This is a genomic window from Streptomyces tibetensis (assembly GCF_007655005.1).
Classification (GTDB): Bacteria; Actinomycetota; Actinomycetes; order Streptomycetales; family Streptomycetaceae; genus Streptomyces; species Streptomyces tibetensis.
In genome coordinates this window covers 1-57000 of the sequence record NZ_SZVW01000018.1, presented here as the reverse complement: position 1 = coordinate 57000, position 57000 = coordinate 1, and the positions used below count along the sequence as shown (strand labels likewise).

The following is a 57000-nucleotide window of genomic DNA, read 5'->3' as shown; positions in this document are numbered from 1 at the left end:
GAACGCCAGTTGCGCTCGATCATCACCCAGCCCCAGGCCAGCAGGGCCAGTGGCGGCAGGGCGAAGGCGGCCCAGGCGGGACCCGCCAGCAGCCCCGGCAGCAGCCCGGCCGCCAGGGCGATCAGCCCGAGCCACACGACCAGCAGCAGCCGGCGCATCTTCAGCAGTCCGGGCGGCAGCGCGATCCACACCGGCTCGCCGCCGGCCGCCACGGCCGTGCTCTGTGTCCCGTCCGGCCCCACCTCGTGCGGACTCCCCGTATCCATGGGGCCAGCGTACGTAGGAGAGACTGTGTCCATGACTCCTACGACGGAGACCATGGTCGGAATCGGCGGCGCCGCGGAGAGCACCGACATGGTGCTCAACATCGGACCGCAGCACCCGTCCACCCATGGCGTGCTGCGGCTGAAGCTCGTCCTCGACGGCGAGCGCATCAGGCACGCGGAGCCGGTGATCGGCTACATGCACCGCGGCGCGGAGAAGCTGTTCGAAGCGCGCGACTACCGCCAGATCATCATGCTCGCCAACCGTCACGACTGGCTGTCGGCGTTCTCCAACGAGCTGGGCGTGGTCCTCGCCGTGGAGCGGATGCTCGGCATGGAGGTGCCCGAGCGCGCGGTGTGGCTGCGCACGCTGCTCGCCGAGCTGAACCGGGTGCTCAACCACCTGATGTTCCTCGGCTCGTACCCGCTGGAGCTCGGCGGGATCACCCCGATCTTCTACGCCTTCCGGGAGCGCGAGGAGCTCCAGCACGTCATGGAGGAGATCTCCGGCGGGCGGATGCACTACATGTTCAACCGGGTGGGCGGCCTCAAGGAGGACCTGCCGGCCGGGTGGACCACGCGCGCGCGTGCCTCCGTCGCCGACGTGCGCTCCCGGATGGACCGCTTCGAGGACCTGGTGCTCGGCAACGAGATCTTCCGGGGCCGCACCCGGGGCGTGGGCACCCTCACCGCCGAGGCCGTGCACGCCTACGGGGTGAGCGGGCCGATCGGACGCGCCTCGGGCGTCGACTTCGACCTGCGCCGGGACGAGCCGTACCTCGCCTACGGCGACCTCCAGGACACCCTGAAGGTGGTGACCCGGCAGGAGGGCGACTGCCTCGCCCGCTTCGAGTGCCTCCTGGAGCAGACGCACAACGCGCTGGACCTGGCCGACGCCTGCCTCGACCGGCTGGCCGAGCTGGCGCCCGGGCCGGTCAACCAGCGGCTCCCGAAGGTCCTGAAGGCGCCCGAGGGACACACGTACGCCTGGACCGAGAACCCGCTCGGCATCAACGGCTACTACCTCGTCAGCAAGGGCGAGAAGACCCCGTACCGGCTGAAGCTGCGCTCGGCGTCGTACAACAACATCCAGGCGCTGACGGAGCTGCTGCCGGGGACGCTGGTCGCGGACATGGTGGCGATCCTGGGGTCGATGTTCTTCGTGGTCGGGGACATCGACAAATAGCACGGGGGCCCTCCCGCCGTGCCTGGAGCGGGTCTTCGGGCAGCGCCTAGCGGGAGTCCTCACCCAGCGCCTGGAAGGGGTCCTCGACGCCGACGGGCTGCACCAGCCAGCCGAAGTCGCCCAGCCCGCCCGCCGCGGTGAGCTCGGCGGCCTCACCGGCGCTCGCAAGGGCGCGTACGTATGCGGCGGGGTCGGCGGAGGCCAGCGTGAGCGGGGGGCGCGCGCCGGTCACGCCCAGGGCGTGCAGTGCCTCGCGCTGGGGGAGCACGCGTCCGCCGGGCAGCGCGCACGCGTCCAGGGCGACGTGGGCCGTGATGTCGCAGGAGCCGTCCGGGACGGGTGTGGTCCCGCGGCCTTCCCGGAACCCGGTGAGCGTGCCGAACGGCGGGCGGGTGTCCGCCGAGTGCGCGTAGTCCACGGCCACCGCGAGCCCTCGCCCGAGCGTCGCTACCGCGGCGGCCCAGGCCTCGTCCCGGGGCAGCCCGATCTCGGCGCGCAGCCCCTCCTCGCCGGGCAGCGGCCACCACCGCTCCAGCCACCGCGCCGACGCCCCGGCCACCGGCTCCCCGAGCCGCTCGGTCCCGTCCTCGCGGACCATGACCAGCCGTGCGACGCCCGCGGCATCCACCTCCACGACCTCCACGGGCACGTTGTCCAGCCACTCGTTGGCGAACAGCAGCCCGGTCGTCCCCTCCGGGGGCGTGGCCAGCCACTCGATCCGGTGATCGAGTCCCGCGGGCCGCTCGGCGATCTCGACGGCGTACGCGCGCGTACGTGCCGCCACGTCGGCGGGGAGAGCGGCGAGCACCCCGCTCGTCAGCTCACCCCGCCCGGCCGCCATGTCGACGAAGTCCAGCACCGCGGGCCGCCCCAGCGCCTCGTCGACCCGGCACAGCAGCCGGGCAACCGCCCCCGCGAACAGCGGCGACGTGTGCACGGACGTCCGGAAATGCCCGGCCGGTCCCTCCGCGCGCCGGTAGAAGCCCCCCGGCGCGTACAGAGCGTCCTGCGCCGCCGCACGCCACCCACGCCACTCGTGCCACTCGTTCCGCTCGTCCCTCGTTCCTGCCGTCACCGGGCCAGGCTATGTGGACACAACGAACGCAACTCCACCTTGCGGAGTATGCGCGCCCGGTACGGATCGGCCCTCCGGTTGACCCCTGCACCTATCGCGCTTCCCTACGCTGGGTTACGTGCAGCGCCTCTATGACTTCCTCCGCAAGCACCCGACGTGGGTCGACGGCTTCTGGGCCGTGGTCCTCCTCGGGATCTCGGTAGTGGGCGGGGCGGCGGGCGAGCAGATCGGCCCCTGGGCCGTGGTCATTCCGATCACACTGCTGCTGAGCCTGGTGGTGGCGCTGCGCCGCCGGATGCCGGAGAGGATGCTGCTGCTCGCGGCTGCGGTCGGCGTGGCGCAGCTGGTCACCGACGTCGCGATCCTGCCCTCCGACTTCGCCATGCTGGTGATCGTCTACACCGTCGCGGCGGAGGGTGCCCGCTGGGCTTCCCGCTTCGCGCTGATCGCCGGCCTGTGCGCGGCCCCGCTGGCGCAGCTGCGCTGGTCGAACGAGCAGACGGGGATCGCGGGCGACATCGCCCTGGCGGTCCTCCAGACCGTCCCCTTCGCGCTCGCCTGGGTGCTCGGCGACTCCATCCGCACCCGCCGCGCCTACTTCGCGCAGCTGGAGGAGAGGGCCGCCCGCCTGGAGAAGGAGCGCGAGGCACAGTCCAAGGTCGCCGTCGCCGCCGAACGCGCCCGGATCGCGCGCGAGTTGCACGACGTCGTCGCGCACAACGTGTCGGTGATGGTGGTCCAGGCCGACGGCGCCGCCTACGTCCTGGACGCCGCGCCCGACCAGGCGAAGAAGGCCCTGGAGACCATCTCCTCCACCGGCCGCCAGGCCCTCGCCGAGATGCGCCGCCTGCTCGGCGTGCTGCGCACCGGCGAGCACCAGGAGGCCGGCGAGTACGTGCCGCAGCCCGATGTGCAGCAGATCGAGGACCTCGTCGAGCAGTGCCGCACCTCCGGACTGCCCGTCGACTTCAAGGTCGAGGGCACACCCCGCCCGCTGCCCAGCGGCGTCGAGCTCACCGCCTACCGCATCGTGCAGGAGGCGCTCACCAACACCCGTAAACACGGCGGGGAGAACGCGGGCGCGAGCGTGCGCCTGGTGTACTTCGACGACGGCCTCGGCCTGCTCGTCGAGGACGACGGCAAGGGCGCCCCGCACGAGCTGTACGAGGAGGGCGGGTTCGACGGACAGGGCCACGGCCTGATCGGCATGCGCGAGCGGGTCGGTATGGTCGGCGGCACCCTGGACGCGGGCCCGCGCCCGGGCGGAGGATTCCGCATCAGTGCCCTGCTGCCGCTCAAACCCGCGCACTGACGCCGCCGCACGCCCCTCGCTGACACCTGTAACGCCCTGTCACGACCGCTGTGACGAACCCCGAGATGACCCGACATGGAAGAGGCCCGATGACGATCCGCGTGATGCTCGTCGACGACCAGGTGCTGCTGCGCACCGGGTTCCGGATGGTGCTCGCCGCCCAGCCGGACATGGAGGTCGTGGCGGAGGCGGGCGACGGCGTCGAGGCCCTCCAGGAACTGCGGACGACCGAGGTCGACGTGGTGCTGATGGACGTCCGCATGCCGAAGCTCGACGGGGTGGAGACGACCCGCCGGATCTGCGCGGACACCGACCCGCCGAAGGTGCTCATCCTGACCACCTTCGACCTCGACGAGTACGCCTTCTCCGGGCTGAAGGCGGGCGCCTCCGGCTTCATGCTCAAGGACGTCCCGCCGGCCGAGCTCCTGACCGCGATCAGGGCCGTGCACAGCGGGGACGCGGTCGTCGCGCCCTCCACCACCCGGCGGCTGCTGGACCGCTTCGCACCGATGCTGCCGGGCGCCCAGCAGCCCCAGCACAAGGAGCTCGAGCGGCTCACCGACCGTGAGCGTGAGGTCATGGTGCTGGTCGCGCAGGGCCTGTCCAACGGCGAGATCGCGGCGCGGCTGGTGCTGTCGGAGGCGACCGTGAAGACGCACGTGGGCCGCATCCTGACCAAGCTCGGGCTCAGGGACCGGGTGCAGGTCGTGGTGCTGGCCTACGAGACGGGGCTGGTGCGGGCCGGCGGCCACGGCTGACCCGGCCGTGCCGAGCGGGCCGCCCTGGCCCGGCTGTGCCGGTCCGACCGCGATGGCCCGGCCGCGCTGACCCGGCCGTGCCGGTCCGACCGCGCTGGCCCGGCCGCCCTGGCCTGGCGGCGCCTGCCCGGCGGCGCGGTCGGAGCGTCTAGCTGCCCCTCGGCCGTTCACCCGCCGGTGGGGGCCGGTTACCTGAGGATCCCTTCCAGGAACTCGCTGCCGAGCCGGGCCACCACCGTCACGTCCAGCTGGTGCAGCACGTAGCGGCCGCGGCGGCGGGTCGTGATCAGGCCCGCCTTCTTCAGCACGGCAAGATGCCGGGATATCTCCGGGGCCGTCATGCCGAGCACCTGCGCCAGCTCGCTGGTGGTGTGCGCGCTGCGGGCCAGATGGCGGCACATGCGCATCCGCACCGGATGGGACAGTGCGGTCATCCGCAGGGCCAGCTGTTCGACCGTCTGCGGTGCGGCGAGCTCCGGGGAGCCCACCGGGTAGTGCAGCACCGGCTGCCAGCCGTACCGGTGCAGAACCATCAGATGGGGCCAGCCGAGACTCGTCGGGACGAGCAGCAGGCCGCCGTCGCCCGTGGTCGTACGGCCGTCGCCCAGTTTGTCGACCGTGATCCGGGTGCCGGCGGCGTCGAGCGTGATCGCCGGGGACACCGCGGCCAGCCCCTCGGCCAGGCCCTTGCGCCGCAGCAGGTCCGTCTTGTGCCGGGCATCGGCCGCGAGCTGATGGCGCAGCCGGGCCCAGGCCTCCGCGAAGAACGCCTCGTCGCAGTCCCGCAGGAACTGTCGCAGCCAGGCCCGGATCCTGGGCGGCTCCGCCAGCAGCCGCTCACCGAAGCGCAGTTGCCGCGGCCCGCGGGCGGCGGCCAGCTCCAGTGCCCGGCGGCGCGTCTCCGGGTCGGTCAGCGCCGTCGGTCCCCCCTCGCCGTAGCCGGCGCCACAGGTGAACTCCAGTGCCGCGTCCACGAACTGCTCGTCGGACAGCTTGTCGAGCTGGTCCAGCTCCTCGGCGAGGGTCGCGCCCGGGAGCGTGCGCCGGTCCGGCAGGCCCGCCCAGGGCAGGAACAGGTCCGAGAACGTCGTCCGCCACAGGAAGTCCGCCTCGCACATCCGGTCGGCCAGATGCGGGTCGAGCCGGGCCGTCACCCCCGTCACCCAGCCCTGCAGGCCCGGGTGGTGCGCCGGTTCGGACAGCGCGTGCAGGGCCATGCCGAGCTCGGCCAGGGGCGACGGTACGACGGCTACCGCCTCGGGCCGCAGCCCCTCGATGTCGATGTGCACGCTCATGCCCTCATGGTGCACCCGGCCACCGACAACGCCCCCGCCGATTGACGAGCCTGGTCAATCGACGCGACGCCGTGGCCGGTCCGGACGCACGGTGGGACCACCGGGGCAGCCGCGGAGCCTTCGGACCTCCATCCCCCGTCCCGCAGAGGCGATTCACCATGAGCATCACGCAGCAGTACCTCCTCGACACCTACCGCGCCCGGTCCCTCGGCGAGCCCGACGTGCCCGCCCCCGGCACCGACGACTGGAAGGTCGTGCGGGAGTGGCGCGACGAGCGGCACTTCCGTGCCGCCCTCGCGGGCCGCCCGGTCCGCCGCCGGCTCCGGGACGCCCTGGCGCGGTGGCGGCGGCTTCCTACCTGACCTGCTCCGGCAGCCGGGCCACGAACTCCGAAACCGCCGCCTTCACGTCCTCGGCACTCCACTGAAGCCCGTCGGCCCGCACATGCACCTCCGTGTGCGCCAGCCCGGGACCGCCCCGGTCCCAGCCATTGCCGAACAGGGCGATGCCCGTCTCCTCGGCCATGCGGACCGCCGTCTCCCCGAGGACGTCCGCCTCGTACGGCAGCCACACCTGGAAGTCGTGGGTGTGCGGCACCTCCGGGTGCACGCGCGCCCACGGCACCCCGGCCGCCGCGAACGCCTCACGCATCGAGGCGGCCACCACGCGCGCGTGGGCCACGTACTCCGGCAGCCGGGGCAGCTGCCGCTCCAGCCCGACCAGCGCCGACAGCGCCGTGGGGAACTGCTGGAAGACCGTCCCGCCGTACCGGTGCCGCCAGGTCTTCGCCTCCTCGACGAGCTCCTTCGGGCCCGCGAGCGCCGCGCCGCCGAAAGCCTCCAGAGCCTTGTAGAACGACACGTAGACGCTGTCGGCCAGGCCCGCGATCTCCTCCAGCGGGCGGCCGAAGTGGACGGTGGACTCCCACAGGCGGGCCCCGTCGAAGTGCACCACCGCGTCCCGTTCCCGCGCCGCCTCGACGACCGCGGTGAGCTCCTCCCAGGAGGGCAGCACGAAACCGGCGTCCCTGAGGGGCAGTTCCAGCATCAGCGCCCCGAAGGGCTCCTCGAAGTCGCGCACCTCGGCGGCGGTCGGCAGCCGCGGCTCGCTCGTCAGCCGCACCGGGCGCAGCCGGCCGACCTCGCTGAACGCGTTCCGCTCGTGCACCTCGGGATGGCTGAGCGCGTGCAGGGCGACGGTCGGGTTCCCGGTGCGGCCGGCCCAGCAGCGCAGGGCCACCTGCTGGGCCATCGTGCCCGTCGGGAAGAACGCGGCGGCCTCGGTGCCGAGCAGCCCGGCGACCTTCGTCTCCAGCGTCTCGACGACACGGTCGCCGTACACGTCGGACAACTGGTCGAGGTCGTGGACGGCCGCCGCCTCCTCCAGCAGCGCCAGGCGCTCCCGGAGGGTCTGCTGGAAGCCGAGGCGCGCGAACACGCGCCGGGCCCTGTGATGGGCGGCCAGCCGCCGCTCGCGCAGCCGAGCGACCCGATCCTCGTCCGTCGTCAGGTCGTCGCGTTCCGCCGTATCGGTCATGCCCCGGATCCTGCCCCGCGCGCGGGCGGCGGGGCATCCGCATTTCCGGACGCCCGGACGGGAATGCCGCACGGGCATGCACAGCCTGTGGACGACCGAACGCCCCTCGAACCGATCGCGTTAACATGACGAGAAATCGTCCGGTACCCGGAGCGGACTGGAACGGGAAGGCCGCCGTCGAGTGAACACAACCCCACAGCCAGACCCCAAGGACCGCCCCGCGCGGCTCACCGTCGGCGTCGTCGGCGCCGGCCGTGTAGGGCCTGTGCTCGCCGCGTCCCTGCAGCTCGCCGGGCACCGCCCGGTCGCCGTCTCCGCCGTCTCGGACGCCTCCCGGCGGCGCGCCGCACATCTGCTGCCCGACGTGCCGGTGATGCCGCCCGCCGAGGTCCTGAAGCGGGCCGACCTGGTGCTGCTGACCGTCCCCGACGATGCCCTGCCCGACCTCGTCACCGGCCTCGCCGACACCGGATCCGTCCGGCCGGGGCAGCTCCTCGTGCACACCTCGGGGCGGTACGGGGCGCGGGTCCTCGACCCGGCCCTGCGCGCGGGCGCCCTGCCGCTCGCCCTGCACCCCGCGATGACCTTCACGGGCACGCCCGTGGACGTCCAGCGGCTGGCCGGCTGCTCCTTCGGCGTCACCGCCCCCGAGGAGCTGCGCCTCGCCGCCGAGGCCCTGGTCATCGAGATGGGCGGCGAGCCGGAGTGGATCGCCGAGGAGAACCGGCCGCTCTACCACGCGGCGCTCGCCCTGGGCGCCAACCACCTGGTCACGCTGGTCGCCCAGTCCATGGAGCTGCTGAGCGCGGCCGGCGTCACGGCCCCCGACCGGATGCTCGGCCCGCTGCTCGGCGCAGCCCTGGACAACGCCCTGCGCTCCGGCGACGCGGCCCTCACCGGCCCGGTCGCGCGCGGCGACGCGGGCACGGTCGCCGCGCATGTCGCCGAGCTGCGCCGGCACGCACCCCAGGCCGTCGACGGCTACCTGGCGATGGCCCGCGCGACCGCCGACCGGGCCCTGGCCCACGGCCTGCTGAAGCCGGAACTGGCCGAGGACCTCCTCGGGGTACTCGCCCACGGGACCGACGGGACCGACGGCACCGAGGGGGACGCCCGATGACCACCACCCTGCTGCGCACCGCCGGCGAACTGCACGCACGCGCGCGTGCGGGCCGCCGCGCCGTGGTGATGACCATGGGCGCGCTGCACGAGGGCCACGCCACGCTGATCCGCACCGCGCGCACCCTCGCCGGGCCGGACGGCGAGGTCGTCGTCACCGTCTTCGTCAACCCGCTCCAGTTCGGCCAGGGCGAGGACCTCGACCGCTACCCGCGCACCCTGGACGCCGACATCGAACTCGCCGGACAGTCGGGCGCGGACGTCGTGTTCGCCCCCGCCGTGGACGAGGTCTACCCGGGCGGCGAGCCCCAGGTCCGCATCACCGCGGGCCCCATGGGCGAGCGCCTGGAGGGCTCCTCCCGCCCCGGCCACTTCGACGGCATGCTCACCGTCGTCGCCAAGCTGCTGCACCTCACCCGCCCCGATGTCGCCCTGTACGGGCAGAAGGACGCCCAGCAGCTCGCGCTGATCCGCCGCATGGTGCGGGACCTGAACTTCGGCGTGGAGATCGTCGGGGTGCCCACCGTCCGCGAGGAGGACGGCCTGGCCCTGTCCAGCCGCAACCGCTACCTGTCGGCCGCCGAGCGGCGCACCGCCCTCGCCCTGTCCGGGGCCCTGTTCGCGGGCCAGGACCGGCATGCCGCACAGGAGGCGCTGCGGGCTCGGGCGCGCGAGGTGCCCGCCACGCGCGCGCGTGCCGAGGCGCTCAGCGCCATAGGGGAGTCCCGTGCGGCGGCCGACGCGCACGCCGTGGCGACGGCCGTCCCCGGCGGCCCGTCGGCCGTCCGCGCCGCCGCCCGCCAGGTCCTGGACGAGGCCGCCCGCCTCGAACCGCCGCTCGCGCTGGACTACCTCGCCCTGGTGGACCCGTCCGACTTCACCGAGATCGAGGACGACTTCACCGGCGACGCGGTCCTCGCCGTGGCCGCCCGGGTCGGGGCGACCCGGCTGATCGACAACGTCCCGCTCACCTTCACACGCTTCGGAGCCGCCTCGTGACCACCACAGGCATACGACTGCACGCCCCCGCCCCCGGTTGGTCCATCGCCGCGGACGTGGTCGTCGTCGGCTCCGGGGTCGCCGGACTGACCGCGGCCCTGCGCTGCGAGGCCGCGGGCCTGCGGACGGTCGTCGTCACCAAGGCCCGTCTCGACGACGGCTCCACCCGCTGGGCCCAGGGCGGCATCGCCGCGGCCCTCGGCGAGGGCGACACCCCCGAGCAGCACCTCGAGGACACCCTGGTCGCGGGCGCCGGAGTGTGCGACGAGGACGCGGTCCGCCTCCTCGTCACCGAGGGCCCCGACGCCGTACGCCGCCTCATCGAGACCGGCGCCCGGTTCGACGCGTCCTCCGACGGCGAGCTGGAACTGACCCGGGAGGGCGGCCACCACCGCCGCCGCATCGCGCATGCAGGCGGTGACGCCACCGGCGCCGAGATCTCCCGCGCCCTGGTCGAGGCCGTCCGCGCGCGGGGCATGCGCACCGTCGAGAACGCGCTCGTCCTGGACCTCCTCACGGACGCCGAGGGCCGCACCGCCGGCGTCACCCTGCACGTCATGGGGGAGGGCCAGCACGACGGCGTGGGGGCCGTCCACGCCCCCGCGGTGGTCCTCGCGACCGGCGGCATGGGCCAGGTCTTCTCCGCCACCACCAACCCGTCGGTGTCGACGGGCGACGGCGTGGCGCTCGCGCTGCGGGCGGGCGCCGAGGTCAGCGACCTGGAGTTCGTCCAGTTCCACCCGACCGTGCTGTTCCTCGGCCCGGACGCGGAGGGCCAGCAGCCCCTGGTCTCCGAGGCCGTGCGCGGCGAGGGCGCCCACCTGATCGACGCCGACGGCGTCCGCTTCATGGTCGGACAGCACGAACTCGCCGAACTCGCCCCCCGCGACATCGTCGCCAAGGGCATCACGCGCCGCATGCTGGAGCAGGACGCCGAGCACATGTACCTCGACGGCCGGCACTTCGGCGCCGAGATGTGGGAGCACCGCTTCCCGACGATCCTGGCCGCCTGCCGCGCCCACGGCATCGACCCGGTCACGGCCCCCATCCCGGTCGCCCCGGCCGCGCACTACGCCTCCGGCGGCGTCCGCACCGACTCCCACGGCCGGACGACCGTCCCCGGCCTGTACGCGTGCGGCGAGGTCGCCTGCACCGGGGTGCACGGTGCCAACCGGCTGGCGTCCAACTCCCTGCTCGAAGGCCTCGTCTACGCCGAGCGCATCGCGGCCGACATCGCGGCGAACGGCCTGCACGCGCGCGTGCCCCAGCCGGTCCCGCACCCCGAGATCCCCGAGCACCCGCTGCAGCCCCCTCAGGCCCGCTTCACGATCCAGCGGATCATGACGGGCGGGGCGAGTGTCCTGCGCTCGGCCGGCTCCCTCGCCAAGGCCGCCGACCAGCTCCAGCGCCTGCACACCGACGCCCGGGAGGCCCTCGCCGAGAACGGTGAGACGGCCGAGGCCGGCGTCGACACCTGGGAGGCCACCAACCTCCTGTGCGTGGCCCGTGTCCTGGTCGCCGCCGCCCTGCTGCGCGAGGAGACCCGGGGCTGCCACTGGCGCGAGGACCGCCCCGAACGCGACGACACCGCCTGGCGGCGCCACATCGTCGTCACCCTTAATCCGGACCGCACGCTGGCCGTGCACACCACGGACACCACAGACTTCCCCCCGACCCTCCCGACCCAGGCCCCCCAGGAGCAGTGACCGACGTGAGCACCCCCGACCTTCCCCTCGCCTCCTCCGGAGGCTGCTCAGACGGCTGCGCCTGCGGCGCGGACGACGGGGCATACCTGGAGTGCGGCCTGGACCCCGCACTCGCCCAGCTCCTGGCCGACGCCGGTCTCGACCCCGTCGAGGTCGAGGACATCGCCAACGTGGCCCTCCAGGAGGACCTGGCCCACGGCGTGGACGTGACGACGGTGGCGACCATCCCCGAGGACGCGGTGGCCACGGCCGACTTCACCGCCCGCGAGGCGGGCACGGTGGCCGGTCTGCGCGTCGCCGAGGCGGTCATCTCGGTGGTCTGCGAGGAGGAGCTGGAGATCGAGCGCCACGCCGAGGACGGCGACCGTGTGGAAGCGGGCCAGAAGCTCCTCTCCGTCACCACCCGCACCCGGGACCTCCTCACGGCCGAGCGCAGCGCGCTGAACATCCTGTGCCGCCTGTCGGGCGTCGCGACGGCCACGCGCGCGTGGGCGGACGTCCTGGACGGCACGAAGGCCAGGGTCCGCGACACCCGCAAGACGACCCCCGGCCTGCGCAGCCTCGAAAAGTACGCGGTCCGCTGCGGCGGCGGCGTCAACCACCGCATGTCCCTCTCGGACGCGGCCCTGGTCAAGGACAACCACGTGGTCGCCGCGGGCGGTGTCGCCCAGGCCTTCCAGGCGGTGCGCGAACGCTTCCCGGACGTGCCCATCGAGGTCGAGGTCGACACCCTGGACCAGCTCCGCGAGGTCCTGGACGCCGGCGCCGACCTGATCCTGCTGGACAACTTCACGCCCGCCGAGTGCGCGGAGGCCGTCGCGATCGTCCAGGGCCGAGCCGCCCTGGAGGCCTCCGGCCGCCTCACGCTCGACAACGCCAAGGCGTACGCGGACACCGGCGTCGACTACCTCGCCGTCGGAGCCCTCACCCACTCCTCGCCGATCCTGGACATCGGCCTGGACCTGCGGCCGGCGGAGTAGGGGCGGTACGGGCCATGCTGCTGACGATCGACGTAGGAAACACCCACACCGTCCTCGGCCTGTTCGACGGCGACGAGATCGTCGAACACTGGCGCATCTCCACGGACGCGCGCCGCACCGCCGACGAACTGGCGGTCCTCCTCCAGGGCCTGATGGGCATGCACCCGCTCCTCGGCGACGAACTGGGCGACGGCATCGACGGCATCGCCATCTGCGCCACCGTCCCCTCGGTCCTGCACGAGCTCCGCGAGGTGACCCGCCGCTACTACGGCGACGTGCCCGCGATCCTCGTCGAACCGGGCGTCAAGACGGGTGTGCCGATCCTCATGGACAACCCCAAGGAGGTCGGCGCCGACCGCATCATCAACGCGGTCGCGGCGGTCGAGCTCTACGGAGGCCCCGCCATCGTCGTCGACTTCGGCACGGCGACGACGTTCGACGCCGTCAGCGCGCGCGGTGAGTACGTCGGCGGTGTCATCTCGCCCGGCATCGAGATCTCCGTCGAGGCCCTCGGCGTCCGCGGTGCCCAGCTCCGCAAGATCGAGGTGGCCCGGCCCCGCAGCGTCATCGGCAAGAACACGGTCGAGGCGATGCAGTCGGGCGTCATCTACGGCTTCGCCGGCCAGGTCGACGGCGTCGTCAACCGCATGGCCCGCGAGCTGTCGGAGGACCCCGACGACGTCACGGTCATCGCGACGGGCGGGCTGGCCCCGCTGGTGCTGGGGGAGTCGTCGGTCATCGACGAGCACGAACCGTGGCTGACGCTGATCGGACTGCGCCTGGTGTACGAGCGCAACGTGTCACGCATGTGAGTCGTGGCTCGGCGTCGGGACCGAGGCCGGGGGGGTGCGCAACCCGGCGGAGCGAGGTGCCTCCCCCAAGCTCTCGGCTTCGCTCGAACAGGGGGGACCCCCATGAGCAGGGGGACCCCCACGCCCACCCGTGCCACCCCGGCGGCACACAGGCCCGCAGCTGGGTGAGCCACGACGCACCCGCACCCGCTCACGGCGAGCCACGACGCACCCGCACCCGCTCACGGTGAGCCACGACGCACCCGCACCCGCTCACGGTGAGCCACGACGCACCCGCACCCGCTCACGGCGAGCAGGGGCCGTGTCGGGGGGTGTCCGCCCGCAGCGGTTGGCGCGTCAACGGACAGTCAGTCGGCGTGAGACCCCATCGCGCCGGTCCGAGGACGGACACCCCCCGGCGCGGCCCCGACCCACCACCAGGCGTCAGGCGCAGGCGCGCACCCCCGGCCACCCGGCGTCAGGCGCAGGCGCGCACTCCCGCCCACCCGGCGTCAGGCGCAGGCGCGCACTCCCGCCCACCCGGCGTCAGGCGCAGGCGCGCACTCCCGCCCACCCGGCGTCAGGCGCAGGCGCGCACTCCCGCCCACCCGGCGTCAGGCGCAGGCGCGCACTCCCGCCCACCCGGCGTCAGGCGCAGGCGCGCACTCCCGCCCACCCGGCGTCAGGCGCAGGCGCGCACTCCCGCCCACCCGGCGTCAGGCGCAGGCGCGCACTCCCGCCCACCCGGCGTCAGGCGCAGGCGCGCACTCCCGCCCACCCGGCGTCAGGCGCAGGCGCGCACTCCCGCCCACCCGGCGTCAGGCGCAGGCGCGCACTCCCGCCCACCCGGCGTCAGGCGCAGGCGCGCACTCCCGCCCACCCGGCGTCAGGCGCAGGCGCGCACTCCCGCCCACCCGGCGTCAGGCGCAGGCGCGCACTCCCGCCCACCCGGCGTCAGGCGCAGGCGCGCACTCCCGCCCACCCGGCGTCAGGCGCAGGCGCGCACTCCCGCCCACCCGGCGTCAGGCGCAGGCGCGCACTCCCGCCCACCCGGCGTCAGGCGCAGGCGCGCACTCCCGCCCACCCGGCGTCAGGCGCAGGCGCGCACTCCCGCCCACCCGGCGTCAGGCGCAGGCGCGCACTCCCGCCCACCCGGCGTCAGGCGCAGGCGCGCACTCCCGCCCACCCGGCGTCAGGCGCAGGCGCGCACTCCCGCCCACCCGGCGTCAGGCGCAGGCGCGCACTCCCGCCCACCCGGCGTCAGGCGCAGGCGCGCACCCCCGCCCACCCGAGTGGTCCCCCACGCCACACCCGTCCCCTATGTGAGATTTGTCTGATTAGCGCGTATCGTCGCCGCATGCCCACGCCATACGGATCCCGCGGCGGCATGGCGTTCGGCGCGGAGGAGCTGCGTGTGCTCCGCCGCGCTCTCGCCCTTGCCCTCCACCCCACCCCCGCCTCGGCCGCCGACGTCCAGGACTGTCTCCGTCTCGCAGAGTCGCTCGACGAGGCGCTGCGGGAGGGGGCCAGGCTGCGCGCCTTCCTCGTGGCCGACCTGGGCCGATATCGCGCCGCCCTCCCCGGCACCGCCGCCGGCTACCTCGCGCTCCTGGACGAGGCCCTGGGTGCCGGATACCGCCCCGTTCCCGACGACCTGGCCGCCCTGAGCGCCCTGCGCGGCAATCCCGCCGCCGCGGCCCTCCTGGACCGCTGCACGCCCGCCGCCGTGGCAGCCGCCGCGCCCGCCCCGGTGGCCGTCGTCCCCGGCTCCCGCTCCCGCTCCCGCACCCGTCTCCTGTCGATCCCGGGCGGCCGCCGTGCCCCCGGTGACGCCGCCGCGGACGGCCCGGAGAAGCAGCCCGAGAAGAAGCCCACGCGCAAACCTGCGCCCCCCAAGCCCGCCCCGGCCCCCGCCCCCGGCACCCCGAAGCCCTCCCGTCCGATCCCCACCCCGGGCGAGGTCTTCCCGCGTCGCAAACCGGCCCCGCCACCACCCGCGAACCCCCAGCAGCTCGCCGCGGGCTGACGTGGCTACCCTGGATCCATGGACTACGTCTCCGCGCTGCTGCCCCCGGCCGTCATGGCCGTCTTCTTCATCGGCGTGATCCGGGTGATCGTGAAGACCCAGGGCGGCGCCAACAAGGCCAAGGAGGACGCGGCCGTGGACGCCGCCCTCGCGCGCGTGGAGGGCGCCCGCCAGTCCGGCGCGGCGCCTTCGAAGACCGACGCCTGACCCACCTCTTCCGAGGGCGTACGACTCGGCGGACCCGCACCCCGCGGCGCCCGCAGTGCCGAGCCGTACGCCCTTTTTGTTCCCATTCGCCGGTGAAGCGCACGTCCGCCACGCCATAACCGGGATCTCCCACTATTGTTCTGAGCTGTGCCTCGCCCATTGGGAGAACTCGAAGACGCGGTCATGTCGCGGGTGTGGAAGTGGAACCGCCCGGTGACCGTTCGAGAAGTCCTGGAAGATCTTCAGAAGGAGCGGTCCATCGCGTACACCACCGTGATGACCGTTTTGGACAATCTCCATCAGAAGGGCTGGGTGCGCCGCGAGGCGGAAGGCCGTGCCTATCGATATGAGGCGGTCTCGACCCGGGCCGCCTACGCAGCCGCCCTGATGAACGACGCCTGGTCGCAGAGCGACAACCCCGCCGCCGCTCTCGTCGCCTTCTTCGGCATGATGAGCGAGGAACAACGGCGGTCTCTCAGTGATGCCGTACGGATCGTGCAGGGCCCGGAAACCCAGGAACCGACCGAACCGTCGGAATCCGCGGAACGGGCCGAACGGCCGGGACGCGGGGAAGGCCCCGAGGAGAACCCCGCCTCCGCTCAGGACCTCGGCGGGCGATAGCGTCCCGCCATGTCCGCGAAGAGCTCCGAAGCCCCCGCAAAAGCCATCACCGTCCGGCGGGCCCGCACCAGCGATGTCCCGGCCGTGCGCGGCCTCCTTGACGCCTACGTGCGCGGCCGCATCCTGCTCGACAAAGCGACGGTGACGCTTTACGAGGACATCCAGGAGTTCTGGGTCGCGGAACGGGACGACAACGCCGAGGTCGTCGGCTGCGGTGCGCTGCACGTGATGTGGGAAGACCTCGCGGAAGTCCGCACTCTCGCGGTGAAGCCCGGCCTGAAGGGTGCGGGCGTCGGGCACCGGGTGCTGGAGAAGTTGCTGCAGACCGCCCGCTGGCTCGGTGTTCGCCGGGTTTTCTGTCTGACCTTCGAAGTCGACTTCTTCACCAAGCACGGCTTCGTGGAGATCGGCGAGACACCCGTCGACACGGATGTCTACGCGGAGCTGCTGCGTTCCTATGACGAGGGCGTCGCGGAGTTCCTGGGACTCGAACGAGTGAAACCGAACACCTTGGGCAACAGCCGGATGCTTCTGCATCTGTGATCGTCGGGCGCTAGTCGTCGCAAGAGGGCCGGGCGGGTTCGTCAAGGCATATTCAGCGGGGCCGCCCCTGCCCCGGTGCCCTATGTCCGAAACGCGCACGTTTCCGGACCCAGCCCGGGCTGCCGGTCTCTGCCGGGGGTTTGTGTTTTTCCGGCAAAAGCGGTTTGCTTTCCGAGGTACTGCAGTACTGCATATAACAGGGGACGGCGATACGGCGGACGCCGGCACACCCCGGCCCTGAAGATATCGATGAAAGGAAATCCGGTGGCACAGAAGGTTCAGGTCCTTCTTGTCGACGACCTCGACGGTGGCGAGGCGGACGAGACCGTGACGTTCGCGCTGGACGGCAAGACGTACGAGATCGATCTCACCACCTCCAATGCGGACAAGCTCCGTGGCCTTCTCGAGCCTTACGTGAAGGGCGGTCGTCGTACCGGAGGCCGCGCTTCGGGCGGGCGCGGAAAGGCGCGCGCGGCTTCGAGCGGCAGCCAGGACACCGCGGCGATCCGCGCCTGGGCCAAGGAGAACGGCTACGAGGTCAACGACCGCGGCCGTGTTCCCGCGACCATCCGCGAGGCTTACGAGAAGGCCAACGGCTGAACAGCGGCACTACCGACCCTGCGTACGCATGGCCGGCGGCTGGGTGCACGCGCGCCGCAGCCGGATCCGGTGGCACTGCGTGGCCACCGTGTTCACCAGCCGCACGAGATCGGGGGCGTCCCCAGCGCCTCCCAGCGCCGACATCGTCGGCAGCGAGGCCTCGACCTCGCATCCCGGCTCGGGGGGCCGCAGCCACACGGCGGCCCCCTGGGAACCGACCCGGCCCGGCACGGACGGCCGGCCGACGGCAGAGCCGGGACCAGGGAGCGGTGACCCGTCCCTGAACGCTGTGCCCGCGCCGCGGGCCGGGAGAGCATCCGCCGATACGGCGCACGTCTCCCACGTCTCGCATGTATCGCACGTCTCGCACGTCTCGCACGACTTGCGCGGCTCGCACGAGAGCGGCGCCGCCCTCTCCTCGTCAGACGTCGGGGGCGACGGGGCCGCCATGAGGCCGCCCGCGCCGATCGCCGCCAGATCCAGCGGCAGGCGTCCCCAGTCCAGCCACTGAAGCAGCCCGGGAAGTTCCTCGGCGCTGCCCGCGGCCACCAGGAACAGCATCCGGTCGCCGTCGAGGGCGACGGGAGAGCCCAGCGCCCGGCGGCGCAGCGCCGCATGCCCCGCCTGCGCCGGCACGTCCAGAACGTCGTAGCGCACCCCCACCACCAGCCGCAGTGGATCGCCGGGCACCGTCGGCCAGCCCAGCTCCTTCTCGTACCACCGCCGGACCTGACCGCTCGGGGGACGGCTCGCGCCCGGGCCGCTCGCGGCGGGGCCGGCCGGGTCGAGCGGCAGGCGGGGGAGCGGGAGGGCCGGGCACGGGGACGCGATCACGGGACGAGGGGCGCCGAACATGCCAAGTGCAACAGCCGGAAAGCCATGCGAGTTACGCTGGGTTGCGCCACGGACGCACAGAGTGGCGAATCGGGGGCGCGAAAGGGGTGCGGGGAGGCGCAAGGTTGTTCGCCCGTAGCGGAGGGAACGGGGGCGCTCGGCATGGACTTCCGGCCCTCGCGGGTAAGACATCCCTAGTGGGAGGGGGCGACACGCAGAAAAGGACGTCTCACGTTCGCCATCGGCGTACTGGCGAGTGGGGTATCTGCCTGGCCTGCGGGAACATCGTCTCGCACCATCGGGTTGGAGCAGATGTCGGCGTTCGGGGTCAGGAGGCCAAGGACGGTGTCGGCAGTTGGAATGAGCGGTCCCCGCTTGCGGGACTAAGCTGCGGAAGGACAGGGAGGGGAAGTTCCCCCCACTGCCTGACCGCTCTGAGGAGCGATTAACGATGTTCGAGAGGTTCACCGACCGCGCGCGGCGGGTTGTCGTCCTGGCTCAGGAAGAAGCCCGGATGCTCAACCACAACTACATCGGCACTGAGCACATCCTCCTGGGCCTGATCCACGAGGGTGAAGGTGTCGCCGCCAAGGCCCTTGAGAGCCTCGGGATTTCGCTCGAGGCGGTCCGCCAGCAGGTGGAGGAGATCATCGGCCAGGGCCAGCAGGCCCCGTCCGGCCACATCCCCTTCACCCCCCGTGCCAAGAAGGTCCTGGAGCTGTCGCTCCGCGAGGCCCTTCAGCTGGGCCACAACTACATCGGCACGGAGCACATCCTGCTCGGCCTGATCCGCGAGGGCGAGGGCGTCGCCGCCCAGGTCCTCGTCAAGCTGGGCGCAGATCTCAACCGCGTGCGGCAGCAGGTCATCCAGCTGCTCTCCGGTTACCAGGGCAAGGAGACCGCCACCGCCGGCGGTCCTGCCGAGGGCACCCCCTCCACGTCCCTGGTCCTCGACCAGTTCGGCCGGAACCTCACCCAGGCCGCTCGTGAGTCCAAGCTCGACCCGGTCATCGGGCGCGAGAAGGAGATCGAGCGGGTCATGCAGGTGCTGTCCCGCCGTACGAAGAACAACCCGGTGCTGATCGGTGAGCCCGGCGTCGGCAAGACCGCCGTCGTCGAGGGCCTCGCCCAGGCCATCGTCAAGGGCGAGGTGCCCGAGACCCTCAAGGACAAGCACCTCTACACCCTGGACCTCGGCGCCCTGGTCGCCGGCTCCCGCTACCGCGGTGACTTCGAGGAGCGCCTGAAGAAGGTCCTCAAGGAGATCCGCACCCGCGGCGACATCATCCTGTTCATCGACGAGCTGCACACGCTGGTCGGTGCGGGTGCCGCCGAGGGTGCCATCGACGCGGCCTCCATCCTGAAGCCGATGCTGGCCCGCGGTGAGCTGCAGACCATCGGTGCCACCACGCTGGACGAGTACCGCAAGCACCTGGAGAAGGACGCGGCCCTGGAGCGCCGCTTCCAGCCCATCCAGGTCGCGGAGCCGTCCCTGCCGCACACGATCGAGATCCTCAAGGGTCTGCGTGACCGGTACGAGGCCCACCACCGCGTCTCCATCACCGACGAGGCGCTGGTCCAGGCCGCCACCCTGGCCGACCGGTACATCTCGGACCGCTTCCTGCCGGACAAGGCGATCGACCTGATCGACGAGGCCGGATCGAGGATGCGGATCCGCCGGATGACCGCGCCGCCGGACCTGCGCGAGTTCGACGAGAAGATCGCCGGCGTCCGCCGCGACAAGGAGTCCGCGATCGACTCGCAGGACTTCGAGAAGGCCGCCTCCCTCCGCGACAAGGAGAAGCAGCTCCTGGCCGCCAAGGCCAAGCGGGAGAAGGAGTGGAAGGCCGGCGACATGGACGTCGTCGCCGAGGTCGACGGCGAGCTGATCGCCGAGGTCCTCGCGACCGCCACCGGCATCCCGGTCTTCAAGCTGACCGAGGAGGAGTCCTCGCGTCTGCTGCGCATGGAGGAGGAGCTCCACAAGCGCGTCATCGGCCAGACCGACGCCGTCAAGGCGCTGTCGAAGGCGATCCGCCGTACGCGTGCCGGTCTGAAGGACCCGAAGCGCCCCGGTGGCTCGTTCATCTTCGCCGGCCCGTCCGGTGTCGGTAAGACCGAGCTGTCCAAGGCGCTCGCCGAGTTCCTCTTCGGCGACGAGGACGCGCTGATCTCCCTCGACATGTCGGAGTTCAGCGAGAAGCACACGGTCTCGCGGCTCTTCGGTTCGCCCCCCGGCTACGTGGGCTACGAGGAGGGCGGCCAGCTCACCGAGAAGGTCCGCCGCAAGCCGTTCTCGGTCGTGCTGTTCGACGAGGTCGAGAAGGCCCACCCGGACATCTTCAACTCGCTGCTGCAGATCCTGGAGGACGGTCGCCTGACCGACTCCCAGGGCCGGGTCGTGGACTTCAAGAACACGGTCATCATCATGACGACCAACCTCGGCACCCGGGACATCTCCAAGGGCTTCAACCTGGGCTTCGCGGCCCAGGGCGACACGAAGTCCAACTACGAGCGCATGAAGAACAAGGTCTCGGACGAGCTCAAGCAGCACTTCCGGCCCGAGTTCCTCAACCGCGTCGACGACGTGGTCGTCTTCCCGCAGCTCAGCCAGGACGACATCCTCAAGATCGTCGACCTGATGATCGACAAGGTCGACGAGCGCCTGAAGGACCGGGACATGGGCATCGAGCTCTCCCAGTCCGCCAAGGAGCTGCTGTCCAAGAGGGGCTACGACCCGGTGCTGGGTGCGCGTCCGCTGCGTCGCACCATCCAGCGCGAGATCGAGGACTCGCTGTCGGAGAAGATCCTCTTCGGCGAGCTGCGCCCCGGTCACATCGTGGTCGTGGACACGGAGGGCGAGGGCGAGACCAAGACCTTCACCTTCCGCGGCGAGGAGAAGGCGGCCCTGCCGGACGTCCCGCCGATCGAGCAGGCGGCCGGCGGCACGGGTCCGAACCTGAGCAAGGACGCGTAAGCGTCACAGTCGGCTGAGAGGGGCCGGTGCCTTCCGGGGCGCCGGCCCCTTCGCCGTGTTCGGGGTCAGACGCGGATGATCTCGACGGTGGGGAAGATGTCGGCCCACGTGTCGGGGGAGGGCGTACGGGCGAGCTCCTCGGAGACGGTGAGCCTGCGCAGACGGGGCAGCCGGGATGCGATGACGCGGAGCACTCCCAGGTCGCCGTCCCCGGGGAACTCGAAGTCCTCGATGCCCGGCAGCTCCGGCATGGCGTCGAAACCGTAGTGTTCCGACCGCCCGTAGAGGCGGAGGGTGGCAAGCACTGGGAGGGCGGCCACCTCGCGCCAGTCCTCGGCGCTCAGGTGCCTCCGGCTCGACACACCCACGGCGAGTGACCTGAGCGTGGGCCACCCGCTCAGACCACGCAGCCCGGTCGAGTGGATGGAGCCCATCCCCAGGAAGAGATGCCGCAGGGGCGCGTCGGCGGGCAGGCTGTCGGTGAGGAGGTCTCCGGGGAGGTCCTGGTCGAGCGAGAGCTGAGTGAGCCGACGTAGCGTCCCCAGCCCGGTGAGGTCCGCACCGCGGTCGAAGAGGACGAGGTCCGTCAGCGGCAGTTCCGCCAGGCTCGACAGGCCTTCTGTGCCGGTGCAGCGGCTGAGCCACAGACCGGTCAGTGAGCGGAACGCCCGAAGGTCCCGCAGATGCCCGAGGACCGGGTTCCTCCACAGGTGCAGCAGGCGGACCCCGGCGGGCTCCGAGACGCACGCGAGGAGTTCCGCCGCGGTCAGCGGGCCGTCGAACCGCAGCCTCTCCCAGGGGCGCATCAGCTGGAGCGTCGCCCTCTGCTCGGCGGATTCGCAGACCACGGAGAGTCCGCCCCGCTTCAGATGGTCGAGCACCTCCACCGCGTACTCCCGCGCGTCGAACCGGCTCCACGTGCCCACCAGCTGCCGCCGTACCTCGAGGGCCGGGTGGTCGCGGAAGCGGCGCAGCACTGCCAGCGCGCCCTCGTCCTCTTCCGCACCGAGGAGTGACGCGGTGACGGTGACGTGGTGGGCCTCCTGGTCGGTCAGTCCCTCCGGCCCCGGCAGCAGCTCCAGCACCAGTGGGCCCGCTTCCGCCAGGGCCCTCGCCTCCTCCGTCTCGCGTGGCGGGATGAGCGCCCCGGCCCGTTCCTCCACCTCGGTCCGTACCCCGGGATCCAGGGCCGCGGCGTGCTCCAGGCAGGCCAGGGCGAGGAGGGTCAGCCGTGGGGTGTCCTCGGCCAGCAGGCGGCGGAGCAGCATGGCCCGCTCCCGGGGCCGGGCGTGCGCGACCGCCATGCGGATCACGTCCTCCCACAGGCTGTCGCCCGCGTGTCCGGCGATGACGTCCAGGTGTCCCTCCTCGACGGCGTACCGGGCGCCCAGGTAGTCCTGGAAGGTGCGGTGGACGAAGTGGACGACGCCCTCTGCCGGCTGGCGGAGCAGGCCGCTGCGAAGCATGAGGGCGTGCAGCACGTCGGTCGCGTCCCGCTGTTCCGGCACCCGTGCGATCGTCGGCAGGCAGCGCCCCACGATGCCCTCGGCCGTCTCCAGGCTCATCTCGGTCCGTCCGCTCAGCACGAGCGCGTAGGCGAGGCGCTGGAGCAACTCCAGTTGGGCCTCCTCGCCCAGTTCGATCCCGTCCACCGCGCCCATGCCCCGCTCCCGGTCGCGGCGCGCGAGCAGCATCCCGAGGGCGGCGTCGTAGAGCTCCTTGCGGCCGGTGGGGAGGTAGCCCCGCCGTTCCCGGTGGAGGGCGCAGACAAGTCCGCACATCAAGGGATTGGTGGCGAGGCGGGCCAGGTCACGTTTGGTGTGCAGGGCGTCCAGGAGCTGCGTCTCGTACTCGGGCGCCCGCGCGGCCGCGTGCCAGCGGTGCACGAACGTCGTCACGTCGGCCCGGCGCATCGGGGCGAGGGTCAGTTCCCGGAATCCCTCCGCGGCCAGCCAGTCGGGGCGTACCGCTGTGGGGCGTGAGGTCAGCAGCCAGTGATTGCCGGGGAAGGCGTGGATCAGGGAAAGCAGCCAGTCACGTGTGCGGTGCCGGTCGGCGGCGGGGATCTCGTCCAGGCCATCGACGAGCACGAGCCCGCGCCCGGCGGTCAGGACGCGTTCGGCCCAGCCCTCGGGCGGGGCGAGCGGGCAGCCCACCGCCGTGAGGAAGGCGGACGGCGCGGGGAGCGCGCCCACGCGGATCAGGGTGCGCAGAGGGAGGACGAACGGGATGCGGGCCGTGTCCCGGGTGGCGGTCACCGCCAGCCACTGCACGAGGGTGGTCTTGCCGGAGCCGGCGTCGCCGCGCAGCATGACCCTGTCGTGGCTGCTGAGGGCCTCCTCCGCCGGGAGCCGCACGGTGGCGCCTGCGGCGGCCGCGGATTCGGCCGGCGGTGCCTCGGGCAGCCCGCCCTGCTCGGCGCCGGCGGCCTCCAGGCTCAGATAGGCCACTTCGAGGGGCCAGCGGTCCGGGGAGTCCCTCAGGTCGATGCCGTAGATGGTGATGTGGTTGTGGCGCTCGGCGACGAACCGCAGGTAGCGGCGTTCGAAGGAGGCGTCACGGGCGTACGGGCGGGGAGTACGGGTGAGCAGCTCGTCGACCTTGGCGATCAGCTCCTCCTGGCTCCGGGTCTGCTCGACGAGGGTGCGGGCGATGAACGTGGAGCGACGGGTGAAGAACTCCAGGATGTTCAGGCACGCCCACTCGGTCGCGTGATCGAGGAAGTGGCAGGAGTCCGCGGACAGGCCGTCGGGTGCGAGGGCCGCGTAGTGCAGTTTCTTGGCCAGCTCGCGGTGACCCAGGCGGACCGCCTGGACGTCGTCCATGTCGAGGTCGCCGAGGGCGAGCAGCCTGCGCGCCAGTGTGTCGGCGACGGCGATCTGCTCGTCGGACGGGAAGGGGGGCTCGCCGGGAGAGTCCACCGCCTGCGCCACGATCCGTCCGGCGAGCTTCTGTACGTCCCGCTCGTCCAGAGTGCGCTTCTCGCCCCGGAAGGACACGAGCGCGGCGAGGCGCACGGGCTGGTCGAGCAGGCCCGCGCCCGGGCTCTCCGAACGGAAGAGCTTCTTCAGCAGTGGGGCGACCAGCGAGGACGCCAGTCTGCCCCCGAGAACCGTCGGATCCATCCGCCTCACCCCCGTGATCGCGTGAACGGGGGTGAGACTACTCGCAGTTGACCAGCCGGGTCAGGACAGCTGCCCGTCGTAGTCCGGCAGCTTGAACGTCCTCTCGGCGTGGCCGCCCGAAAGGTCGGTGGCGCTGTTGCCGATGTTCGCGATGATCGTGTAGCCCTTGCGCTCGACGTCGACGCGCTGGGCCGTCTTGTAGTCGGCGACGTTCTTGAAGAGGTCGATGAAGTTGCGGACGTAGAGTCCGGAGACCTGGTAGCCGGTCTGCTTGAGGTTGTACTGGGTGAACGAGGCGATGATGTCCGGCCGTGCGGTCACGAAGAACAGGGCGACTCCGCGCTCCTGTGCGTATCTGGCGGCCTCCAGGACCGGCTTGTTGGCCGGTTGCGGATACGCGAAGCCGAAGTCCGTCTCCAGCGTCGTGTTGTCGATGTCGAAGACGATCGCCTGCTTCTCGCCCGGCTTCTGGGCCGCGATCCGCTGCTTCAGATAGGGCAGCGCCTGGTCCATCACGGCCTGGCAGTCCTTCTGCCAGGTGCCGTAGTCGACGTCCGCGGCCGCGGCCGCGGCCGCGGACGTGGCGGTGGCGGTGGTCGTGGAGGCCTGTGTGGCGGTCGCGGCGTCGGCCGGTGCGGCCATCGCCACGAGGGCCGCCGCCGAGACGGCGGTCACTGATGCACGGTGCAACCAGGGGCGTCGGGTCTGCATGTCGTGGGGGTCCTCTCACGTCCGTGACGCTGCCAACATGTCGTGTGCATGCTCGTGCTCGAGGGTGGCGTGAGGGGAACCGTAGGGTTACCGGACGGTAGGCGCCTAGAGGCCTGCGCCACATTTTCTGAATGGCCGAAGAGGGTCCGCGGTGACATGGCGCACAGGCGATATGTCCGTTACTAGCTGGATTAGTGGATAACGGACCGGGAGAAAAGGGATTCTTCCCCCGGAATCCGGGTGGAAGTGCTGGCCAGTGTCCTGATTCGTCCTGAATGACTGCTGTGTCAAGAGACGTAGAACACTGAACCAAATTACTAACTAGCGTCGTAGATCACGCTTTTGGGAGTTTGTCGGACTTCGGGTTACCAAGGGATGGCCACACGGCGAGCGGTTGTGCGCCGGGTGGTTTTCTCCGTCCCCTTCCATACGAGGTTTCGATGTCCCAGCGCGTCACGTCCCGTTCTTCCCGTACGTCCCAGCTCCGCACCCGTGCGACCGTGCTGGCCGCCGGCCTTGGTGTCTCGGTCGCACTGGGAGCCGGGGTCGCGTCCGCCGCCGACACCACGGCCGCGTCCGGGGCCGCCGGCGCCGTCCAGGCGCAGGCCGCCGTCCAGGCCAAGGTCGCCAAGGCCGAGGCCGCGAAGGCTGAGAAGGCCGCCAAGGCCGCCGCCGCCAAGAAGGCGGCCGAGAAGAAGGCCGCGGCCAAGAAGGCCAAGCCGTCCTGGATCGACCCGGTGAAGAAGTACACGCTCTCCGCGAGCTTCGCCCAGAACGGCGGCATGTGGGCGCACAAGCACAGCGGCCAGGACTTCGCCGTGCCGAGCGGCACCCAGGTCGTCGCCGCCCACGGCGGCACCGTGGTCAAGGCCGGCGGTAACGGCGCCGGCGACGGTCCCGCGTACGGCAACGCCATCGTCATCAAGCACGGCAACGGCACGTACTCCCAGTACGCCCACCTGTCGAAGGTCGAGGTGCGCGTCGGCCAGATCGTCAAGACCGGCCAGGAGATAGCCAGGTCCGGCAACACCGGCAACTCCAGCGGCCCGCACCTGCACTTCGAGATCCGTACGACGCCGAACTACGGCTCGGCGGTCGACCCGGTGAAGTTCCTGCGTGCCAAGGGCGTGACGGTCTGACCCGCCTGACCGCGCAGGCCCGGTCTGTGGAGCGTCGGCGCCTGACGGCAACGCGGCAGATGCGCGTGCCAGGCCCCGCGTCCGCGACCTGATCCGAACGGCGGGCCCTGGCTAGCCCCGGGCTCCCCGGTGAGCCTGGGTCACCAGGTCCGTGGCGACCTCGAGGACGGCTTTGTTCTTCTCCTCGGGGTCGTCTCCCATGTCCTGGAGCAGGAACATGCCGGCGTGCAGCGTGAAGATCGCGCTGGCGCAGCGGACCTGGTCGACCAGGTCCGCGTCCGGGTCGACGATGATGTCGCGCAGACTGTGGATGCGCGCCTTGAAGGACTCGCCGATCCGCAGGTCCCGCACCGTCGCCTGGTTCTCGTGCATGAAACGGAACAGTGGCGCCGCCTCGGCGAGCGTGTCGGCGTAGCGGCGGATGATCTCCTGCTTGGTGGCCAGGGTGTGCGGCTGCTGCCGGCCCCACTCGATCAGGTCCTCGATCGGCTGGGTGAGGTCCTCGAAGATGCTGACGAGGATCTCTTCCTTCGTCTTGAAGTGGTAGTAGAGCGCGGCCTTGGTGACCTCCAGGCACTCCGCGATCTCGCGCAGGGAGGTCTTCTCGTAGCCGTGTTCGGCGAAGAGTTCGAGGGCCACGTCCTGGATGCGCCGGCGGGTGTTCCCGCGGCGCCGCTGCCTGGTGCCGTCCATGGTGCCGCCCATCTTCCTACGCCGCCCGCTTTCCATAAAACTTACTTGACGCCCGGCTAGTTCCGCGGCTAGCTTCCGAGTGTAGTCACTAGCCGGTCGGCAAGTAAGTAGCGGTAGCTGGGGGAGTGGGAAGCGATGGCGGACAAGACGGACACACCGGTGGCAGACGCCGGGGAAAAACAGCCCAAGAGCGTACGGGTCGTGCTGCTCGCGCTGATGATCGCGATGATGCTCGCGATGCTCGACAACATGATCATCGGCACCGCGATGCCGACGATCGTCGGTGAGCTGGGCGGGCTCGAACACCTCTCCTGGGTCGTCACCGCCTACACCCTCGCGACCGCGGCCTCCACCCCGCTGTGGGGCAAGCTCGGCGACATGTACGGCCGCAAGGGCACGTTCCTGTCGTCCATCGTGATCTTCCTGATCGGCTCCGCGCTCAGCGGCATGGCCCAGAACATGGGCCAGCTGATCGGCTTCCGCGCGGTGCAGGGCCTCGGCGCCGGCGGTCTCATGGTCGGCGTCATGGCGATCATCGGTGACCTCATCCCGCCCCGGGAGCGCGGCAAGTACCAGGGCATGATGGCCGGCGTCATGGCACTGGCGATGATCGGCGGCCCGCTGGTCGGCGGCACGATCACCGACAACTGGGGCTGGCGCTGGGCCTTCTACATCAACCTGCCGCTCGGCGTGGTCGCGCTCATCGCCGTCACCGCCGTGCTGCACCTGCCGAGGAAGCGCTCCAAGGCGCGGATCGACTACCTGGGCGCCGCGCTGCTGACCGTCGGCATCACAGCGATCGTGCTGGTGACGACGTGGGGCGGCACGGAGTACGCGTGGAGCTCCGCGCGGATCATGGAGCTGACCGGCATCGGGGTGGCCGCGCTGGTCGGGTTCGTGTTCTGGCAGACCCGGGCCGCGGAGCCGGTGGTGCCGCTGCACATCTTCCGCAGCCTGAACTTCACGCTGATGTCGGTCATCGGTTTCATCACCGGCTTCGTGATGTTCGGCGCCACGCTCTTCCTGCCGCTGTACCAGCAGTCCGTGCAGGGTGCCTCCGCGACCAACTCCGGGCTGCTGCTCCTGCCGATGCTCGGCGCGATGCTGGTGACCTCGATGGTCGCCGGGCGGGTGACCACGAACACCGGCAAGTACAAGGTCTTCCCGGTCCTCGGCAGCGCACTGATGATCGTCGGTCTGTACCTGCTGTCCACGATGGACACCGGGACCTCCCGTCTGACGTCCGGCATCTTCATGGCCGTGGTCGGGCTCGGCATGGGCTGCCTGATGCAGATCACCATGCTGGTCGCGCAGAACAGCGTGGAGATGAAGGACATGGGCGTCGCGTCCTCGTCGACCACCCTGTTCCGTACGCTCGGCTCCTCCTTCGGCGTCGCGATCATGGGCGCGCTGTTCAACAACCGCGTCCAGGACGTCATGAGCGAGCGGGCCGGGGGGCTGGGCTCCAAGGTGACCGAGCAGTCGGCGCAGCTCGACTGGAAGAGCATGCAGAAGCTGCCGGCGCTCGTCCGGGAGGCGTACCAGCACGCGGTGTCCGCCGGCACGCACTCGGCGTTCCTGCTCGGGGCCGTGGTGGCGGTTCTCGCCCTCGTGGCGGCCGTGTTCGTCAAGGAGGTGCCGCTGAAGGGAGCGGGACCGACGGCATCGGACGACGGCAAGGCGGGCGACCCGGCGGCCCAGACGCCGGTGGTCGAGCCGGTCTGACCACCTCTCGCCGAGGGCCCCGGGCGGACATCGCCCGGGGCCTTCGCCTTGCCCGGGGACCTCTGCTGCGAGTGGCGCAGGCTCCCCCGGGGGGCGTCGCCCGGGGAGTCGCTCGGCCGGTCCTCTGCTCCGCGCGGCGCAGGGGCCGCTGCCCGCGCTCGCGGCCGGGGCCGTTGTCAGACCCCCGTGCCACCATCGGTCGCATGGACAAGACGCGCCAGGTCCGGCTGGCGAAGGACGCGATGGACCGGGACTGGGCCGATCCCCGGCTGGACCTGGACACCGTCGCCGCCCACGCCGGGTACTCGCGCTACCACTTCATCCGCGCCTTCAAGGAGGCGTACGGCGAGACCCCCGGCCAGTACCTCACGCACCGCCGGATGGACCGCGCCGAGGACCTGCTGCGCACGGCGAACCTCTCGGTGACGGAGATCTGCCACGTGGTCGGCTTCAGCAGCGTCGGCACGTTCTCGGCGCGCTTCAAGACCTGGACGGGTCTCACCCCCAGCGAGTACCGGACGAAGCACGTGGGCCGGGGAGCCGCCCTCATACCCGGCTGCTACGCCATGCTCTGGGCCGGCGGCTTCCGCTCCGCACCCGGCGCCGGTGAGCGGCGCGATTCCGGAGCGGCGAAGCCTCGCCGTTCCGGAGAAGCGAAGCAGCGCAATTCCGAAGAAGCGGGCTGACACCCCCGCTGCCTACCGTGGCAGGGCGGACACCACCGGCCGCAGCGTCAGAGCAGGAGCACGCCATGATCAAGGGTCTCGCCATCTCGACCGTCTGGGTCCTCGACCAGGACCGGGCCAAGGAGTTCTACACGGAGAAACTGGGCCTGGAGGTCCGTACGGACATGACCATGGGCGAGGGCGGCATGCGCTGGCTCACGGTCGGCTCGCCGAACCAGCCCGACGTCGAGCTGACACTGATGGTGCCGGGCGGGCCCGCGATGGACCCCGAGTCCGCCGAGATGCTCAAGAAGCTCGTGACGAAGGGCGCGCTCGGCGCGGGCGTGCTGACCACCGACGACATCCACGGCGACTACAAGAAGCTCAAGGACAAGGGCGTGGAGTTCCTCCAGGAGCCGCAGGAGCGCCCGTACGGCACGGAGGCGCTGTTCCGCGACGACTCCGGCAACTGGTTCTCGTTCAACCAGCCCCGCGAGGGCGGCCTGGACATGGACCAGGACTGGTCCTGCTGACCCGGTCGACCCGGCCGGTCCCGAAGGCCGGGTCGACCCGGCCGGTCCCGAAGGCCCCGTCGACCCGGCCGGTCCCGAAGGCCCGGGAGGCTCACGAACCCGGCAGCATCGGGTAGCTCCCGGTGCTCGTCGGCGCGTGCTCCGGCAGCCACAGCACCGCGACCGCGCCCTCGGCCGGCAGATGCTCCGGTGTCCCGGGGGTGCGGACGTTGCGGAAGGTCAGCCGGGCGCCCATCACCCGGGCCTGTCCGGCCGCGATGGTCAGGCCGAGCCCGTGGCCCTGCCCTGCCCGGTCCCTGCTGCCGGTGCGGAAGCGGCTCGGCCCCTCGGCGAGCAGGTCCTCGGGAAAGCCCGGGCCGTGGTCGCGCACCCGGATGACCCGGCCCTCGACGCTGACCTCGATGGGCGGCTTGCCGTGCCGGGCCGCGTTGGCCAGGAGGTTGAACAGGACGCGTTCCAGGCGGCGCGGGTCGGTGGTCACCTCCGACTCGTGCACGATGCGCACCTCGATGGCGGGATCCTTGGCCGCCACCCGCCGGGCGACGAACTCGCCCAGCATGAGGTCCTGCAGCTCCGCCCGCTCGGAGGCACCGTCCAGCCGGGCCACCTCCAGCACGTCCTCGACCAGCGTGCGCATGGCCTTCGCCCGGTCCAGCACCAGCTCGGTGGGGCGCCCGGGCGGCAGCAGTTCCGCGGCGGTCAGCAGCCCGGTCACCGGGGTGCGCAGTTCGTGCGCGATGTCGGCGGTGACCCGCCGCTCGGCCTCGATGCGCTGCCGCAGCGCGTCCGCCATGGCGTCCACCGCGCTCGCCAGGTCGTCGGTCTCGTCCCGTACGACCCCGCCCATGGCGTCCCGCACGCGCACGTCCGTCTCGCCGCCCGCGAGCTGGTTGGCAGCGATGGCCGCCTTGCGCAGCCGCCGCGAGAGATGCCCGCCGATGAGCACCCCGAGCGCGCTGCCGCCGAGGACGACCGCGATGGACCCGATGAGCAGAGCCTGGTCGAGGTCCTGGAGGATGTCCGAGCTGCGGTCGGTGAAGCCCGAGTGCAGCGACATCACCTGCCCGTTCTTCAGCGGCACGGCGGCCCATATGTCGGGCACCTCACCCGGCCGGTCCGCCACGTACGTCGCCCGCTGGCCCGCCTCGACCCGGTCCCGCAGCGCGTGCGGCAGGTCGGGGTCGTTGATCTTGGTGTTGGGGAAGTTCATCCGCCCGGACAGCTCGAAATTGCGCTGGGCGATCATGATCCGCTCGTCGGCCAGGTCGCGTGCGTTGTCCAGCATCGAGACCCGGGCGGCGTTGTGCACCACGAGGCTCAGCGCGATCGCCACCAGCGCGCCCACCAGGGCGATGGCCGCGCTCAGCTTCCATCTGAGACCCGTACGGATGTCCGCCCGCTCCAGGCCCGCGGCGACCAGGCGCCGGAAGTGCCCCCTCATACCCCTGCCCCTGCTCAGGCCTTCAACTTGTAGCCGAAGCCACGGACCGTCTCGATCCGGTCCTGGCCGATCTTCTGCCGCAGCCGCTGCACATGCACGTCGACGACGCGGGTGTCACCGCCCCAGCCGTAATCCCACACCCGTTCCAGCAGCTTGTCGCGGGAGAGCACCGTGCCCGGCGCGGAGGAGAACTCCAGCAGCAGCCGCATCTCGGTCGGCGTCAGCGCCACCGGCTGCCCGGCGCGGCGGACCTCCATGCCCTCGGTGTCGACCTCCAGGTCCCCGAAGGCCAGGACCCCGCCGCTCGCCGGGGCGGCCGGATCCTCGCCCCGGCCGCCGCCCGCGTGCCCGAAGCGACGCAGCACCGCGCGGATCCGGGCGACCAGGACGGCACCGTCGAACGGCTTGGTCACATAGTCGTCGGCCCCCGCCTCCAGGCCCAGCACGACGTCGATGGAGTCGGCCCGCGCCGACAGCATGATCACCGGCACGGTCGACTCGTCCCGGATCCGGCGGCACAGGCTGACCCCGTCGAGGCCGGGGACCATCACGTCCAGCAGCGCGATGTCGGGGCGGTCCGCGCGGAACGCCTCCAGACCCGACAGCCCGTCGGGCATGGCCGTGACCACGAAGCCGTCCCGTTCCAGGGCGAGCTGCGTGGCCTCGCGGATGACGTCGTCGTCCTCGACGAACAGGACGTGGGTCTGGTCTGCCATCCCGGTGCTCTCTGTCCTCTGTGATCCGTGGGGGTGCCTTCGACTGCTGGGACACATGTGCGGTTGATGGAGGTGCGTTCTACTGCTGGGACGCACGGTCCGCGCGATGCGTTCACCCAAGGATCGGTCCGAGTGGCCCGATCGGTTCACGCGGCCCTCCGCCCGCGTCAGCCCGCCGGCGACGGCGCCGGCGTCGCGCTGTCGCCGGCGACCTTCCCGTAGTCGTTGTGCGTGCGGTACTTCTCGGCGAAGTGGCCGGAGGTCCATCTGTACGTGATCACGTTCTCCCCGGAGGGACTCGACACCGGGTCACCCTTGTCGTACACCTGCTTGGTCACCACCAGGTCGCCGCGGTCGATCTCCGCGTAGACCGGCGGCTCCTCGGACGTGAACACGTTCTCGTACGAGCCGTGCTGCTCGCGGTACACGTAACTGCCGACGCCCACCGCGTCGCCGCAGGTCAGCACGTTGACGACGACGTCGTCCGCCGAGCCTGAGGTCAGATTGCCGTAGGAGACGTCGACCGGGTACTCGTTCGCCACGCACGGCTTCAGCTCGCGCTTCACCTCGGGCGCGACCTTCGGGTCGTCCTTGACGAGCTTGACCGCGTTCACGGTGTCGGGCGACGCCGACGGTGCGGTGGACGGTGTAGCGGCGGCGGCGCCCGCCACCGAGTCGGCGTGCGCCGGGCCCTCGTCACGGGCGCCGGTGCCGCCCGCGCCGCACCCGGACACCAAAAGGGCGAGGGCGGTGGGCACGGCCAGGGCCGCGCTCACCGCCTGGATACTGCCCCGGGTCCGTGCGGAACCCTCGCCGGTCAGGCCGCGCACCGCTCCCGCTCCTCACGCTCCAGCGCGCGTGCGTCCAGGTCGCGGGACTCCAGCTCCTCGCGGAGCCGGGCGAGCGCCCGGTGCAGCGTGCTCTTGACCGTTCCGGCCGACATGCCGAGGGCGGCGGCCGTCTCCTCCGTGGACATCTGCTCCCAGTGTCGCAGCACCACGACACTGCGCTGCTTCGGGGCGAGGACCTTCAGGATGTCCATGAGCAGGGCGCGGTCCGCGTGCTGCTCGGTGGCGTCGTCGACCGAGGCGTCCGGAAGCTGCTCGGTCGGGACCTCCTCCAGCTTCCGCGCCCGCCACCACTCCGTACGGGTGTTGATCATCACCCGGCGCAGGTAGGCGTCGGCCAGCCGCTTGTCCTCGATGGTCTCCCACCGGCCGTACGTCCGTACCAGCGCGGTCTGCAGCAGGTCCTGCGCATCCGTCGGGTCCGGGACCAGGCGGCGGGCACTGCGCAGCAGCGCGTCCTGCCGGGTGCGGACGTACTCCTCGAACTCGAGCACCTCGCCCTGCGCCATGGTGAACCGCCTCCCGTTTCCCCGTTTCGGGCCGGCTCCCCGCCGCCCGTGTACTGCCTGTGGTCTTCAGCGCTCCCGTGTCTTCCGGGAACGCATCTGAAGGTACGGAGGCGTTGTCACGGCGCTGTCCGAAGCAGCCTGCGGCCAGCGCTCGGCTGTCCGTCGGTTGTGTAACGGAAACCCGAACGGGGTAGGGCGATGGGGGTGTTGGGGATGGTTCGGGGTGATTTGTCCACCCCGATCTCTGTTACGGGCGGCGGTCCACGGCTGTGACCTGTCTGTATGTCAGGTCAGCGGCAGCCGGTACGAACCGCCCGCCAGCGGCTCCACCAGACCGTCGGCGACCAGACCGTCGAGGGCGCGGGCCCGCTGCACCGGCTCATGCCACACCCGGTCCAGGGCCGCCTGCGGTACGGGCCCGTGGGCCTCCCGCAGCACGGCGAGCAGCCGCCCGCGCACCTGCCGGTCGGTGCCCGCGTAGGTCTGGCCCCGGCGCGGCGGCCCGTCGTGCTCCGGCTTGCCCGCCAGCCGCCACGCGCACTGCGCGGCGATCGGGCAGCGGTGACACGACTCGCTCTTCGCCGTGCACACCAGCGCGCCCAGCTCCATGGAGGCGGCGGCCCAGCGGGCGGCGGTCGGCTCGTCGTCGGGCAGCAGCGCGCGGGCCAGCTTGCGCTCGGCGGCGGTGGTGGCGTTCGGCGGGTACTGCACGCCGGTGACCGCGCGGGCGAAGACCCGGCGCACGTTGGTGTCCAGCACCGGGTGCCGCTGCCCGTAGGCGAAGGAGGCGACGGCGGCGGCCGTGTACTCGCCGATGCCGGGCAGCGCCAGCAGGTGCGCGTGGTCGGCCGGTACGTCACCGCCGTGCCGTTCCGTTATGGCGACGGCGGCGCCGTGCAGCCGCAGCGCGCGGCGGGGGTAACCGAGCCGCCCCCAGGCGCGAACGGCCTCGCCGGGCGCATCCTTGGCCAGGTCGGCCGGGCGCGGCCAGCGCTCCAGCCACTGCTCGTAGACGGGCAGAACACGGCTCACCGGGGTCTGCTGCAGCATGAACTCGCTGACCATCACCCCCCACGCCCCGGCCTCGGGACGCCGCCACGGCAGGTCACGGGCGTGTTCGCCGAACCAGTCGATGACGGGGGAGTGCAGGTTCTCTCCGAGGGCCGGGCCCGAAGGGGTCTCACCGGAGGGGGTGGAGGGGGAGGCGGCGGTGGGATGCGGGGGTTTCGTGGGAGCAGTCATGGCCCTTCGATGGTGCCACGCAGAGGCCCCTGTTCGGTTGAACCGCCACCCCTGAAGCACCCAGCTACCTGACGATCGACAGCAGTGCGGCCGGGCCGGGCGCTTGTAGCGTCAGGCGCATGCAGCGTCCCGGCCCGGCCTCTCTCGCCCGCGGCGCCCTCCTCTGGGCCGCCTTCGCCGTCCCGGCGCTCACGGCGGACCGGGTCGGGCTGAACGAGCCGCGGGCCGGCTGGCAGCAGGCGGCCGGTGTGGTCGTGCTGGGCGGGGCCGCCGCCTTGTCCCGGCGGTTGCCTCTGGTCGCCTTCGGGCTGGTGGCGGCTTTGAGTCTCGCCGCCGCCCCCGCCCTGTTCACCGTCTCCTACGGCCCCGCCCTCGGCGTGTGCGCGCTGTTGCTCGGGCTGCGGGCGGGCCGGGCGCGCCCGGCCCTGGTGTGCTTCGCGGCCGTCGGCTGCGCGGGCGCCGCGCGCAGCGCGCTCGCCGGGGTCGACCCGGCCCCCGAGTGCCTCGTCATGGCGGGCACGCTGCTCTTCGGCTGTGTCTTTCCCTGGCTCGGCGGGCGCTACTGGCGGCAGAGCCGTGAGCTGGCCGAGGCGGGGTGGCTGCGCGTCGCCCGGCTGGAGGACGAGGCCGGCTTCGCCGAGGAGCGCGCCCGGCTGCGCGAACGGGCCCGGATCGCCCAGGACATGCACGATTCCCTCGGCCACGAGCTGAGCCTCATCGCCCTGCGCGCGGGTGCCCTCCAGGTCGCCCACGGCCTCGGCGAGGAACACCGGGCCGCGGCGGCCGACCTGCGCGCGGCCGCCGCCGACGCCACGGACCGGCTGCACCGCATCATCGGCGTGCTGCGCGAGGACGACGAGCCGGTACCGCTGACGCCGGCGGGCGAGACCCTGGAACAACTCGTCGCCCGCGCGGCCGAGTCGGGCCTCCCCGTGCGCTGGGACCCCGCCGGACACGACCCGCCCGCGGACCCCGGCGGCATCGCCGAGCGGCTGTTGCACCGGGTGACCCGGGAGGCATTGACCAACGCGGCACGGCACGCGCCGGGCGCCCCCGTGGTCGTGGCGGTCACCGGACGCGCCGCGGGCACGTCCGTCACGATCACCAGTGGCCGGGCGACACAGGACGGTCCCCCGCCGTCCGGAGGCGGCACGGGCCTGCTCGGGCTGCGGGCCGCGGTGACCTCGGTCGGCGGGGAGTTCGAGGCGGGCCGTCACGAAGAGGGCTTCCGGGTCCGGGCGTACGTCCCTGGGCAGCGGACCGCCGTCACGCCTCCGCGCCCCGCCCCGGCACCGTTCACCCAGGTCCGCCGCCGGGTCGCCGTCGGCCTCGGCACCGCGGCCGGTGTGGGCGTCGTGCTCGTCGGCGCCGCCTTCGGCTGGTACGCGTACGCCGAGACGCACTCGGTGCTCCAACCGGCCGCGTACGCGGAACTGCGCCTGGGTGCCCCCACCGCCGAGGTCGAGCGCGTGCTGCCCGACCGTGATGTGAACGACCCACCCGACGACCGGGCTCCCGTTCCGCCCGCGGGAGCCGAGTGCCGCTACTACCGCGCGAGCGGCGAACTCTTCGTATCCGTCGACCACTTCAGACTGTGCTTCGAGGCCGGGCGGCTGGTCGCCAAGGACCTGGTCCCCGGGGTCGGGATGTCCGGCGAAGGCCGGGAAGAGTACGAGGAGTTCGCACGGTGAGCACAGGGAAGGCGGGCTGGGCACCGATCCGGGTGCTGCTGGCCGACGACGAGGCGATGGTCCGGGCCGGGGTGCGCGCCATCCTGGGCAGTGACGGAGGGGCGGAGGTCGTCGCCGAGGCGGGCGACGGGCGCGAGGCGGTCGAGCTGGCCCGCGCGCACCGCCCGGACGTTGCCCTGCTGGACATCCGCATGCCCCGCCTGGACGGCCTCGGGGCGGCGGAGGAGATCGTGCGGTCCGTGCCCGGCACGGCCGTCGCGATGCTCACCACCTTCTCCGAGGGTGCCTATGTGACCCGCGCCCTCGGTGGTGGCGCCACCGGCTTCCTGCTGAAGTCCGGGGATCCGTACGAACTCGTGGCGGGCGTGCGGGCGGTGGCCGCAGGTGCCGCGTTCCTCTCACCCAAGGTGGCCCGGTACGTCATCGACGAGGGTCTCGGCGGCGGGCGCCTCACCCGCGAGGCCCGGGCACGCGCGCGGGTGACGGTCCTGAGCCCCCGCGAGCGCGAGGTGCTCGGCCTGGTCGGCGCGGGCCTGTCCAACCCGGAGATCGCCGCCCGGCTGCACCTGGTCGAGGGCACGGTGAAGGCCTACGTCAGCGCGGTTCTGGACCGGCTGGAGGTACGCAACCGGGTGCAGGCGGCGATCGTGGCGTACGAGGCGGGGCTGGTGGAGTCGTAAGCGACCGGGGCTCGCGCTGCCCATCGTCGGCGGACGAACGACCGGGCGGCGGTGCGAGCGCGCACCGCTCGGCGACGCGCACACGGCCGCCGCGGCTCAACGGCGTGCGTGCGGAACGGCTCAGCGGCGTGCGTGCGGAGCGGCTCAGCGGCGTGCGTGCCGAGCGGTTGAGTGGCGTGCGTGCGGAGCGGTTGAGTGGCGCGTGTGCGGAGCGGTTGAGTGGTGCGTGTGCGTCCACGTCCGGCTGTGCGCCGCGCGCGTCCCGGCTCACCGGCGCGCGGCCGTCTCGTACGGCGGGACGAGCGCCGGGCCCGGCCCCAGCACCCACCGCACCGCCGGTGCCGACGAGGTGCGCAGTGCCCCGGTCAGCCGCGTCATCGGCTCGGCTCCCAGCCGTACGGCGGCGAGGGCGACGAGTGCGCCGAGTCCGAGGCCCGCCATGACGTCGTGCGGGTAGTGCACACCGACGAAGACCCTGGAGAGGGCCATGAGAAGGGCGAGCGGGGCGGTCAGCCACAGCAGCGCGCGCCGGACCAGGGCCAGGGCGACCGCCGAAGCGCCCGCGATCGTGGCGTGGTTGGACGGGAAGGACCAGTCGCCGTGCGGCGGGCATTCGGCCAGCGACACGGCCGCGTCGGCCACCGCCCGGCACGGACGTTCCTCCGTGACAACGGACTTGAGGACCTCACTGCACACATACCCCACCGCAGTGGCCAGTGGTGCCAGGACCGCATTCGCGAAGGCGAGGGGACTGTCGCGGCGAGCGCGCCACCAGCCGGCGGCGAACAGCGCGACGAACACGAGCAGTCCGGCCTCCGTCCATGTCCTGGCTCCGTGTTGTACCCACGACGGGGTGGTGTGGGCGAAGTCGGTGATGTCGCGGTAGAGCGTCGTGTCCTCGAAGGTCATGGTCACCGACCGTAATCGGAAGGCCTGTTCCGTCACACCCGGCGATCGTCATGCTGCACACCTGACGAAAGACGGGGGTGGGAACGTGACTTCCGGGATGATGATCCGGAAAAGTTGTCGCTCCGAGCGGCGGGTGGGACGGGTTGACGAGCCGATCTCTCGTAAGGTTTGGGCCGTGGGATCTCTGCGCAATCCGGTCGGGCCGCTTCCCTCCTCCATCTACTGGCGTCGGAGGGTCGTACTGGTGTCTGTGGTCGCCGTGTTGGCGCTGCTGACCATCTGGATCGTGATGATGGGCGGCGGGGGCGGCAAGGACGGTGACAACGGCGCCGACGGCAAGAATCCCGCGCCTTCCATCACGCCCGGGCCGTCGAGTTCGGGTCCGGCCATCAGCCAAGCCCCCGGCGGACGCGACGAGTCGGGCGGTGGCGGCTCCGGCGGCTCGTCGTCCGGCTCCGGCGACGGCTCCGGTGACGGCTCGGGGAGCGGGTCGGGAGACGGCTCCGGCTCCGGTGACGGTTCCGGCTCCGGCGGCTCCGAGGGGGCGGGCGGCGACGGCGGCTCGGGAGGGAGCGGCGTCACCGCGGGCGGCGTCGGCGCGGGCGACACTCTGCCGTCCGGCTCCACCCTCCCCGACTGCACCGCGAGCGCGGTCAAGTTCAGCCTGCGCAGCCGGGACAACACCTACGGCCCCGAGCAGACGCCCACGTTCCTGCTGACGGCACGGAACGTCTCCGGCAGCGACTGCAAGATCGATCTCGGGCCGAAGAACGCGGTGTTCACCATCGCCCCGGCGAGCAGCGACGACGACTACTGGTCCTCCGAGGACTGCCCCAAGGCCGCCGCGCACCAGCTGTACCGGGTCGCCGCCGGCAGCGGTATCACCTACACCGTGAAGTGGGACCGCAAGCCGAGCGCTCCCCAGTGCGCCACGCCTCCCGCGGGCTCGGCCGGGGCGGGCACGTACCTGGTGGAAGCCAAGGCTCCGGGCTTCGCGAAGGTGCAGACGTCGTTCGTGCTCTCGGCCGACTAGGGCCCGAGCGGCGGTCCCTGTCCGGCCGATCGTCGAGAACGCACGAGGGCGGTACCCCTTCCCGGGTACCGCCCTCGACCGTCTCGCCGCAGTGTCCCGCGCGCGTCGCTACACGTACCGCTCCAGGATCGACGACTCCGCCAGGCGCGACAGGCCCTCGCGGACACTGCGGGCCCGGGCCTCGCCCACGCCGTCCACCGTCTGCAGGTCGTCGACGCTCGCGGCGAGCAGCTTCTGCAGCCCGCCGAAGTGCTCGACCAGGCGGTCGATGATCGCGCCGGGGAGCCGGGGCACCTTGGCCAGCAGGCGGAACCCGCGCGGGGAGACCGCCGAGTCCAGCGTCTCGGGCGCGCCGGTGTAGCCCAACGCCCGGGCCACCGTGGACAGTTCGAGAAGCTCGGCGTGGCTCAGGGCGTCGAGTTCGGCTAGGGCCTCGTCGACCGTGCGGGAGCGCTTGGCCGTGGGCTCGGGGACGTAGTCCCGCACGACCAGCTCGCGCTCGGGCTCCACGCCCGCGATCAACTCGTCGAGCTGGAGGGCCAGCAGCCGGCCGTCCGTGCCCAGCTCCACCACGTACTCGGCGATCTCCGTGGCGATGCGGCGGACCATCTCCAGGCGCTGGGCGACCGCCGAGACGTCCCGGACGGTCACCAGGTCCTCGATCTCCAGCGCCGACAGTGTGCCCGCGACCTCGTCGAGGCGGAGCTTGTAGCGCTCCAGGGTGGCGAGGGCCTGGTTGGCGCGGGACAGGATCGCCGCCGAGTCCTCCAGCACGCGGCGCTGGCCGTCGACGTACAGGGCGATCAGCCGCATCGACTGGGAGACGGAGACCACCGGGAAGCCGACCTGCTTGCTGACGCGGTCCGCGGTGCGGTGCCGGGTGCCCGTCTCCTCCGTGGGGATCGTCGGGTCCGGGACCAGCTGCACGCCGGCGCGCAGGATCTTCGACAGATCCGAGGACAGCACGATGCCGCCGTCCAGCTTGCACAGCTCGCGCAGACGGGTCGCGGTGAACTCCACGTCCAGGACGAAACCGCCGCTGCACAGCGCCTCGACCGTCTTGTCGGAGCCGAGCACGATGAGCCCGCCGGTGTTGCCGCGGAGTACCCGCTCCAGGCCGTCACGCAGGGCGGTGCCGGGCGCCACGGCGCTCAGAGAGGCACGCATCAGGCCATCGGTACCGGCACTCCCGCCGGACTTTCCGGGAGCCGATGCCCGGTCGTTGGCTGCCACTGCACTCCTCCGGTCGCAGGTTCTGGGCGCCCCCGTGTCGCGCGCTCGGTTCGCACGGACGGGCGAGACCAGGGCAAAGTCTACCGGCGACCCTCCTCGTCCTGTGGGGCCTCTCGGCGACGGGAGCGCGGAAGGACCCGCAGGGCGTCCCCTATGTCCGCGACTTCCAGGACCTTCATGCCTGGCGGGACCTTGCCCGGATCGGCTGGTACCAGGGCATGTGTGAAGCCCAGACGGTGGGCTTCCGCCAGTCTGCGCTGCACGCCAGTGACGCGCCTCACCTCGCCCGCGAGGCCCACTTCCCCGATCGCGACGAGGTTCTTGGGGAGAGGTGTGTCACTCGCGGCGCTCGCCAGGGCGAGGGCGACGGCCAGGTCCGCGGCCGGCTCGGAGAGCTTCACCCCGCCGACCGTCGCGGAGTAGATGTCCCTTTTGCCCAAGGCGCTGATCCGCCCGCGCTGTTCCAGCACCGCGAGCATCATCGAGACGCGGGAGGTCTCCAGGCCCGAGGTGGTGCGGCGCGGGGAGGGGATCTGCGAGTCGACCGTGAGCGCCTGGACCTCGGCGACCAGCGGGCGGCGGCCCTCCAGGGTGACGGTCAGGCAGGTGCCCGGGACGGGTTCGGCCCGGCGGGTCAGGAAGAGCCCGCTCGGGTCGGCGAGGCCCGTGATGCCCTCGTCGTGCAGCTCGAAGCAGCCGACCTCGTCGGTGGTGCCGTAGCGGTTCTTGACGCCGCGCACCAGACGCAGGCGGGCGTGCCGGTCACCCTCGAAGGACAGGACGACGTCCACGAGGTGCTCCAGCAGGCGTGGGCCCGCGATCGCGCCGTCCTTGGTGACGTGGCCCACCAGCAGCGTGGACATGCCGCGTTCCTTCGAGGCCCGGATGAGGGCGCCCGCGACCTCCCGCACCTGGGCCATGCCACCGGGCGCGCCGTCGATCTCGGGCGAGGCCACCGTCTGCACCGAGTCCATGATCAGCAGCGACGGTTTCACCGCGTCCAAGTGGCCCAGCACCGCCGCCAGGTCCGTCTCTGCCGCCAAGTACAGGTGGTCGTCGATGGCGCCGATGCGGTCGGCCCGCAACCGGACCTGGCTCGCCGACTCCTCGCCCGTGACGTAGAGCGTGCGGTGCTCGTCGCTCGCGGACTTGGCCGCGACGTCGAGCAGCAGCGTGGACTTGCCGACCCCCGGCTCGCCCGCGACCAGCACCACCGCGCCGGGCACCAGCCCGCCGCCGAGCACGCGGTCCAGCTCGGGCACACCCGTGGGGCGGGCGGTGGCCTGCCGTCCGTCCACCTGGCCGATGGGCAGGGCGGAGGTGGTGACCCGGCCGGGTGCCGTCGTACGCACCGCGGGCGCGCCGTACTCCTCGACCGTCCCCCAGGCCTGGCACTCGGGGCAGCGGCCGAGCCACTTCGCCGTCTGCCAGCCGCACTCCGTGCAGCGGTAGGACGGGCGGTCCTTGGTGGTCTTCGTACGGGCAGCCATGCACGGAACCGTAGTCGCAGGCACTGACAGCGCGGGGACCGGCCGACGGCGGCCGGCTGCGCGCCAGGGGTTCGCCACCCCGCGCCAGCGGCGGAACAACCGGTTCATGTCCCCGATTGAGGGATCGTTTCACCCGTACGGATTAAAAGTGCTCAAGCCGCCGGAAGGTGCCACTCCCGGCCCCCTACGGTCGCCGAATGATGAGCAGTACTCCGGAGATCTCGACCCGCTCGACCCGCACGGCCGGCGCACATCGGGCGCACCGGGAAGCGCGCGACCGCGGAGCGGCGCGCACGCTGGCGCAGCGGCCGCCCGCGCGCTACGAGCCGTACCTGGACGGTCTGTTCACCTACTGCCTGTCGGTGCTGTGCGACCATGAGGCCGCGACCACCGCCCTGGGCGACGTCCTCGCACTCGCCGAACGCCGCGGCCGGCAGGCCCCCGAGGCACCCGCGGACCGCAGGGCCTGGCTGTACGCGCTGGCCCGCTGGGCGTGCCTGCGCAAGCTGGCCGAGGCCAAGCAGAAACGTCTGAGCAGCCACGCGGCGGGCCGCGCCGACCGGCAGCGCGCCGACCGTCCGGCCGCCCCGGCCGCCTCCGAGGAGGTCCAGGAGCGGCGCCGTCGCGAACTGGGCCTGCTGGCCTGGCCGGAGGCCGCGGGCACCACCCCGGAGCAGCGCGAGGCGCTCGAACTGGCCGTGCGCCACCACCTCGCCGCCCACGAGGTCGCCGCCGTCCTCGGCATGGACCTGGCCGCCGCCCGCGATCTGCTCGCCTCCGCCGCGTGCGAGGTGGAACGCACGCGTGCGGCCCTCGCCGTGGTCGAGACCGGGGCGTGCCCGAGCGTCGCGCACCTGGTCGGCGACGACCGGCTCGTGCTCGGCACGGCCCTGCGCCGCGAACTCGTACGGCACGTCGACGACTGCCCGCGCTGCCGCCGCACCGCCGAGCGCGCCATCCCCGGCCGCTGGCCCGGCACCAGCGTCACGCCCGCCGAACTGCCCGTCCTGCCGGCGCCCCGCGCGGCCGTGCACATCGCCATGGCGCACCAGCCGCGCACGCGGCACGCGGCTCCCCGCTTCGACCGGCGGGGCTTCCCGATGGATCCCAAGGACCACGCCGCCCGGCGCGACCGCCTCCGCGCGCGTGCCGTCACCACGACCGTCGTCGCCACCGTCGTGGCCGCCCCCGTGCTGGCCCTGTGGGCCGCCTATCGGGGCACCCCGATCGCTGAGGGCCAGGACGGCCGCTCGGCCTCCGCGCTCGAGGTGGACGACTCGTTCGGCCTGGACGGCGAGATGGCGGGCGGCGGCTACGAGAACACGGGCAACGCGAGCACCCGCCCCGGCCCCCGCTTCGGCAAGGACGGCAAGGCCGACGTCTCCGTGGAGGTCATCGGCGTCGCCGGCGCGGGCCGCACGAGCGCGCTGGAGGTCACCGCCGACAACAGCGGCGACACCACCCTCGTCACCCTGACCGCCGCCGGTCCGGCCCCCGTCCGCTGGTCGGCGTCCACCGGCGCCCCCTGGCTCTACCTCAGCCAGTCCTCGGGAACGCTCCAGCCCGGCGAATCGGTGACGATCAAGGTGTACGTCGACCATCTGCGGGAGCCCGCCGGCCCCTGGCACGCGCAGGTGGCGGTGGCACCGGGGGGCGCCGTCGTCCACATCGAGGGCTACGGCACCGCGCCCACCCCCTCCGGCCCGGACCCCCGCCCCAGCGACCCGGGCGACCCGGTGCCGACCCACCCCGACCCGACGCCCACGACCTCCGCCCCGGACCCCGACCCGACGCCGACCACCCCGCCCCCGTCGGCCGACCCGGACCCCACACCCACGCCGACGGACCCGGACCCCACCGACCCGGAGGGCTCCACGCCACCGCCCTCGGACAGCGGCGACCCGAGCCCGGTCACGTCATAGCCGGCCCCTCAGGCCCCTGGGCCGGCCGGATGCGCGGGATCCGCGGGATGCGGTGCCAGCAGCGGCAGCTGCGAGGCCAGCCGCTCCTCGCACAGCTCGACCAGCCGGTCGTATCCGGCCTTGCCCATCAGCTCGATCAGCTCGGGCCGGTAGGAGACGTAGACGGGATCGCCCGCGCCGTGCGCCGAGGTCGCCGACGTGCACCACCAGTGCAGGTCGTGGCCGCCCGGACCCCAGCCGCGCCGGTCGTACTCACCGATCGACACCTGCAGCACACGCGTGTCGTCGGGCCGGTCGATCCACTCGTACGTCCGCCGCACCGGCAGCTGCCAGCACACGTCCGGCTTGGTCTCCAGCGGCTCGCGGCCCTCCTTCAGGGCGAGGATGTGCAGCGAGCAGCCCATGCCGCCCTCGAAGCCGGGCCGGTTCTGGAAGATGCACGAGCCCTGGAAGGGCCGCGTCTGGCGCTCGCCGTCCTCGTCCTCGGAGACCCAGCCGCCCCGCGTGCCCTCGGCGTGGTGCTGCCAGATGTCCGGCGTGAGCCTGGCCACATGCTCGGCGACGCGCTTCTCGTCGTCCTCGTCGGAGAAGTGGGCACCCAACGTGCAGCACCCGTCGTCCGCGCGGCCCGCCTGGATGCCCTGGCAGCCGCTGCCGAAGATGCAGTTCCAGCGAGAGGTCAGCCATGTCAGATCGCAGCGGAAGACCTGCTCGTCGTCCGCCGGATCAGGAAACTCCACCCACGCGCGAGCGAAGTCGAGGCCCTTCTCGTCGGAGTCCACGACAGCAGGTGATTTGTCGCGCTTCGCCTTTTTCGTCTTTGGCACGTGTCCAGGGTACGGGCCCCGCCACGGGCCTTGTACCCCCGCCGAGGACGGCGGACGGCCTCGCGGGCAGTAGCGTGCCGTACATGAGACTCGGTGTCCTCGACGTGGGATCGAACACGGTGCATCTGCTCGTGGTGGACGCGCACCCCGGCGCGTGCCCGCTCCCCGCGCACTCGCACAAGGCGGAACTGCGCCTCGCCCAGCTCCTCGACGACGACGGCGCGATCGGCCCCCAAGGCGTCGACCGGCTGATCTCGGTGATCAAGGAGGCGCTCCAGGCCGCCGAGGACAAGGGCGTCGAAGAGGTCCTGCCGTTCGCGACCTCCGCCGTACGGGAGGCCCGCAACGCCGACGACGTCCTCGCACGCGTGCGCACCGAGACCGGCGTCGAGCTGCAGGTCCTCACCGGCTCCGAGGAGGCCCGGCTGACCTTCCTCGCCGCCCGCCGCTGGTTCGGCTGGTCGGCCGGGAAACTGCTGGTCCTCGACATCGGCGGCGGCTCCCTGGAGGTCGCCTACGGCATCGACGAGGAGCCCGACGCGGCCGCCTCACTGCCGCTGGGCGCCGGCCGCCTCACCGCCGGCTGGCTGCCCGGTGATCCGCCCGACCCGGAGGACGTCCGCTCCCTGCGCCGCCATGTCCGCACCGAGATCGCCCGCACCGTCGGCGAGTTCAGCCGCTTCGGCACGCCCGACCACGTCGTCGCCACCTCCAAGACCTTCAAGCAGCTGGCCCGCATCGCCGGCGCGGCCCGCTCCGCCGAGGGCCTCTACGTCCAGCGCGAGCTCAAGCGGGAGTCCCTGGAGGGCTGGGTCCCGCGGCTGGCCGCCATGACGGAGCGGGAGCGCGCGGAGCTGCCGGGCGTCTCGGAGGGCAGGGCCGGGCAGCTCCTGGCGGGCGCCCTGGTGGCCGAGGCCGCGCTGGACCTCTTCGGCGTGGAGCGCGTGGACATATGCCCCTGGGCGCTGCGGGAGGGCGTGATCCTGCGTCGCCTGGATCACATGGAGTCCGAACAGGGCAGGTAACGGGGGGCCGAACGCTATGGCAAACACCACAACGGCCAAGAGGCCCCCCACCTCACCCCGACCACACCCCGTAATCTGTCCTGCATGGCAGAGCCAGCCGTGAAGATCCCGGACGCGAAGGTCGCCCTGTCGACGGCCTCGGTCTACCCGGAGTCGACGGCCACGGCCTTCGAGATCGCCGCGCGCCTCGGCTACGACGGAGTCGAGGTCATGGTCTGGACCGACCCGGTCAGCCAGGACATCGAGGCCCTGCGCAGACTCAGCGACTACCACCAGATCCCGGTCCTGGCCGTGCACGCCCCCTGCCTGCTCATCACGCAGCGCGTCTGGTCCACCGACCCGTGGACCAAGCTCCAGCGGGCCCGTGCGGCGGCCGAGAAGCTCGACGCGAGCACGGTCGTCGTCCACCCCCCGTTCCGCTGGCAGCGCCAGTACGCCCGGGACTTCGTCACCGGCATCTGGCGCATGGCGAACGAGACGGACGTACGGTTCGCCGTCGAGAACATGTACCCCTGGCGCTACCGCGACCGCGAGATGCTCGCGTACGCCCCCGACTGGGACGTCACGAAGGACGACTACCGGCACTTCACGATCGACCTCAGCCACACCGCGACGGCCCGCTCCGACGCCCTCGACATGGTCGACCGCATGGGGGACCGGCTCGGCCACGTCCACCTCGCCGACGGGCGGGGCTCGGCCAAGGACGAGCACCTGGTGCCCGGACGCGGCACCCAGCCGTGCGCCGAGGTGCTGGAGCGGCTCGCCCTGACCGGCTTCGACGGGCACGTCGTCATCGAGGTCAACACCCGCCGCGCGATGTCGAGCGCGGAGCGCGAGGCCGACCTGGCGGAGGCCCTGGCCTTCACCCGCCTGCACCTGGCCTCGGCGGTGAAGGTGCCGCGGCGATGACCGGCCGGCCCCCGGCAGGCAGCGCGTCCGGCACCACCGCGCGCCGCCGCGGCCGCCCCCCGCGCACGGAGTCGGCGGACACCCGCGACCGCATCCTGACCGCCGCCCGCGACGAGTTCTCCGAGCGCGGCTACGAGAAGACGTCCGTGCGCGGCATCGCCAAGTCCGCCGGGGTCGACTCCGCCCTCGTGCACCACTACTTCGGCACGAAGGAGCAGGTCTTCGAGGCGGCGATCACCCAGTCCTTCGGACCCGCCCTGCAGGCCCCGAAGGCCATCGAGGAAGGCCCGCTCGACGGGGTGGGGGAGCGGCTGGCCCGCTTCTTCTTCGGCGTCTGGGAGAACCCGGCGACCCGCGCGCCGCTGCTCGCCATCGTCCGCTCCGCCCTCACCAACGACACCGCGGCCGCCGTCTTCCGGCGGATCGTCGCCACCCAGGTGCTGCGCCGCATCGCCGTACGGCTGGACCTGCCGGATGCCGAGCTGCGCGCCGAGCTCGCCGCCGCCCAGCTCGTGGGCACCGCGATCATGCGGTACGTCCTCAAGATCGAGCCGCTGGCCTCGGCGGATCCGGAGCAGGTCATCGCGCGGCTGGCCCCGGTCGTACAGGGACACCTGACCGATCCGTAAGGCCCGAGGGCGCCGTCGTCCGAGACGGGCATCCCGCATTCCGGACACTCCGTCCCGCCCACTGGATGACCGGCGTACGCTCGGTAGCAGTCAGAAATCTCCGAACTCTCTGACGCCGTCTTTGAAGGAGCGAGCGACGATGCCCGAGCTGAGGTCCCGCACAGTCACCCACGGCCGCAACATGGCGGGCGCCCGCGCCCTTATGCGCGCCTCCGGTGTACCGGGCGGGGACATCGGCCGCAAGCCGATCATCGCGGTCGCCAACAGCTTCACCGAGTTCGTGCCCGGGCACACGCACCTGGCACCGGTCGGCCGGATCGTCAGCGAGGCGGTCGTCGCCGCCGGCGGCATCCCGCGCGAGTTCAACACCATCGCCGTCGACGACGGCATCGCCATGGGCCACGGCGGCATGCTCTACTCCCTGCCCTCCCGCGACCTGATCGCGGACAGCGTGGAGTACATGGTCGAGGCGCACTGCGCCGACGCCCTGATCTGCATCTCCAACTGCGACAAGATCACCCCGGGCATGCTGAACGCCGCCCTGCGGCTGAACATCCCGACGGTCTTCGTCTCCGGCGGCCCCATGGAGTCCGGTCGCGCCACGCTCGTCGACGGCACGGTCCGCACCCTCGACCTGGTCGACGCGATCTCCGACGCCGTGAACGACAAGATCTCGGACGAGGACATCCTCCGCATCGAGGAGAACGCCTGTCCGACCTGCGGCTCCTGTTCCGGCATGTTCACCGCCAACTCGATGAACTGCCTGACCGAGGCCATCGGCCTGTCCCTCCCGGGCAACGGCTCGGTCCTCGCCACCCACACGGCCCGCAAGCAGCTGTACGTCGACGCGGCGAACACGGTCATGGACATCACCCGCCGCTACTACGAGCAGGACGACGAGACGGTCCTGCCCCGCAGCGTGGCGTCCTTCGCGGCCTTCGAGAACGCCATGGCCCTCGACATCGCCATGGGCGGCTCCACCAACACGATCCTGCATCTGCTGGCCGCCGCCCAGGAGGCGGGCGTCCCCTTCGGCCTGGACGAGATCAACGCGGTCTCGCGCCGCGTGCCGTGCCTCGCCAAGGTCGCCCCGAACGTGGCGAAGAACCGCACGTACTACATGGAGGACGTGCACCGCGCGGGCGGCATCCCCGCCCTGCTCGGCGAGCTGCACCGCGCGGGCCTGCTCAACGAGGACGTGCACTCGGTCCACAGCCCCTCGCTCGGAGACTGGCTCAAGACCTGGGACGTCCGCGGCGGCTCCCCGTCCCCGAAGGCCGTGGAACTGTGGCACGCGGCCCCCGGGTGCGTCCGCTCCGCCGAGGCCTTCTCCCAGTCCGAGCGCTGGGAGGCGCTGGACGAGGACGCCGAGGGCGGCTGCATCCGCTCCGCCGAGCACGCCTACTCCAAGGACGGCGGCCTCGCGGTCCTCAAGGGCAACCTGGCGGTCGACGGCTGCGTCGTGAAGACGGCCGGCGTCGACGAGTCCATCTGGACCTTCGAGGGCCCGGCGGTCGTCTGCGAGTCGCAGGAGGAGGCCGTCCAGAAGATCCTCACCCAGCAGGTCAAGGACGGCGACGTCGTCGTCATCCGCTACGAGGGCCCCAAGGGCGGCCCCGGCATGCAGGAGATGCTCTACCCGACCTCGTACCTGAAGGGCCGCGGCCTCGGCAAGACCTGCGCGCTCGTCACGGACGGACGCTTCTCCGGCGGCACCTCCGGCCTCTCCATCGGCCACGCCTCGCCCGAGGCGGCCGCGGGCGGCACCATCGCCCTGGTCGAGGACGGCGACCGGATCCGCATCGACATCCCGAACCGCTCCATCGAACTCCTGGTGGACGACGCCGAACTGACCCGCCGCGAGCAGGCCCTGAACGGCGTGTACGCCCCGAAGAACCGCGACCGCAAGGTCTCGGCGGCGCTGCGCGCCTACGCGGCGATGGCGACCAGCGCGGACAAGGGCGCGGTGCGGGACGTGTCGAAACTGGGCTGACCCCCACCGGCTCCGAGGGCCGTCTCCCGCTTGCCGGGGGCGGCCCTCGCGCATGTCTCGTGCCGCGTACCCGCCGGCTACCAGGCCGCCGGATCGCGCCCGTTCACGGCGAAGACGGTGCCGTCCGGCGCGCTGCCGTAGACCCGGTCGCCCACGACCACCGGCTCGGGCAGCTCGGCCGGGATCCGGTCCGACCGGTCGCCCAGCCGGGGGGACGTCTGCCCGGCGACCTTCCCGCGCCGCGCGTCGACGGCGAGCAGCCGCCCGTCCGACGTCGTCACGTACACGTACCGGTCACCGGCGACCGGCGTGGACCCTCGCATCGTTCCCGTCTCCAGATCCCACACCTGCTCACGCGCCTCGAGATCGACGGCCACCAGCGAACCCCCGGTCCCCATGAGACAGGCCAGGTTCCCGCGCACGGCGCCATGGGCCTGCTGGAGGGGGACGGCGAGGGGCACCCGTCGGGTCTCACCCGTCTTCGGGGTGTAGCGGACCACGGCCCGCGCATCACCGTGCACCGCGTCGAGGGACAGGAGGAACAGCGAGCCGTCGCTCGCGCCGAAGGGCTTCAGCGTCCCGTCGAGCCGGGCGTCCGACCGCACGTCGCCCGTCTGCGGGTCCACCACGGTGAGCCGGGTGCTCCGCCCGTCCTGCGACGCGCCGGCGAGGTATGCCAACGGGTCACCGCCGAACGTGGCGAAGTACGGCGCCTCATGGCCGGGGATCCGGTGGCTCCAGCGCACCTCACCGGAGGCGCCGTCCACACCGGTGACCTTCCCGTCGGTGCCCGTGACCAGGAGCATGCCGCCGGCGTACACCGCACTGCCGGCCTCGGGTGTGTCCCGCTGCCAGCGCACCTCGCCCGAGGCCGGATCAAGGGCCTCCAGGCGACGCCCCTGGTTCGGCGAGGGCTGTACGAGTCCACCGGCCAGCACCGGCGGCTCCTTCCGGGGCCCCTTGCCCACAGCGTGCCGCCACAGCAGGTGCCCGTCGGACGGATCCAGGGCGAAGACCAGTCCGGACGTGGCGCAGAGCAGCCGTCCCGCCCCGTGGGAGCACAGGGGCGCGCTGCCCCCGGCCGCCGGTGTGCTCTGCCACCCGCTGAACGCGGCCGACGTGGTCCGCGGGGAGGCGGGTTGTGGTGAGCCGCCGTCATCGTCGAGCAACGGGAGCGAGGCCAGGGCACCGACGACGGCCAGGCCGAACGCCCCGGCTCCGAGGGCCGCCCGCCTGCCGAGCCGCAACCCCCTGCCACGACCGGCTCGCACCGCGCGACCTGCCGGCACGGCACGATCGGCTTCCCCCGCACGATCGGCTTCCACCTCACGGACGGGTCTCCCGGCGGGCGGCCTCGGACCTCCGGTGTCCCAGGTCCGCTGAGCAGGTATGAACGTCTGCGTGTCGTACGAGGCCGCCACCGACCGCAGCTCCCGCATCAACTCGTCCGGCGTCGGCCGCTCCTCGGGCTCCTTCGCCAGACACCGCAGCACCAGCGGCGCCACCTCGTCCGGCACACCGGTCAGGTCGGGCTCGTCGTGCACCACCTGGTACGCGACGATGTACGGGCTGTCGGAGTCGAACGGCCCCTGCCCCGTGGCCGCGTGCACCATCACCGACCCGAGCGCGAAGATGTCGGCGGCCGGACCCACCTCGCGCGGGCGCCGGAACTGCTCGGGCGCCATGAAGGGCGGCGTGCCGATCAACCTGCCGGTCTCGGTGCGCAGTTCGCTGTCGACCGGCCGGGAGATGCCGAAGTCGATGACCTTCGGTCCGTCGTCGGCGAGCAGGACGTTGCTCGGTTTCAGATCCCGGTGGACGACCCCGGCGCGATGGATGTCCCGCAGCGCCTCGGCCAGCCCCGCCATCAGGCGCCGCAACTGGGCCGGGTCCATGGGGCCGTTCCGCTTGACGTGGTCGGACAGGGTCGGGCCCGGGATGAACAACGTGGCCATCCAAGGCCGTTCACCGTCCGGGTCGGCGTCGACGACGGGTGCCGTGAAGGCACCGCTCACCCTGCGCGCCGCCGCCACCTCCTGCCGGAAGCGCCCCCGGAAGTCAGGGTCCTTGGCGAACTGGGCGTGTACGACCTTCACCGCGAGCTTCATCCCGGAGGTGCTCCGGGCCAAATGCACGACGCCCATCCCACCCGCGCCCAGACGGGACTCCAGACGGTAGTGACCGGCGTGTTCGGGAAGTTCCGCTTCCGCGCCCGCTCCGGCATTTCGCTGTGGCGCCATGGAACCACCCCCGTGCTGTTCGTCCGCGCGCGCGACGCACGGAGCCTAGTCGAAGACTCGTACGGGACAGAGGCGGCTTGCTAGCCTCCACGCACGAGTTGCGCACGTGTGTTTCATCGTGCGACTCGGGGGAATCAACGGCACCCCACGGCGTCGGCCTGGGGATCAACGGGGGAGAAACACATGTCTGTCGACCATGTCCAGGAACTCGAGGGCGCAGGCGAGGGCGAGACGGTCACCATGGCGGCGTCGGATTTGCGCTCGTACGCCGTCGCCCCGGGCGTCCGTCTGAACGTCCGCAGCGGACCCGGCACCGGCTACGGCATCGTCCGCGTCCTGCCCGAAGGAGCCAGGGTCACCATCTTCTGCCAGCGTCCCGGCACCACGGTGGCGGGCCCGTACGGCACCTCGAACATCTGGGACAACATCGACGACGGCGAGTACGTCGCGGACGCCTACGTGAACACCGGCAGCGACGGCTACGTCCGCCCGCGCTGCAGCTAGCCCGCACGGAGCCCGCGGCCCGGCAACGGTCATAATCGACCCGTGAGTGCAGAAGACAGCACCCCCGCCGCCGCCGCGGGCTCCAGGGCCGGGACCCCCGGACCCCGCCCCGAGCCCCTGCGCTTCTTCGGCACGACCTGGCTGAACCACGACAACGGCTACACGCCCCGTCGTATCGCGGTCACCGTCGGCTCCCTGGCCACCGCCGCCGTCTCCTGCCTCGTCCTGCGCCTCGCCTACCAGGGCCTCCAGATCGCCGCGATCGGCGGCTTCGTCACGGTCCTCATGGTCGCGATGTTCGCGATCTGCAGTGCGATGGCCTTCCGCCACACCTGGGACGGCTTCACCCGCCGCCCCGACCCCGAGCGCCAGGCGTCCCTGCGCGGCCTCCTGGCCGTCGGCTTCGTCGGCTCCCTGCTCGCCTACTTCTTCCGCTCCCTCACCGAGGCACCCGGCGAGAAGCTCCACCGCCAGGAGTACGAAGAGGCCCGCAAGCAGTACGAGAAGCGCGCCACACGCCGCTCGGGCAACCCGAAGAACCGCCGCCGGGCGTAGCGCCCGCCGTGCGACGACCGGGCGTGGCCGTCCAGCGGATCGCGGGCAGGCCCGACTCTCGAACCCCACACCACCCCACCCCACCTCACCCAACTCCCGCCGCTCTCACCGGGATCTCACCACTCACCACCCCACCCCCCGGCCACCATGGCCGTATGACCACACCGCCCTCCGCCCACCACCCCACCCCCGAGCCCACCCGCAGCGCCCGAGCCCACTCCTTCAACGCCGCTGCGGCCCAGTACGCCGCCAACCGCCCGTCCTACCCCCCGGCCCTCTTCGACGCGATAGAAGACCTGACCGGCCGCCCCCTCACCGGCACCCGTGTCGCGGACATCGGCGCCGGCACCGGCATCGCCACCGCCCTCCTGCACGCGAGGGGCGCGAACGTGATCGCCGTGGAACCCGGCGAGGGCATGGCGGCCCAGTTCCGCCGCACCCTCCCGGCCATCCCGGTCATCCGCGGTACGGGCGACGACCTCCCCCTCGCCGACGACTGCGTCGACCTCGTCACCTACGCCCAGGCCTGGCACTGGACCGACCCCGCCCGCGCCGTCCCGGAAGCCCTGCGCGTACTGCGCCCCGGCGGCGCCCTCGCCCTGTGGTGGAACACCGACGCCCTCGACGTCCCCTGGATCGCCGAGGCCGCCGCCCGCACCGAGCGCCACTTCCGCATCGACGTCTCCGCCGAGAAGCGCAACGTCAACGCTCGCGCCGCCGACCCCACCGGCCTCCTCGACTTCACCCGCCGAACGGTCCGCTGGAGCCGCCGCGTCCCGGTCGACACCCACCTCGCCAACATCGGCAGTCACTCGGTCTTCCTCGTCCACGGCGCCGAACACACCGCATCGTTCCTGGCCGCGGAACGCGAGCACCTCCTCCGCACCTTCCCGGACGGTTTCGTGCAGGAGGTCTACGAGGTGGTCCTCCTCCTCGCCGAGACCCCGGCCTGACGCGCACCCACCGGCCCGCGAAGGCCGCACCACGGGCGGCTTGACGCGCCCGATCCCCGGGAGCATTATTCATCGCATGATGAATAATGCTCCCGGCTCGCCACGCCCGGGCCCCGCCCACACCGCCGACCGTCCCCCGACACCGGACACCCCAGCCGTCCACACCCCAGCCGTCCACGCCGAGAACCTCACCGTCGTCCGCGGCCCCCGCACGGTCCTGCGCAACCTCGGCTTCACCGTCCCCCGAGGCCAGATCACCGGCCTCCTCGGCCCCTCCGGCTGCGGCAAGTCGACCCTCATGCGCGCCCTCGTCGGCACCCAGGCCAAGGTCACCGGCACCCTCGACGTTCTCGGCCACCCCGCCGGACACCCCGCCCTGCGCACCCGCATCGGCTACGTCACCCAGGCCCCGTCCGTCTACGACGACCTGACGGTCCGGCAGAACCTGGACTACTTCGCCGCGATCCTGAACCCCGGCCGGGCAGCCGCCGACCGCCGCGCCGAAGACGTCACCCGCGCGATAGCCGACGTCGACCTCACCACCCACGCCGACTCCCTCGCCGGCAACCTCTCCGGCGGCCAGCGCAACCGCGTCTCCCTCGCCGTCGCCCTCCTCGGCGCGCCCGAACTCCTGGTCCTCGACGAACCGACCGTCGGCCTCGACCCGGTCCTGCGCCGCGACCTGTGGCACCTCTTCCACGACATCGCGACCGGCCGCGGCGCCACCCTCCTCGTCTCCTCCCACGTCATGGACGAGGCCGAACGCTGCCACCGCCTCCTCCTCATGCGCGACGGCGAACTCCTGGCCGACGACAGCCCCGACGCCCTGCGCACCCGCACCGGCGCCGACACGGTCGAGGAGGCCTTCCTGCACCTGGTGGACGAGGCAAAGGCAGCAGCCCGCATGAAGGAGACGACCCGATGACGACCCCGACAACCCCGACAACCCCGACAACCCCGGCCACACCGGCGACCCCGACCACCAGCTCGCCCGCCCCACCCAGGGCCCTCAACGCCTCCCGCACCACCGCCACCGCCGTCCGGGTTTTCCGCCAGCTCACCCACGACCCCCGCACCATCGCGCTGCTGGTCCTCATCCCCTGCGTGATGCTGTTCCTGCTGCGCTACGTCTTCGACGGCAGCCCCCGCACCTTCGACAGCATCGGCGCGTCCCTGCTCGGCATCTTCCCGCTCATCACGATGTTCCTGGTGACGTCCATCGCCACCCTGCGCGAACGCACCTCCGGCACCCTCGAACGCCTCCTCGCCATGCCCCTGGGCAAGGGCGACCTCATCGCCGGCTACGCCCTCGCCTTCGGCGCCCTGGCGATCATCCAGTCCGCCCTGGCCACGGGCCTCGCGGTCTGGTTCCTCGGCCTCGACGTCACCGGCAGCCCCTGGCTCCTCCTCCTGGTGGCCCTCCTCGACGCCCTCCTCGGCACGGCCCTCGGCCTGTTCGTGTCGGCCTTCGCGGCCTCGGAGTTCCAGGCGGTCCAGTTCATGCCGGCGGTGATCTTCCCGCAGCTCCTCCTGTGCGGCCTGTTCACCCCGCGCGACACCATGCACCCGGCCCTGGAAGCCCTCTCCGACGTCCTCCCCATGTCGTACGCCGTCGACGGCATGAACGAGGTCCTGCGCCACACCGACATGACCGCCACCTTCGTCCGGGACACCCTGATCGTCGCGGGCTGCGCCCTCCTGGTCCTGATCCTGGGCGCGGCGACCCTCAGGCGCCGCACTGCGTAAGCCGGCCCGGCGCGACGTCCCGCCCAGCGGACACCCGAGCCGTCGCCCACTCCCCGGTGCGAGGATGGACCCCGGACGACGCACCCTTCGGAGGCACCCCGCGCCATGACCCAGAAAGTCGCAGTCCTCGGCACCGGCAAGATCGGCGAAGCCCTGCTCAGCGGAATGATCCGCGCCGGCTGGACCCCGTCCGACCTCCTGGTCACCGCCCGCCGCCCGGAACGAGCGGAAGAACTCCGCAGCCGCTACGGCGTCACCCCGGTCACCAACCCGGAGGCCGCCAAGACCGCCGACACCCTGATCCTCACGGTCAAGCCGCAGGACATGGGCACCCTCCTCGACGAGCTCGCCCCGCACGTCCCCGCCGACCGCCTGGTCATCAGCGGCGCCGCCGGCATCCCCACGGCCTACTTCGAGGAGCGTCTCGCTCCCGACACCCCGGTCGTCCGCGTCATGACGAACACCCCCGCCCTCGTCGACGAGGCCATGTCCGTCATCTCCGCCGGCACCCACGCCACCGCCGACCACCTCGCCCACACCGAGGAGATCTTCGGCGCCGTCGGCAAGACGCTCCGCGTGCCCGAGTCCCAGCAGGACGCCTGCACCGCCCTCTCCGGCTCCGGCCCGGCCTACTTCTTCTACCTGGTCGAAGCCATGACCGACGCCGGCATCCTGCTCGGCCTGCCCCGCGACAAGGCCCACGACCTGATCGTCCAGTCCGCCATCGGCGCCGCGACGATGCTCCGCGACAGCGGCGAACACCCGGTCAAGCTCCGCGAGAACGTCACGTCCCCCGCCGGCACGACGATCAACGCCATCCGCGAACTCGAGAACCACGGCGTGCGGGCCGCCCTCATCGCCGCCCTCGAAGCCGCCCGCGACCGCAGCCGCGCCCTGGCCTCCGGCAACAACAGCTGAACACCCGGGGGCGGGCCCGACCCGCCCCCGGCTGCCCGCACCCCTCACACCCCCGGCACGGGACCCGCCGCGGCCACCTCCTCCACAGCGGGCAGCAACCCGATCGCCCGATACGCGGCGTCCACCGTCGGCCGGGCCATCCCCCGAGCCCGTCCCGCCCCGTCCCGCAGCACGCCCTCCACATAAGCGGGATCGGCACACAACTCCTTGTGCCGCTTCTGCAGCGGCCGCAGCACCTCGACCACAGCCTCGGCGGTGTCCTTCTTCAAGGCCCCGTACGACTCGTACGCGTCACTCAACCGCTCCGGCTCCCCACCTGTGCACGCGGCGAGGATCTCCAGCAGATTCGCGAGCCCCGGCCGGGCCTCCCGGTCGTACACGACCTCTCGCCCGCTGTCGGTCACGGCCCGCATCACCTTCTTACGCACCACATCGGGCTCGTCCAGCAGATAGACGATCCCCGGCCCGACGTCGTCACTCTTGCCCATCTTGGACGCCGGGTCCTGCAGATTCATCACCCGCGCCGCCACCTCCGGCCGCGTGGCCCGCGGCACCACGAACGTATGCCCGTACCGCTGGTTGAACCGCACGGCGATGTCCCGCGCGAGTTCCACATGCTGCCGCTGATCGTCCCCGACCGGCACCGCGTCGGCCCCGTACGCCAGGATGTCCGCCGCCATCAGCACGGGATACGTCAGCAGCGACAGCCGCACGCTCCCGCCCCGCCGCTGCTCCCGCGCGGCCTTCTCCTTGTACTGGATCATCCGCCGCATCTCACCGTCGGTGGCCACACACTCCAGCAGATAGGACAGCCGGGCGTGCTCGTCCACATGGCTCTGCACGAACACCGTGCAGAGCTCCGGATCCAGCCCGGCCGCCAGCAGCAAGGTCGCGCACTGCCGGCTCAGCCTGCGCACCCGCGCGGGATCGTGGTCCACGGTCAGCGCATGCAGATCCACGACACAGAACAAGGCCTCCGCCTCGTGCTGGTCCACGGCAGCCCACCGCCGCATGGCCCCCAGGTAGTTCCCCAGCGTCAGATGCCCCGTCGGCTTGACCCCGCTGAAGACCCGCGTCATCTCTCCACCTCCCGGTCGGGACCGCCGCTCCGGGCGGCCGCCCCTCCGTGGTTCCGGGAGGGAGAAACGAAAACGGCCGCCGAAGCGGCGGCCGTTGAGTGCATACGTGAGCACGGCCGCCGTCAGGCGGCCCACCACAGCTGGGTGCACGTACGCGTCGTCATGCAGCCCACGCTACGCCCCGGGAGTGCCGCCCGCCCCCTGGTTTGACACGCCCTACCCCCATCCGTAGTGTTCTCCGAGTTGCCCGACGTGAGCGCCGACTCCGGTCGGTCCCCGGGCAGCCACTCCGCAGGTACTCACCACTATTCGACGCGCAGTACGTCTGTCGTCGTTTCATTGGCATGTGTATTTACGGAATGAGGAATCCCCGTTCGAAAGGACGCGGCCCCCGATTGGCTCGGGAGCCGGGGAATCCGCTAAAGTCTCACTCGTCGGAACGGCCCAACAGCCGCAAAGACAAACCCCGCTGACCGGGGATCAGGCCCG

Annotated in this window: 52 protein-coding genes (1 of these 52 only partly in view); 33 read left to right on the top strand and 19 right to left on the bottom strand. The window is 72.2% G+C overall.

Annotated elements, in window-relative coordinates:
* Positions 1-266, bottom strand: partial view of a PH domain-containing protein gene (locus tag FDO69_RS28790; protein ID WP_104783462.1) — the 5' portion only. 265 nt of this gene lie to the left of the window's left edge; only the first 266 of its 531 coding nucleotides appear in the window; the start codon lies at positions 264-266; its stop codon lies off the left edge, out of view.
* Between the two features lie 31 nt (positions 267-297).
* Between FDO69_RS28790 and FDO69_RS28785 the strand changes: the two genes are divergently transcribed.
* Positions 298-1449, top strand: a complete 1152-nt coding sequence (locus FDO69_RS28785; RefSeq protein WP_104783459.1) for an NADH-quinone oxidoreductase subunit D — start codon at positions 298-300, stop codon at positions 1447-1449.
* A gap of 46 nt (positions 1450-1495) precedes the next feature.
* Here the strand turns inward: FDO69_RS28785 and FDO69_RS28780 are convergent, their stop codons facing one another.
* A complete protein-coding gene (locus FDO69_RS28780) occupies positions 1496-2524 on the bottom strand; it encodes an SAM-dependent methyltransferase (protein ID WP_104783456.1) in 1029 nt (342 codons plus the stop codon).
* A 118-nt stretch (positions 2525-2642) separates the two neighbouring features.
* Here FDO69_RS28780 and FDO69_RS28775 point away from each other — a divergent pair, with 118 nt between their 5' ends.
* Both FDO69_RS28775 and FDO69_RS28770 read left to right on the top strand, forming a co-directional pair.
* Positions 2643-3836 (top strand): sensor histidine kinase, encoded by a 1194-nt coding sequence (locus FDO69_RS28775; RefSeq protein WP_104783453.1) that lies wholly within the window; start codon positions 2643-2645, stop codon positions 3834-3836.
* Between the two features lie 89 nt (positions 3837-3925).
* Positions 3926-4594 (top strand): response regulator, encoded by a 669-nt coding sequence (locus FDO69_RS28770; RefSeq protein ID WP_104783450.1) that lies wholly within the window; start codon positions 3926-3928, stop codon positions 4592-4594.
* A 188-nt stretch (positions 4595-4782) separates the two neighbouring features.
* Here the strand turns inward: FDO69_RS28770 and FDO69_RS28765 are convergent, their stop codons facing one another.
* Complete coding sequence (locus FDO69_RS28765; protein WP_104783447.1) at positions 4783-5889, bottom strand: DUF5937 family protein; 1107 nt, start codon at positions 5887-5889, stop codon at positions 4783-4785.
* Between the two features lie 158 nt (positions 5890-6047).
* Between FDO69_RS28765 and FDO69_RS28760 the strand changes: the two genes are divergently transcribed.
* On the top strand, positions 6048-6251 hold the full coding sequence (locus FDO69_RS28760) for a hypothetical protein (protein ID WP_104783444.1): 204 nt from the start codon (positions 6048-6050) through the stop codon (positions 6249-6251).
* Here the strand turns inward: FDO69_RS28760 and FDO69_RS28755 are convergent.
* Positions 6244-7425, bottom strand: a complete 1182-nt coding sequence (locus FDO69_RS28755; RefSeq protein ID WP_104783441.1) for a threonine aldolase family protein — start codon at positions 7423-7425, stop codon at positions 6244-6246. The two genes, FDO69_RS28760 and FDO69_RS28755, sit on opposite strands and share 8 nt — an antisense overlap.
* Before the next feature lie 181 nt (positions 7426-7606).
* Here FDO69_RS28755 and FDO69_RS28750 point away from each other — a divergent pair, with 181 nt between their 5' ends.
* The 10 genes from FDO69_RS28750 (at position 7607) to FDO69_RS28700 (ending at position 17017) form a co-directional block, all read left to right on the top strand.
* Positions 7607-8545, top strand: a complete 939-nt coding sequence (locus tag FDO69_RS28750) for a Rossmann-like and DUF2520 domain-containing protein (protein ID WP_104783439.1) — start codon at positions 7607-7609, stop codon at positions 8543-8545.
* The gene (panC, locus tag FDO69_RS28745) at positions 8542-9543 is read left to right on the top strand and encodes a pantoate--beta-alanine ligase (RefSeq protein ID WP_104783437.1); all 1002 of its coding nucleotides are present in this window, start codon (positions 8542-8544) and stop codon (positions 9541-9543) included. Before FDO69_RS28750 ends, panC begins: the two co-directional genes overlap by 4 nt.
* Positions 9540-11249, top strand: coding sequence for an L-aspartate oxidase (locus FDO69_RS28740; RefSeq protein ID WP_104783434.1), 1710 nt, complete (start codon positions 9540-9542; stop codon positions 11247-11249). The genes panC and FDO69_RS28740 overlap by 4 nt, the downstream gene beginning before the upstream one ends.
* Positions 11250-11254: 5 nt before the next feature.
* Positions 11255-12229, top strand: a complete 975-nt coding sequence (gene nadC / locus FDO69_RS28735) for a carboxylating nicotinate-nucleotide diphosphorylase (protein WP_104783774.1) — start codon at positions 11255-11257, stop codon at positions 12227-12229.
* A gap of 14 nt (positions 12230-12243) precedes the next feature.
* The gene (locus tag FDO69_RS28730) at positions 12244-13041 is read left to right on the top strand and encodes a type III pantothenate kinase (protein WP_104783432.1); all 798 of its coding nucleotides are present in this window, start codon (positions 12244-12246) and stop codon (positions 13039-13041) included.
* A gap of 1366 nt (positions 13042-14407) precedes the next feature.
* The gene (locus tag FDO69_RS28720; protein ID WP_167526703.1) at positions 14408-15046 is read left to right on the top strand and encodes a hypothetical protein; all 639 of its coding nucleotides are present in this window, start codon (positions 14408-14410) and stop codon (positions 15044-15046) included.
* A gap of 18 nt (positions 15047-15064) precedes the next feature.
* A complete protein-coding gene (locus FDO69_RS28715; protein WP_104783427.1) occupies positions 15065-15253 on the top strand; it encodes a hypothetical protein in 189 nt (62 codons plus the stop codon).
* A gap of 183 nt (positions 15254-15436) precedes the next feature.
* On the top strand, positions 15437-15874 hold the full coding sequence (locus FDO69_RS28710; RefSeq protein WP_234388163.1) for a BlaI/MecI/CopY family transcriptional regulator: 438 nt from the start codon (positions 15437-15439) through the stop codon (positions 15872-15874).
* Between the two features lie 9 nt (positions 15875-15883).
* Positions 15884-16417, top strand: a complete 534-nt coding sequence (locus FDO69_RS28705; RefSeq protein WP_104783422.1) for an amino-acid N-acetyltransferase — start codon at positions 15884-15886, stop codon at positions 16415-16417.
* A gap of 264 nt (positions 16418-16681) precedes the next feature.
* Positions 16682-17017: a histone-like nucleoid-structuring protein Lsr2 gene (locus FDO69_RS28700; protein WP_053673923.1), complete on the top strand. Its 336-nt coding sequence runs from the start codon at positions 16682-16684 to the stop codon at positions 17015-17017.
* Positions 17018-17026: 9 nt separating this feature from the next.
* On the opposite strand, the gene FDO69_RS28695 is transcribed toward FDO69_RS28700, so the two are convergent.
* A complete protein-coding gene (locus tag FDO69_RS28695) occupies positions 17027-17851 on the bottom strand; it encodes an SCO3374 family protein (protein ID WP_234388155.1) in 825 nt (274 codons plus the stop codon).
* A gap of 451 nt (positions 17852-18302) precedes the next feature.
* Here FDO69_RS28695 and FDO69_RS28685 point away from each other — a divergent pair, with 451 nt between their 5' ends.
* The gene (locus FDO69_RS28685) at positions 18303-20828 is read left to right on the top strand and encodes an ATP-dependent Clp protease ATP-binding subunit (RefSeq protein ID WP_104783413.1); all 2526 of its coding nucleotides are present in this window, start codon (positions 18303-18305) and stop codon (positions 20826-20828) included.
* A 65-nt stretch (positions 20829-20893) separates the two neighbouring features.
* Here FDO69_RS28685 and FDO69_RS28680 read toward each other — a convergent pair whose 3' ends face one another.
* Positions 20894-23953: an NACHT domain-containing protein gene (locus FDO69_RS28680; RefSeq protein WP_104783410.1), complete on the bottom strand. Its 3060-nt coding sequence runs from the start codon at positions 23951-23953 to the stop codon at positions 20894-20896.
* 60 nt (positions 23954-24013) lie between these two features.
* A complete protein-coding gene (locus FDO69_RS28675) occupies positions 24014-24664 on the bottom strand; it encodes an HAD family acid phosphatase (protein ID WP_104783408.1) in 651 nt (216 codons plus the stop codon).
* Between the two features lie 440 nt (positions 24665-25104).
* Here FDO69_RS28675 and FDO69_RS28670 point away from each other — a divergent pair, with 440 nt between their 5' ends.
* Positions 25105-25803, top strand: a complete 699-nt coding sequence (locus FDO69_RS28670) for a M23 family metallopeptidase (RefSeq protein ID WP_104783405.1) — start codon at positions 25105-25107, stop codon at positions 25801-25803.
* Positions 25804-25914: 111 nt separating this feature from the next.
* Here the strand turns inward: FDO69_RS28670 and FDO69_RS28665 are convergent, their stop codons facing one another.
* Positions 25915-26508, bottom strand: a complete 594-nt coding sequence (locus FDO69_RS28665) for a TetR/AcrR family transcriptional regulator (protein WP_104783402.1) — start codon at positions 26506-26508, stop codon at positions 25915-25917.
* Positions 26509-26631: 123 nt separating this feature from the next.
* Between FDO69_RS28665 and FDO69_RS28660 the strand changes: the two genes are divergently transcribed.
* The 3 genes from FDO69_RS28660 to FDO69_RS28650 all read left to right on the top strand — a co-directional run bounded on the left by FDO69_RS28660 (position 26632) and on the right by FDO69_RS28650 (position 29419).
* Entirely contained in the window at positions 26632-28221 is a 1590-nt protein-coding gene (locus FDO69_RS28660) for an MDR family MFS transporter (protein ID WP_104783400.1), read from the top strand.
* Between the two features lie 203 nt (positions 28222-28424).
* Complete coding sequence (locus FDO69_RS28655; protein ID WP_104783397.1) at positions 28425-28907, top strand: helix-turn-helix transcriptional regulator; 483 nt, start codon at positions 28425-28427, stop codon at positions 28905-28907.
* Between the two features lie 65 nt (positions 28908-28972).
* The gene (locus tag FDO69_RS28650) at positions 28973-29419 is read left to right on the top strand and encodes a VOC family protein (RefSeq protein WP_104783394.1); all 447 of its coding nucleotides are present in this window, start codon (positions 28973-28975) and stop codon (positions 29417-29419) included.
* 91 nt (positions 29420-29510) lie between these two features.
* On the opposite strand, the gene cseC is transcribed toward FDO69_RS28650, so the two are convergent.
* From cseC to FDO69_RS28625, 5 genes are all read right to left on the bottom strand, one after another.
* Positions 29511-30860 carry a two-component system sensor histidine kinase CseC gene (cseC, locus tag FDO69_RS28645; RefSeq protein ID WP_104783391.1) on the bottom strand — a complete coding sequence of 450 codons (1350 nt, stop codon included), beginning with the start codon at positions 30858-30860 and terminating at the stop codon, positions 29511-29513.
* A 14-nt stretch (positions 30861-30874) separates the two neighbouring features.
* Positions 30875-31576 carry a two-component system response regulator CseB gene (cseB, locus tag FDO69_RS28640; protein WP_104783389.1) on the bottom strand — a complete coding sequence of 234 codons (702 nt, stop codon included), beginning with the start codon at positions 31574-31576 and terminating at the stop codon, positions 30875-30877.
* 167 nt (positions 31577-31743) lie between these two features.
* On the bottom strand, positions 31744-32406 hold the full coding sequence (locus FDO69_RS28635; protein ID WP_167526697.1) for a hypothetical protein: 663 nt from the start codon (positions 32404-32406) through the stop codon (positions 31744-31746).
* Positions 32394-32933, bottom strand: coding sequence for a SigE family RNA polymerase sigma factor (locus FDO69_RS28630; protein WP_030251439.1), 540 nt, complete (start codon positions 32931-32933; stop codon positions 32394-32396). The genes FDO69_RS28635 and FDO69_RS28630 overlap by 13 nt, the downstream gene beginning before the upstream one ends.
* A 285-nt stretch (positions 32934-33218) precedes the next feature.
* Positions 33219-34175, bottom strand: coding sequence for an HhH-GPD family protein (locus tag FDO69_RS28625; RefSeq protein WP_104783386.1), 957 nt, complete (start codon positions 34173-34175; stop codon positions 33219-33221).
* Between the two features lie 119 nt (positions 34176-34294).
* Here FDO69_RS28625 and FDO69_RS28620 point away from each other — a divergent pair, with 119 nt between their 5' ends.
* On the top strand, positions 34295-35866 hold the full coding sequence (locus FDO69_RS28620) for a sensor histidine kinase (protein ID WP_104783383.1): 1572 nt from the start codon (positions 34295-34297) through the stop codon (positions 35864-35866).
* Positions 35867-35922: 56 nt separating this feature from the next.
* The gene (locus FDO69_RS28615) at positions 35923-36546 is read left to right on the top strand and encodes a response regulator (RefSeq protein ID WP_234388162.1); all 624 of its coding nucleotides are present in this window, start codon (positions 35923-35925) and stop codon (positions 36544-36546) included.
* 267 nt (positions 36547-36813) lie between these two features.
* Here the strand turns inward: FDO69_RS28615 and FDO69_RS28610 are convergent, their stop codons facing one another.
* Positions 36814-37455 carry a phosphatase PAP2 family protein gene (locus FDO69_RS28610; RefSeq protein ID WP_170320961.1) on the bottom strand — a complete coding sequence of 214 codons (642 nt, stop codon included), beginning with the start codon at positions 37453-37455 and terminating at the stop codon, positions 36814-36816.
* A gap of 175 nt (positions 37456-37630) precedes the next feature.
* Here FDO69_RS28610 and FDO69_RS28605 point away from each other — a divergent pair, with 175 nt between their 5' ends.
* Entirely contained in the window at positions 37631-38488 is an 858-nt protein-coding gene (locus FDO69_RS28605; protein WP_104783377.1) for a hypothetical protein, read from the top strand.
* A 108-nt stretch (positions 38489-38596) separates the two neighbouring features.
* On the opposite strand, the gene disA is transcribed toward FDO69_RS28605, so the two are convergent.
* Together disA and radA are read right to left on the bottom strand one after the other, a co-directional pair.
* Positions 38597-39721 carry a DNA integrity scanning diadenylate cyclase DisA gene (gene disA, locus FDO69_RS28600; protein WP_104783374.1) on the bottom strand — a complete coding sequence of 375 codons (1125 nt, stop codon included), beginning with the start codon at positions 39719-39721 and terminating at the stop codon, positions 38597-38599.
* Between the two features lie 80 nt (positions 39722-39801).
* Positions 39802-41211: a DNA repair protein RadA gene (gene radA, locus FDO69_RS28595; protein WP_104783371.1), complete on the bottom strand. Its 1410-nt coding sequence runs from the start codon at positions 41209-41211 to the stop codon at positions 39802-39804.
* A gap of 197 nt (positions 41212-41408) precedes the next feature.
* Here radA and FDO69_RS28590 point away from each other — a divergent pair, with 197 nt between their 5' ends.
* On the top strand, positions 41409-43133 hold the full coding sequence (locus tag FDO69_RS28590; RefSeq protein ID WP_104783368.1) for a BACON domain-containing protein: 1725 nt from the start codon (positions 41409-41411) through the stop codon (positions 43131-43133).
* Between the two features lie 8 nt (positions 43134-43141).
* Here FDO69_RS28590 and FDO69_RS28585 read toward each other — a convergent pair whose 3' ends face one another.
* Positions 43142-43960: a DUF3109 family protein gene (locus tag FDO69_RS28585; RefSeq protein WP_104783365.1), complete on the bottom strand. Its 819-nt coding sequence runs from the start codon at positions 43958-43960 to the stop codon at positions 43142-43144.
* 83 nt (positions 43961-44043) lie between these two features.
* On the opposite strand from FDO69_RS28585, the gene FDO69_RS28580 reads away from it, so the two are divergent.
* From FDO69_RS28580 to ilvD, 4 genes are all read left to right on the top strand, one after another.
* Positions 44044-44985, top strand: coding sequence for a Ppx/GppA family phosphatase (locus FDO69_RS28580; RefSeq protein WP_104783362.1), 942 nt, complete (start codon positions 44044-44046; stop codon positions 44983-44985).
* Positions 44986-45069: 84 nt separating this feature from the next.
* Entirely contained in the window at positions 45070-45894 is an 825-nt protein-coding gene (locus tag FDO69_RS28575; protein ID WP_104783359.1) for a sugar phosphate isomerase/epimerase family protein, read from the top strand.
* Complete coding sequence (locus FDO69_RS28570; RefSeq protein ID WP_104783356.1) at positions 45891-46523, top strand: TetR/AcrR family transcriptional regulator; 633 nt, start codon at positions 45891-45893, stop codon at positions 46521-46523. The genes FDO69_RS28575 and FDO69_RS28570 overlap by 4 nt, the downstream gene beginning before the upstream one ends.
* 139 nt (positions 46524-46662) lie before the next feature.
* Positions 46663-48516: a dihydroxy-acid dehydratase gene (gene ilvD, locus FDO69_RS28565; RefSeq protein WP_104783353.1), complete on the top strand. Its 1854-nt coding sequence runs from the start codon at positions 46663-46665 to the stop codon at positions 48514-48516.
* Positions 48517-48593: 77 nt separating this feature from the next.
* On the opposite strand, the gene FDO69_RS28560 is transcribed toward ilvD, so the two are convergent.
* Positions 48594-50756, bottom strand: a complete 2163-nt coding sequence (locus tag FDO69_RS28560) for a serine/threonine-protein kinase (RefSeq protein WP_104783350.1) — start codon at positions 50754-50756, stop codon at positions 48594-48596.
* Between the two features lie 183 nt (positions 50757-50939).
* Between FDO69_RS28560 and FDO69_RS28555 the strand changes: the two genes are divergently transcribed.
* The 6 genes from FDO69_RS28555 to proC all read left to right on the top strand — a co-directional run bounded on the left by FDO69_RS28555 (position 50940) and on the right by proC (position 55432).
* Positions 50940-51260: an SH3 domain-containing protein gene (locus tag FDO69_RS28555; RefSeq protein WP_104783348.1), complete on the top strand. Its 321-nt coding sequence runs from the start codon at positions 50940-50942 to the stop codon at positions 51258-51260.
* 42 nt (positions 51261-51302) lie between these two features.
* A complete protein-coding gene (locus FDO69_RS28550; protein WP_104783345.1) occupies positions 51303-51815 on the top strand; it encodes a hypothetical protein in 513 nt (170 codons plus the stop codon).
* Positions 51816-51970: 155 nt separating this feature from the next.
* On the top strand, positions 51971-52768 hold the full coding sequence (locus FDO69_RS28545; RefSeq protein WP_104783342.1) for a class I SAM-dependent methyltransferase: 798 nt from the start codon (positions 51971-51973) through the stop codon (positions 52766-52768).
* A gap of 76 nt (positions 52769-52844) precedes the next feature.
* Complete coding sequence (locus FDO69_RS28540) at positions 52845-53693, top strand: ABC transporter ATP-binding protein (protein WP_104783339.1); 849 nt, start codon at positions 52845-52847, stop codon at positions 53691-53693.
* Positions 53690-54514, top strand: coding sequence for an ABC transporter permease (locus tag FDO69_RS28535; protein ID WP_104783336.1), 825 nt, complete (start codon positions 53690-53692; stop codon positions 54512-54514). Before FDO69_RS28540 ends, FDO69_RS28535 begins: the two co-directional genes overlap by 4 nt.
* 105 nt (positions 54515-54619) lie before the next feature.
* On the top strand, positions 54620-55432 hold the full coding sequence (proC, locus tag FDO69_RS28530) for a pyrroline-5-carboxylate reductase (protein WP_104783333.1): 813 nt from the start codon (positions 54620-54622) through the stop codon (positions 55430-55432).
* A gap of 44 nt (positions 55433-55476) precedes the next feature.
* Here the strand turns inward: proC and trpS are convergent, their stop codons facing one another.
* A complete protein-coding gene (gene trpS, locus FDO69_RS28525; protein WP_104783330.1) occupies positions 55477-56511 on the bottom strand; it encodes a tryptophan--tRNA ligase in 1035 nt (344 codons plus the stop codon).
* Positions 56512-57000: the final 489 nt, after the last annotated feature.

Excerpts from the sequence above, each read along its gene's own strand:
- FDO69_RS28785 (WP_104783459.1), top strand. The coding sequence starts at position 298 with ATGACTCCTACGACGGAGACCATGGTCGGAATCGGCGGCGCCGCGGAG.
- FDO69_RS28770 (WP_104783450.1), top strand. The coding sequence starts at position 3,926 with ATGACGATCCGCGTGATGCTCGTCGACGACCAGGTGCTGCTGCGCACC.
- FDO69_RS28765 (WP_104783447.1), bottom strand. The coding sequence starts at position 5,889 with ATGAGCGTGCACATCGACATCGAGGGGCTGCGGCCCGAGGCGGTAGCC.
- FDO69_RS28760 (WP_104783444.1), top strand. The coding sequence starts at position 6,048 with ATGAGCATCACGCAGCAGTACCTCCTCGACACCTACCGCGCCCGGTCC.
- FDO69_RS28755 (WP_104783441.1), bottom strand. The coding sequence starts at position 7,425 with ATGACCGATACGGCGGAACGCGACGACCTGACGACGGACGAGGATCGG.
- panC (WP_104783437.1), top strand. The coding sequence starts at position 8,542 with ATGACCACCACCCTGCTGCGCACCGCCGGCGAACTGCACGCACGCGCG.
- FDO69_RS28730 (WP_104783432.1), top strand. The coding sequence starts at position 12,244 with ATGCTGCTGACGATCGACGTAGGAAACACCCACACCGTCCTCGGCCTG.
- FDO69_RS28720 (WP_167526703.1), top strand. The coding sequence starts at position 14,408 with ATGGCGTTCGGCGCGGAGGAGCTGCGTGTGCTCCGCCGCGCTCTCGCC.
- FDO69_RS28715 (WP_104783427.1), top strand. The coding sequence starts at position 15,065 with ATGGACTACGTCTCCGCGCTGCTGCCCCCGGCCGTCATGGCCGTCTTC.
- FDO69_RS28710 (WP_234388163.1), top strand. The coding sequence starts at position 15,437 with ATGTCGCGGGTGTGGAAGTGGAACCGCCCGGTGACCGTTCGAGAAGTC.
- FDO69_RS28705 (WP_104783422.1), top strand. The coding sequence starts at position 15,884 with ATGTCCGCGAAGAGCTCCGAAGCCCCCGCAAAAGCCATCACCGTCCGG.
- FDO69_RS28685 (WP_104783413.1), top strand. The coding sequence starts at position 18,303 with ATGTTCGAGAGGTTCACCGACCGCGCGCGGCGGGTTGTCGTCCTGGCT.
- FDO69_RS28680 (WP_104783410.1), bottom strand. The coding sequence starts at position 23,953 with ATGGATCCGACGGTTCTCGGGGGCAGACTGGCGTCCTCGCTGGTCGCC.
- FDO69_RS28675 (WP_104783408.1), bottom strand. The coding sequence starts at position 24,664 with ATGCAGACCCGACGCCCCTGGTTGCACCGTGCATCAGTGACCGCCGTC.
- FDO69_RS28670 (WP_104783405.1), top strand. The coding sequence starts at position 25,105 with ATGTCCCAGCGCGTCACGTCCCGTTCTTCCCGTACGTCCCAGCTCCGC.
- FDO69_RS28665 (WP_104783402.1), bottom strand. The coding sequence starts at position 26,508 with ATGGGCGGCACCATGGACGGCACCAGGCAGCGGCGCCGCGGGAACACC.
- FDO69_RS28660 (WP_104783400.1), top strand. The coding sequence starts at position 26,632 with ATGGCGGACAAGACGGACACACCGGTGGCAGACGCCGGGGAAAAACAG.
- FDO69_RS28655 (WP_104783397.1), top strand. The coding sequence starts at position 28,425 with ATGGACAAGACGCGCCAGGTCCGGCTGGCGAAGGACGCGATGGACCGG.
- FDO69_RS28650 (WP_104783394.1), top strand. The coding sequence starts at position 28,973 with ATGATCAAGGGTCTCGCCATCTCGACCGTCTGGGTCCTCGACCAGGAC.
- cseC (WP_104783391.1), bottom strand. The coding sequence starts at position 30,860 with ATGAGGGGGCACTTCCGGCGCCTGGTCGCCGCGGGCCTGGAGCGGGCG.
- cseB (WP_104783389.1), bottom strand. The coding sequence starts at position 31,576 with ATGGCAGACCAGACCCACGTCCTGTTCGTCGAGGACGACGACGTCATC.
- FDO69_RS28630 (WP_030251439.1), bottom strand. The coding sequence starts at position 32,933 with ATGGCGCAGGGCGAGGTGCTCGAGTTCGAGGAGTACGTCCGCACCCGG.
- FDO69_RS28625 (WP_104783386.1), bottom strand. The coding sequence starts at position 34,175 with ATGACTGCTCCCACGAAACCCCCGCATCCCACCGCCGCCTCCCCCTCC.
- FDO69_RS28620 (WP_104783383.1), top strand. The coding sequence starts at position 34,295 with ATGCAGCGTCCCGGCCCGGCCTCTCTCGCCCGCGGCGCCCTCCTCTGG.
- FDO69_RS28615 (WP_234388162.1), top strand. The coding sequence starts at position 35,923 with ATGGTCCGGGCCGGGGTGCGCGCCATCCTGGGCAGTGACGGAGGGGCG.
- FDO69_RS28610 (WP_170320961.1), bottom strand. The coding sequence starts at position 37,455 with ATGACCTTCGAGGACACGACGCTCTACCGCGACATCACCGACTTCGCC.
- radA (WP_104783371.1), bottom strand. The coding sequence starts at position 41,211 with ATGGCTGCCCGTACGAAGACCACCAAGGACCGCCCGTCCTACCGCTGC.
- FDO69_RS28590 (WP_104783368.1), top strand. The coding sequence starts at position 41,409 with ATGATGAGCAGTACTCCGGAGATCTCGACCCGCTCGACCCGCACGGCC.
- FDO69_RS28580 (WP_104783362.1), top strand. The coding sequence starts at position 44,044 with ATGAGACTCGGTGTCCTCGACGTGGGATCGAACACGGTGCATCTGCTC.
- FDO69_RS28575 (WP_104783359.1), top strand. The coding sequence starts at position 45,070 with ATGGCAGAGCCAGCCGTGAAGATCCCGGACGCGAAGGTCGCCCTGTCG.
- FDO69_RS28570 (WP_104783356.1), top strand. The coding sequence starts at position 45,891 with ATGACCGGCCGGCCCCCGGCAGGCAGCGCGTCCGGCACCACCGCGCGC.
- ilvD (WP_104783353.1), top strand. The coding sequence starts at position 46,663 with ATGCCCGAGCTGAGGTCCCGCACAGTCACCCACGGCCGCAACATGGCG.
- FDO69_RS28560 (WP_104783350.1), bottom strand. The coding sequence starts at position 50,756 with ATGGCGCCACAGCGAAATGCCGGAGCGGGCGCGGAAGCGGAACTTCCC.
- FDO69_RS28555 (WP_104783348.1), top strand. The coding sequence starts at position 50,940 with ATGTCTGTCGACCATGTCCAGGAACTCGAGGGCGCAGGCGAGGGCGAG.
- FDO69_RS28545 (WP_104783342.1), top strand. The coding sequence starts at position 51,971 with ATGACCACACCGCCCTCCGCCCACCACCCCACCCCCGAGCCCACCCGC.
- FDO69_RS28540 (WP_104783339.1), top strand. The coding sequence starts at position 52,845 with ATGATGAATAATGCTCCCGGCTCGCCACGCCCGGGCCCCGCCCACACC.
- FDO69_RS28535 (WP_104783336.1), top strand. The coding sequence starts at position 53,690 with ATGACGACCCCGACAACCCCGACAACCCCGACAACCCCGGCCACACCG.
- proC (WP_104783333.1), top strand. The coding sequence starts at position 54,620 with ATGACCCAGAAAGTCGCAGTCCTCGGCACCGGCAAGATCGGCGAAGCC.
- trpS (WP_104783330.1), bottom strand. The coding sequence starts at position 56,511 with ATGACGCGGGTCTTCAGCGGGGTCAAGCCGACGGGGCATCTGACGCTG.